Source organism: Streptomyces sp. NPDC012510 (genome assembly GCF_042955065.1).
Taxonomy (GTDB): Bacteria; Actinomycetota; Actinomycetes; order Streptomycetales; family Streptomycetaceae; genus Streptomyces.
Genome location: NZ_JBIBEN010000015.1, coordinates 160322 through 216583, shown reverse-complemented (window position 1 = coordinate 216583; position 56262 = coordinate 160322). Strand labels below are relative to the sequence as shown.

The following is a 56262-nucleotide window of genomic DNA, read 5'->3' as shown; positions in this document are numbered from 1 at the left end:
ACGGACGGGACCACGCGGACGTTGCGACCGCAGTCGCAGACGGCCTTGACGCGGACGCCGCCGCCGGAGGAGCCGTGGCGTGCGGCCGGGCCCCGGAAGCTGCTGGCCGTGTCCTCGGAGGTCGCCGCCGTGTGCGCCTTGAGGGCGCGCTGCAGTCTGTCGATGGTCGGGCGGTAGCGACGCTTGGCCTCGGCGTTGAGCGTGACCAGCGAGAAACCGCTGCTGGGGTGCGGTTCCTCGGGGTGGTCGAGGCCGAGTTCCTCGGCGATCGCGAGGAATCTGCGGTTGTGGTAGCGGCCGGCCCGGGAGGTGTCGCGGACTCCCCGCGCGGCGGCGATGCCATGGACTGCCTCATGGAGCAGTCGCTCGAAGGAGAGTTCGTGCCCGCAGGCGGACGACGACTCCCCGATCAGGGACTCGGGAGCGGCAAGATCCGGCAGCTCGGGGTGGTGCCGTTGAATGTCGGCCCACGCCTGCGCCAGTTCTGCGGCGAGAACAGGTGGTGTCTGTGTCGTGCTCACGTAATGACAACGAGCCTGAGTGCCGCTGTGTTCCGATTACGGGGCATCCCAAATAATTTGCACGTACCCGTCAGTTGCCACTAGTGCGTCCTGACGAGGGCGGGTGCGCTGATCTGCGGAGAAGCCTCACAGCTCCCCACAAGGCGGTACGTAGTAACACGTACGCCCCGGCGCGTAGTGGAGCCCGCGCGCCGGGGCACCTGTGGTCGGCAGATGCGCAAGGGGCGTTTCGGTCGCTCTCCCGCGGAACGACGCGCTCTAGTAAGCGCGCGCCACGACAGCGACGTTACCGGGTGCGTCATAGGAGTCGGGCACCGACCCGTCCTCGGCGACGAGACACCGTACGGTCACCGCGTGCTCGCCGAGCCTGGTCTCGCCCTCCTCCCCCAGCGTCGACCAGGGGATACGCGCCCAGCCGCCGGACGTGGCGGCCTCGATCGCCTCGTCGAGCGTGGAGACCTCTGCCGTCCGGGACTCCCGGCGCTCGCGCGACTGCCGCAGAAGGAGCGCCTGGTCCTCTTCGAGGATCGCGGGCAGCAGGTGGACCAGCGAGTCGAGGGCGGCCGGCTCCTTGCCGCTGGGGATGCGGCGGGCGAGCGTCGCGGTGCCGTTCTCCAGGTCACGGGGGCCGACCTCGATGCGCACGGGGACGCCCTTGAGCTCCCAGTCGACGGCGCGGCGGCCGAACGGGATGTCCGTGCGGTCGTCCACCTGGACGCGGACGCCCGCCGTCTTCAGCCGGTCGCCGAGTTCGCGGACCTTTGCCAGAACCGCGTCGTCGCCCTTGACGGCGAGGACGACGGCCTGGACGTGGGCGAGGCGCGGCGGGACCCTCAGGCCGTCGTCGTCGCCGTGCATCATCACCAAGGCGCCGATCATGCGGGTGGTGGAGCCCCAGGAGGTCTGCCATACGAGTTCCTGCTTGCCCTCCCTGGACAGGTACCGGGTCTGGAAGGCCTTGGCGAAGTTCTGGCCGAGTTCGTGGCTGGTGGCCATCTGGAGGGCCTTGCCGTCGCCCATCATGCCTTCGAGCGTGAGGGTGTTGATGGCGCCCGCGAAGCGCTCCTTGACGGTCTTGCGGCCGGGGACGACGTCCATGGCGAGGACGTTCACCATGAAGTTTTCGTAGACCTCCCGGTGGATGTGCGCGGCGAAGTCGCGCGCCTCCTCATGCGTCGCGTGCGCCGTGTGCCCCTCCTGCCAGAGGAACTCGCTCGTGCGGAGGAAGAGACGGGGGCGCAGCTCCCAACGCACCACATTGGCCCACTGGTTGATCAACAGGGGCAGGTCGCGATAGCTCTGGATCCACTTCGAGAAGTAGTCGTTGATGATCATCTCGGAGGTGGGGCGGACCACGGCGGGCTCTTCGAGGTCCTTGCCGCCGCCGTGCGTCACCACGGCCAGTTCGGGCGCGAAGCCCTCGACGTGCTCGGCCTCCCGGGTGAGGTAGGACTGCGGGATCAGGAGCGGGAAGTACGCGTTCTGCGTGCCCGTCTCCTTGATCCGGGCGTCCATCTCCTGCTGCATCCGCTCCCACAGCCCGTACCCGTACGGTCGGATCACCATGGTGCCGCGCACCGGGCCGTTGTCGGCCAGTTCGGCCTTGGTGATCAGATCCTGGTACCAGCGCGGGAAGTCCTCCGCGCGGGGCGTCAGTACGGGTGCCTTTGCCATGGCGCGATAGTACGGGGGCATATTGCGGGGATGTGAATTCTTTTTTCCGCCCCTGACAGTCCGCAAACCGGTGTCCGCTACCCCTGGACGACTCGCCGAGTGCGGAGTTTCCTGGCATACGGGGGGAGTGCGAGCGCGCACTGCCACGGGGGCCAGGAAATCCGGCACGGCAACTCACGGCGGATTGGGGCGCTTTCGATATGACACCTACGCTCGTGCGGCAGCGACTGCCTCGCGCGGGGGCCGCACCCCGCGTGGACCAGTGTGCACGCGCGCGTGACTGGGCCGAAATCCAGGAACGGATGCTGGTACCGCTCTACGAGGCCGTCTACCGGCGGCTCGATGTCGGGGCCGGTACGCGGCTGCTCGGCCTCGGCTGCGGGTCGGGGCTCGCGCTGCTGATGGCGGCGTCGTGGGGCGCCGCGGTCACCGGCGTCGACGCGTCGTCACCCGAGAGAATCGCTCTCGCGCGAGAGCGACTGCAGCCGGAGGCGTGGGGCACACGCGCACGTGCCGGCACCCGGGTCGTGGACGGCGCACCCGGGGACGCGGCACGCGCCCCCGGCGACCCCCGGTACAACCTGGTGACCGCCTTCGAGCCGATCGGCTGTCTGGCCGGCGACTCCGAGGGTCTCGGTGACGTGCTCGCCTCGGCGACCCCGCTCGCGGAACGCGGCAGCCCCGTGGTCCTCGCGGGCTGGGGCCCACCGGAGCGCTGCACCACGTCGGCCGTGCTCCGGGTGGCCACGAAGCTGGCCGATCCGCTGCGGAGCGCGGGCAGTTGGCGTCCGGCACTGCGGGACGACCTGGAGGAGGTCGCCCAGCGAGCCGGCCTGAAACCGGACGGCTCGGGACGCGTGGCCTGCCCGTTCGGGTACGCCAACGTGGACAACGCGGTGCGGGGGCTGTTGTCGACCGGCCTGTTCGACGCGGCGATCAGGGCCACCGACCAGGTGCAGGTGGACAAGGAACTGGCCGAGGCGCTGCATCCGCATCGCCGCCGGGACGGCACGGTGTGGATGCCGAACGTGTTCCGCTATCTGATCGCGCGGACGCCCTGAGAAGGTCCTCGCGAGCCGCTTCCGACGCAGGTGTGAGCGGGTGTGAACGGGTGTGAATGGTGTGAAGAAAGCGGGCCGGTCCCGCTTTCGCTTGGCCAAGGGCCGTACGGCACCCATAGCCTGACGCATCATCCAGGGGAACCACACATCTGCGTACGGGAGTTGCCACCAGAAGCACCACGAGCGACACCACACTGATGCCGTCCACGCAACGGCACACCGGCGCCGCGCGCCCGGCCACACCCCCCGGCCGGTCACGCGGCGTCCGCCGTCGGGCGGGTCAGCCCATGAACTTCTTGAACTCGTCCGGCAGCTCGAAGTCCTGGGCGCCCTGCTGGCCCGGCAGTCCGAGGGCGCCGCCCTGGGCGGCTGCGGCCCGGCGCGCGGCCTCCTCCTGCTCCTGCTGCTTGCGCTTCATCGGGTTGCCCGAACGCTGCTTGCCCTTGGCCTGCTTGGGCTGCTTCTTGGTCCGGCCGGGGCCACCCCCCATGCCGGGCATACCCGGCATCCCAGGCATACCGCCGCCCTGAGCCATGCGGGACATCATCTTGCGGGCCTCGAAGAACCGCTCGACAAGGTTCTTCACGGCGCTGACCTCGACACCGGAGCCCTTGGCGATACGGGCGCGGCGCGAGCCGTTGATGATCGTCGGTTCCTGGCGCTCGGCCGGGGTCATCGACTTGATGATCGCGGCCGTGCGGTCGACGTCGCGCTCGTCGATGTTGTTGATCTGGTCCTTGATCTGCCCCATGCCGGGCAGCATGCCGAGCAGCTTGCTGATGCTGCCCATCTTCCTGACCTGCTCCATCTGGGCCAGGAAGTCGTCGAGCGTGAAGTCCTGGCCCTTCTTGGACGCCAGCTTGGAGGCCATCTTGGCGGCCTCTTCCTGGCTGAAGGTCTTCTCCGCCTGCTCGATCAGGGTGAGCAGGTCACCCATGTCGAGGATGCGGGAGGCCATCCGGTCCGGGTGGAACGCGTCGAACTCGTCGAGCTTCTCGCCGTTCGACGCGAACATGATCGGCTTGCCGGTGACCGAGGCGATCGAGAGGGCGGCACCACCGCGGGCGTCACCGTCGAGCTTGGAGAGGACCACGCCATCGAAGCCGACGCCGTCCCGGAAGGCCTCGGCCGTGTTGACGGCGTCCTGACCGATCATCGCGTCGACGACGAAGAGGATCTCGTCCGGGGAGACCGCGTCCCGGATGTCGGCGGCCTGCCGCATCATCTCCTGGTCGATGCCCAGGCGGCCCGCGGTGTCGACGACCACGATGTCGTGGACCTTCGACTTCGCGAACTCGATGGAGTCCTTGGCGACCTTGACCGGGTCACCCACGCCGTTGCCCGGCTCGGGGGCGTAGACCGCGACACCGGCGCGCTCGGCGACGACGCTGAGCTGGTTCACGGCGTTGGGGCGCTGGAGGTCACAGGCGACGAGGAGCGGCGAGTGGCCCTGCTCCTTCAACCAGCGGCCCAGCTTGCCCGCGAGGGTCGTCTTACCGGCACCCTGCAGACCCGCGAGCATGATCACGGTCGGCGGCTGCTTGGCGAAGCGCAGACGGCGGGTCTCGCCGCCGAGGATCCCGACCAGCTCCTCGTTGACGATCTTGAGGACCTGCTGGGCGGGGTTGAGCGCCTTGGAGACCTCGGCGCCGAGCGCCCGCTCCTTGACGTTCTTGATGAAGCCCCGCACGACCGGCAGCGCGACGTCCGCCTCCAGGAGCGCGATGCGGATCTCGCGCGCCGTGGCGTCGATGTCGGCCTCGGAAAGGCGCCCCTTGCCGCGCAGGTTCTTGAAAGTCGCTGAGAGGCGATCGGAGAGCGTATCGAACACGGCGGTGTCGGTCCTCGGAGTCGGGGGCAGTGTGGGCTGCCCTCCAGGGTATCTGTCTGGGTGTGGTCGGGTCTCCACCCCTGTGGATAGTGAGGGAAAGGCCGGTGTCGCGGGTCAGGGGTACGGGGCCCCGGCGGCGCCCCGTACCCCCGCTGCTCAGCCGCGCAGGGTCTCCTCCAGTTTCCGCGCCACGGACGCCGCCTCGTCCGACGGCAGCGGTGTGCCCTTCGGCCCGGTCACGTAGAAGGCGTCCACGGCGTTGGCACCCAGCGTGCTGACATGCGCGCTGCGCACACGTACGTGCGCGTCCTCCAGGGCGCGCCCGATCCGGTGCAGCAGACCGGGGGCGTCCTGGGCGCGCACCTCGATGACCGTGGCGTGCCGGGAGGCCGCGGCGGCCACCGTGACGCGCGGCGGCGGTGCCACGGAGCCGCGCCGCCTGGGATAGGCCGCGTCGCGCTCGGCGAGCCGTCCGGCGATGTCCAGCGAGCCGTCCAGGGCCCGCACGAGGTCGGAGCGGAGCCGGGCCGCCTGCGGCAGCGAGCCGTACTCTGCGGCCACCCGCCAGTTCAGCAGCAGGACGGAGCCCTCGACGCCGTCCGGTAGGTCGAAGGTCCGCAGTTCGGCCGTGCGGACGGTGAGCCGGTGCATGGCGAGGACACCGGCGACCGCGGGCAGCACGCCCGGCTGGTCGGGAACGGCGATGAGGAGTTCCACGCCGAGCGGCTCGGGGTCGGCCTTCTCGCCCTTCTCCTCGGCGACGACGGCGTCGTCGGGCCGAGCGCGCAGCGACAGCACCGGTCCGCCCGTGCGGAACGCCTCGATGGAGAGCCGCTCCTGTTCGGCCGTGGGCGCGGCGGGCTCCGGCTCCTCGGGGACGTCCCCGGCGAACAACGCGTCGACCCGCTGCACCAGTTCGGACACGAGCGAGGCACGCCACGACGACCAGGCGGCGGGCCCGGTGGCCAGCGCGTCCGACTCGGTCAGCGCGTGCAGCAGTTCGAGCGTGCCCGGTGATCCGACGGCGTCGGCCACGGACCGCACGGTGGCCGGGTCCTCCAGGTCACGCCGGGTGGCCGTGTCGACGAGCAGCAGATGGTGCCGTACGAGGGTGGCGAGCACCGCCACGTCCTCGCGGTCGAAGCCGATCCTGGCGGCCACGTCCCTGGCGATGATCTCGCCGGCGACGGAGTGGTCGCCGGGCCAGCCCTTGCCGATGTCGTGCAGCAACGCGGCGACGAGGAGGAGGTCGGGGCGGTGGACCCGGCGGGTCATCTCGGAGGCCTGGACGGCGGTCTCGATGAGGTGCCGGTCGACGGTCCAGATGTGCACGGCGTTGCGCTGCGGCCGGCAGCGGACCCGCTCCCAGTCGGGCAGCAGATGGGTGATGAGGCCCTCGGCCTCCAGTGCCTCCCAGACGTCGACGGTCGGACGCCCGGAGCCCAGCAGCGTGACGAGCTGCTCGCGCGCCTCGGCGGGCCAGGGCGTCGGCAGCGGCCGGGCGGCGGCCGCCAGGCGGCGTACGGCGTGCAGGGAGAGCGGCAGGCCCGCTTGGGCGGCAGCCGCGGCGGCGCGCAGCGGCAGCACGGGGTCCCGGTCGGGCTTGGCGGCGCGCGCGAGGACGACCTCGCCGTCCTGCTCGACCACGCCCTCGGCCAGCGGCGACCGCTCGGGGACCGGCTTGCCGCCCCCGAGCATGGAGCGCAACCGGGGCCGTACAGCGCGCGACCGCAGCACGCGCCCCACTTCACGCCACGTCACATCACTGGCGTAGGAGATGACCCGCGCGGCCTCGTACACCTGACGCAGCAGGGTGTCGGCGTCCAGCAGGCCCAGTTCGGCGGCGACCTGGTCCTGTTCCTGGAGCGCGAGCCGGTCGGTCGCGCGCCCGGTGGTGAGATGGAGCGCGTCCCGTGCGTCGAGGAGGCGGCGCCGTGCGTCCGCGAGCCCCTCGCGCGGGGCGTCGGCGAGCCAGGAGGCGGCGACGGCGCGCAGGGCGGTGGCGTCACGCAGTCCGCCGCGTGCTTCCTTGAGATCGGGTTCGAGCAGGTACTGCAGCTCCCCCTGCCGCTCGGCCCGCTCGGCGCACAGCTCCTGGAGTTCCGGGAGGCGTTTGGGCGCCTGGTTGCGCCAGTCGGCGAGGACGGAGGTCCGCAGTCCGGCGGTCAGTCCCAGATCACCGGCGATGTGCCGGGCGTCCAGCAGTCCGAGCTGCACCTTGAGGTCCTCGCCGGCGGTCTTGCGTGCCTCGGCGGGGGTGCGGACGGAGTGGTCGAGGGCCAGCCCGAGGTCCCAGACGGGGTACCAGATGCGGTCGGCCAGCGCGGCCACCGCCTCGTCGTCGGACCCGTCGTGCAGGAGCAGCAGATCCAGGTCGCTGCGGGGCGAGAGCTCGCCGCGCCCGTATCCCCCGACGGCGACCAGCGAGACCCCACGTGGTTCGGAGTGCCCCGCGCCGAACAGTCCCGTGAGCCAGTCGTCGGTCAGCTCGGCCAGGGCCGAACGGCGCGGCGGCCCGGACTGCGCCCCCTCCTGGAGGAGGCGCAGCCGGGCCGCCGCGTAGCCGCTGGGTCCCGAGTCCTCTGCATCCGTACGTACGTCCGTACTCGTCACCCAGTGACTCCTGTTCTTCTCTTCGGTCAGAGCGCGTCCGGGCCGCGCTCGCCGGTCCGGACCCGAACGGCCGTCTCGACCGGGAGGGACCAGACCTTGCCGTCACCGATCTTGCCGGTGCGGGCGGCCTTGACGATGACGTCGATCAGCTGTTCGGCGTCGTCGTCCTCGGCGAGCACCTCGATACGGATCTTGGGAACAAGGTCCACCGTGTACTCGGCGCCGCGGTACACCTCGGTGTGTCCCCGCTGCCGACCGTACCCACTGGCCTCGGTCACCGTAAGGCCGTGCACCCCGAAGGCCTGCAGGGCTTCCTTGATCTCGTCGAGCCGGTGCGGCTTGACGACGGCGGTGATCAGCTTCATGCCTCGACCTTCTTGCTCTCAGTGGCAGCGACGCTGCTCGTCGTGGTGGCGGAGGAGATGTGCGAACCCGCTGCCGAGCTGAAGTCGTAGGCGGTCTCGGCGTGGAGGGCCTGGTCGACACCGGTGACCTCGTCCTCCTCGGACGCCCGGAAGCCGATCGTCTTCTGGATGGCGAAGGCGATGAGCCAGGTCACCACGAAGGTGTAGCCCATGACGGAGAAGGCACCGGTGGCCTGCTTGCCGAACTGGCTCCAACCCCCGACCTCGGTGGCCAGGAAGCCGACCATGAGGGTACCGATGACACCACCGACCAGGTGGACGCCGACGACGTCGAGGGAGTCGTCGTAGCCGAGCTTGTACTTGAGGCTGACGGCCCAGGAGCAGACGGCACCGGCCACGATGCCGATCAGGATGGCGCCGAAGGCGTTGACGTGACCGCCGGACGGGGTGATCGCGACGAGCCCCGCGACGGCACCGGAGCAGGCACCGAGGGTGGTGAACGCACCGTGGCGGATGCGCTCGTAGATCAGCCAGCCGATGATGGCCGCGGCGGTCGCGATCTGCGTGTTGACGGCCATGCGGGCGGTCGTGCCGTCGACACCGAGCCAGGAACCGGCGTTGAAGCCGAACCAGCCGAACCACAGCAGGGCGGTGCCGATCAGGACCAGCGGCAGGCTGTGCGGCCGCATCGGGTCCTTCTTGAAGCCGATCCGCTTGCCCACGACCAGGACCGCGGCGAGCGCGCCGACACCGGCGTTGATGTGGACCGCGGTACCACCGGCGAAGTCGATGACACCCTTCTCGAAGAGCCAGCCGCCGGGCGCCCAGACCCAGTGGGCGACCGGGAAGTACGCCAGGGTGACCCAGAGCGCGACGAAGATCATCCAGGCGCTGAACTTGACGCGGTCGGCGAGCGCGCCGCTCATCAGGGCCGGGGTGATGACCGCGAACAGCATCTGGAAGAGAATGAAGGCGAACGCGGCGATCTTGTGCGGCTCGCCGTTGGCGCCGGTGACGAAGCCGTCGACCGTGCTGGTGACGTCGATGCCCTTGAGGCCGATCGCGTCCAGGTTGCCGATGAAGCCGCCCTGGTCACCGCTGAAGGCGAGCGAGTAGCCGTACAGCACCCACAGGATGCTGACGATGCCCAGCGAGATGAAGGACATCATCAACATGTTCAGCACGCTCTTGGCCCGGACCATGCCGCCGTAGAAGAGCGCCAGGCCCGGCGTCATCACCATGACGAGCGCCGCACTGATCAATACGAATCCGGTATCTGTGCCGTTCAATGCCGGTATCTCCTCGTGGTCGGAACGGCCCGTGCGGATGCTGAAGCTTGGGAGCTATCGGGGAGGGCCGACTGTGCTCAGGAGACTGACGCAGCACCGTTTCACGGGAAGTTTGGAAATGTTTCCCGCACGTGACGAAGGCCCTCATCACGTTACAGACAGGTGAAACGTGAATCTCGGAGGATTGATCCCGTGTGGGGCCCTGCCTCTGCGGGCTCCCTCGCGCATAACGGTTTCGTATCCGATGGAACTTCCGACGGAACGGGAGCGAACCGACGGATTCGAGGAACGAACCGGCTGCGGCGCCGGAAACGGACCGACCACGGCAGACCATCCGATGACCTGGCATGGGGGAGCCGAGTCGGGCAGTCGGGATGGCCGGCCGCGGCCGGGGTCAGCGGGCCCTCGAGGTGCGGCGGGCCGGGCCGGGGTCAGACCGCTTCGGCGGTCTCGGGGAGGTGGACGGCGAGCTGGTCGGTGAGGTCGACGACCTCGGACAGGCCACCGAAATCGCGTACGGCCGTGTCGACGGTCTTGCGGATACGGGTGTTGACGCGCTCGGAGCGGACCTTGCGGGCCACCTCCATGGCCTGCTGGGCCATGGCCGCGCCCTGCTCTGGCTCGCACTGGAGCAGATGCACCGTCGCCATACCGATCAGGTTCAGCGCGTACGACCGCTGGTGTTCGGTGTCCGTGGCGAAGAGGTCCACGGCGCGGCGCATCACCGGCTCGGCCAGGGAAGCGTAGGTGGGGCTGCGGCCGGCGACATAGGCGAGGTCACGGTAGGAGTGGGAGTTCTCGCCGTGCAGCTCGGCCTCGTTGAAGAACCGGATCCAGTCGGGGTCCGGGTCATCCCACTCCTCGGCTTCGGCGAAGACGTCCTCGGCCATCCGGACAGCCCGTTTGCACTTTCCGGGCTGGCCCATGTTGGCGTAGGCGCGGGCTTCCATCGCATACAGCATCGACTGGGTGCGCGGGCTCGCGCAGTCACGGCTGCCGTACTGGGCGAGATGGATCAGTTCGAGGGCGTCGTCGGGGCGGCCGAGGTGGATCATCTGACGGCTCATGCTGGACAGGACGTAGGAACCGAGGGGCTTGTCGCCGGCCTCCTTGGCCGCGTGCAGCGCGAGGACGAAGTACTTCTGCGCGGTGGGCTGGAGACCGATGTCGTAGCTCATCCAGCCGGCCAGCTCCGCCAGTTCGGCGGCCACTTTGAACAGCCGCCGGGTGGTGGCCTCGGGCTGGGGCTCCTGGAGGAGGTCGGTCACCTCGTGCAACTGGCCGACGACCGCCTTGCGCCGCAGACCGCCACCGCACTGGGCGTCCCACTGCCGGAACATCACCGTGGTGGATTCGAGGAGGTCCAGCTCCGGTTGGGAGAGCCGGCCGGCGCGGCGCGCGGCGGGCGAGGGCTCGGACTCCGGTCGCGGGGCGGTGGGCGAGGGCACCAGCCAGCGCTGCATCGGCTCGATGAGGGCCGGGCCCGCGGCCAGGCCCAGCGAGCTCCCGAGGAAACCGCGCCGCGCGAGCATCAGGTCGCTACGCGAGAACTCGCTGATCAGCGCCACCGTCTGCGGGCCCGTCCAGGGCAGGTCGACGCCGGACACGGACGGTGCCTGGTGGGCGGCGCGCAGCCCCAGGTCCTCCACCGCCACGACACAGCCGAACCGCTCGGAGAACAGCTCGGACAGGATGCGCGGGATCGGCTCGCGCGGGTTCTCCCCGTCGAGCCAGCGCCGTACGCGTGAGGTGTCGGTGGAGATGTGATTGGCCCCGAGCTGTCGGGCTCGGCGGTTCACCTGCCGGGCGAGCTCGCCCTTGGACCAGCCGCTGCGGACGAACCACGAGCCCAGCAGTTCGTTCGGGCGCTTCTCAGCGTTGGTGCCGCTTCCGCCGTTGCCGCCCACTGGAACGCCCCCATCCCTGAAACCACTTGTGTGCGCTGTGTGCGCCAAGCCCTACCAGAATGCCGGTTACCACGCCGTACGTCCGACACTTGTCACCCGTCGAACGGAAAGACGACTTGCCTCCGGCATACCCACGGGCGCGGACATCCCTCAGGTCGCGTGCACTCAAAGTAATCTTACGATCACTCGTCCGGCCACGGCGATCCCAGAAACGCCACCATTCGCCACCCCTTCGAATGAACTAACGGTCACCCGTACGCGATTCACTTGACACAGAACGGCCCGGACAGGGCGGAGTGATGCGTTCAGGGGCGCACATCCGTGACCGCGCCACCGGAGGTGCCATAGTGCGCCGCCGCTGCGGAAGCAGAGCGTCGCATGGCGACTCCGTCGCGTAACCACGGCGCGCTGGACCCGTTGGAGGGGGCATGGGCTTCACTATCGGCGGCATTCGCGAGATGCGATCCGGCACGCGTCGGCGCGGCCGTTCCTCGGAGTGCACGGCCGTGGCCGAGTTCACCGGCCTCTGGGGGTGGGACGTGGTCCCCGGCGCGCGGACCGCTTCGGGCGCGTGCTCGTGCGGTAAGGCAGACTGCTCCGCGCCAGGAGCTCACCCCCTCGACTTCGCGTCCCCGGTCCGCGCCGGCGCGACGCTCGACGAGGTGACCGAGGCGTGGGCCGAGTTCCCCGGCGCCTCCGTGATGCTTCCGGTGGGCCGCTCCTTCGACGTCGTCGAGGTCGCCGAGTCGGCGGGCCGGCACGCGCTCGTCCGCCTCGAGCGCATGGGGCTGCCCGTCGGTCCGGTGATCGCCACGCCCGAGGGCCGCGCCCACTTCCTCGTCGCCCCCGGCGCCGCCGCCGAGTTGTCCGCGCTCCTCTACCGCATGGGCTGGGATGACCCGTCCGCCCTCGACCTGCGCGGTCTCGGCCCGGGCGCCCACGTCACCGCCCCGCCCTCCGACCGCGGCGGCCTCGGTCCGGTCCGCTGGCTCCGCTCCCCCGCCCTCGACTCGGCGACGAAGCCGCCGGCCGCTCGACTGCTGCTGGGCACACTGGCCTACGTGGCCCACCGGTCGCGGGCCTGACCTCGGCCCCGTACATACCAGGCCCTGTTTCAGCCCTCCCCACGTACCGGGCCCGACCTCATCCCCGTGCGTCCACAGAGAAGCGCCCGTCCCCCACTACACCTCGGGGGCGGGCGCTTCTCGGCATGGCGGCTATGGCTGCCCGTAGGTGGCTTTCCGGGAGGTCATTCGCCGATGAGCGCATCCACGAACGCCTCCGGCTCGAACGGCGCCAGGTCGTCCGCGCCCTCTCCCAGGCCGACGAGCTTGACGGGAACGCCCAGCTCGCGCTGCACGGCGATGACGATGCCGCCCTTGGCGGTGCCGTCGAGCTTGGTGAGGACGATGCCGGTGATGTCGACGACCTCGGCGAAGACGCGGGCCTGGACGAGGCCGTTCTGACCGGTGGTGGCGTCGAGGACGAGCAGGATCTCGTCCAGCGGCGCGTGCTTCTCCACGACGCGCTTGACCTTGCCGAGCTCGTCCATGAGACCGGTCTTGGTGTGCAGCCGGCCGGCGGTGTCGATGAGGACCGCGTCGGCGCCCTCCTCGATGCCCTCCTTGACGGCGTCGAAGGCGATGGACGCCGGGTCGCCGCCCTCGGGCCCCCGCACGGTACGGGCGCCGACGCGCTCGCCCCAGGTCTGGAGCTGGTCGGCGGCGGCGGCGCGGAAGGTGTCGGCGGCGCCGAGGACGACGTTCTTGCCGTCAGCGACGAGGACACGGGCCAGCTTGCCGGTGGTGGTGGTCTTGCCGGTGCCGTTGACTCCGACGACCATCACGATGCCGGGCGTGTCGAGCGGCGAGTCGGTGTTGACCGCGCGGTCGAACTCCGGGACCAGGATCTTCAGCAGTTCCTCGCGCAGCAGGGTGCGCAGCTCCGCCGGAGTGCGGGTGCCGAGCACCTTCACGCGCTCACGCAGTCGTTCGACCAACTCCTGGGTGGGCTGGACGCCGACGTCGGCGGTCAGGAGGGTGTCCTCGATCTCCTCCCAGGTGTCGTCGTCGAGGTGCTCGCGCGAGAGCAGCGTGAGCAGCCCCTTGCCGAGCGCGTTCTGCGAGCGGGAGAGCCTGGCGCGCAGCCGCACCAGACGGCCGGCGGTCGGCTCGGGGATCTCGATCGCGGGAGCCTCCACGACCGGGGGCTCCTCGACGGCGACAGGTGCCGTCGCCGAGGCGTCCGGGAGGTCGACCTCCTCGATCGTTCTGCGCGGCTCGTCGCGCGGTGTCTCGGCCTCGTCGCCGACATGCGGCTCGGCCGGGGGTGCGGTGATGTCGGGTGTCGTCGGGGGCGCCGGGGGCAGCGACTTCTTCCTGCGGCTGCCTACGACGAGCCCGCCCAGCACGCCGAGCACGACCACGGCGATGACTACAGCAAGGATGAGTTCCATAACTAGGCCAGTATGCGGGACCACCCCGCGCCGCGTTTGATCGCCGTACGGGGGACACGGCTCTTCCACACCCCTGGATACCTGATGGCCCGTCAGCTAACGTCCCCTCCACAGCCGCCCAAGGGGGTCCCATGCCCGTCACGGTCGTCCGTTTCAACCTGGTCGAGCCCGGTGCCACTCCCGGCTCGCTCCGGGCCCGCTACCGGGCCGCCGTCGAGATGGCCGCGTACGCCGATGAGCAGGGCATCGGCACCGTGCAGACGGAGGAGCACCACGGGGTCGAGAACAACTGGCTGCCGTCGCCGTTCGTCTTCGCGGGGGCGGTGTTCGGGGCGACCCGCCGGATCGCGGTCACGGTGTCGGCGGTGATCGGCCCGCTGCACGATCCGCTGCGGCTGGCCGAGGACATCGCCGTGCTGGACCTGGTGAGCGGCGGCCGGCTGGTGACCGTCGCCGGGATCGGGTACCGGCCGGAGGAGTACATCCAGTTCGATGTCGACTGGAAGGGGCGCGGCAGGCTGCAGGACGAGCTGCTGGAGACGTTGCTCCGGGCGTGGACGGGCGAGCCGTTCACCTATCGGGGGCGCACGGTCCGGGTGACGCCGCGCCCGGGCACCGAGCCGCATCCGCTGCTGCTGGTCGGCGGTTCCTCCAAGGCCGCGGCCCGCCGCGCGGCCCGCCTGGGTCTCCCCTTCTTCCCGAGCGCCCATCTGCCGGAGCTGGAGGCGTACTACAAGGAGCGGCTCGTCGAGTACGGCACCGAGGGCTGGACCATGATGCCCGCCGCCGAGACCCCGCTGCTGCATGTGGCGGAGGATCCTGACCGGGCGTGGGCCGAGTACGGCGACCACTTGCTGCACGAGGCGCGGACGTACGCCTCCTGGCAGTCGCCCGGCGTCCGGTCGGCCGTGCGTTCGGGGGCGGCGACGGTGGCGGAGCTGCGCGCGGAGGGCGTCTACCGCATCGTCACACCGGACGAGTGCGTGGCGCTGGGCCTGGACTCCTACGTGCTGCATCCCCTGGCCGGCGGGATGCCGGTCGAGGAGGGGTGGCGCGGGCTGCGGCTGTTCGTCGAGCGGGTACTGCCGCGCCTGAACGAGTGATCACCGCCTCCCGGGTGAACCGGCCGCCGTCCCGGCTCGGTGGCCGGGCCGGGACGGCGTAGGGGGACGAGGAGAAGGGCGCGGGGACTTCACCCCTCTCCTCGAACTCGGGGAGGCGCGTGCCGACGGGCTAACCCATCTCCTCCAGCGCCTTGCCCTTCGTCTCCTTCACGAACTTCAGGACGAAGGGGATGGAGAGCGCGGCGAAGACCGTGTAGATCACGTACGTCACGGACAGGTTCCACTCGGCCAGGGACGGGAAGCTCGCAGTGATGGCCCAGTTGGCGATCCACTGTGCGGCGGCGGCCACGCCCAGGGCGGCGGCGCGGATCCTGTTGGGGAACATCTCGCCGAGCATGACCCAGACGACGACACCCCAGGAGAGGGCGAAGAAGAGGACGAAGACATGGGCGGCGATCAGGGCGACCCAGCCCTGGGTGGCGGGGAGCTTGCCGTCGACGAGGTCGTAGGAGAAGGCCCAGGCCTCCAGGGCGAGACCGACGACCATGCCGGCGGAGCCGATGAGGGCTAGCGGCCTGCGGCCGACGCGGTCCACGAAGATCATCGCGATGACGGTGCCGACGATGTTGATGATCGAGGTCGTGAAGGAGTAGAAGAACGACTCGGTCGGGTCGACACCCACGGACTGCCACAGGGTGGCGGAGTAGTAGAACGCCACGTTGATGCCGACGAACTGCTGGAAGACCGACAGGCCGATGCCGATCCAGACGATCGGCTTGAAGAGGTAGCTGCCGCCGAGCAGGTCCTTGAAGGTCGACTTGTGCTCACTCCTCATGGCCGACTCGATCTCGGCGACCCGGGCGTCCAGGTCGACGTTCTTGCCCTCGACCTCGGCGAGCACCTCTCGAGCGCGCTCGTCCTTGCCGACGGAGATCAGGAAGCGCGGCGACTCGGGGATCGCGAAGGAGAGCAGGCCGTACAGCACGGCCGGGACGACCATGACGCCGAGCATGATCTGCCAGGCCTCCAGGCCCAGCAGCTCACCGCGCTGGTCGCCGCCGGCGGCGTTCAGGATGCCCCAGTTGACCAGCTGGGAGATGGCGATGCCGACGACGATCGCGGCCTGCTGGAAGGAGCCGAGCCGCCCTCGGTAGGCGGGCGGGGCGACCTCGGCGATGTAGGCGGGTCCGATCACGGACGCCATGCCGATGGCGAAGCCGCCGACGGTCCGCCAGAAGGCGAGGTCGTACAGCGCGAAGGGGAGCGCGGAACCGATGGCGCTGACCGTGAAGAGCACGGCCGCGATCTGCATGCAGCGGATGCGTCCGATGCGGTCGGCTATCCGGCCCGCGGTGGCCGCGCCGACGGCGCAGCCGATCAGCGCGACGGCGATGACCTGCGCCAACGCCGTGGAGCCGATGTCGTAGCGGTGCCGGATGGCTTCGACAGCGCCGTTGATCACGGCGCTGTCGTAACCGAAGAGGAAACCGCCCATCGCGGCCGCCGCCGCAATGAAGATCACATGCGAGAGATGGTCGGGATGAGCGTCCCGCGCTCCTGTCTTTGCTGCCTGCGCAGTGCTGGTCACGTCTGTACTCCTCGGACCACCGGCAACGCCGCCGATGTGGGGGGACCCTCGACTTGAAGGTAAAAGCAACCAGCCCCGCCTACCCGCACTGAACAGCGGCTAACGCAACCGCTGACTGATCACCTTCGACACACCGTCACCCTGCATGGAGACGCCGTACAACGCGTCGGCGACCTCCATCGTCCGCTTCTGGTGCGTGATCACGATCAGCTGCGAGGCCTCCTGCAGCTCCTGCATGATCCGGATCAGCCGCTGCAGGTTGGTGTCGTCGAGCGCCGCCTCGACCTCGTCCATCACATAGAACGGGCTGGGCCGCGCCTTGAAGATCGACACCAGCATGGCGACGGCGGTCAGCGACCGCTCACCGCCGGAGAGCAGCGACAGCCGCTTGACCTTCTTGCCCGGTGGCCGGGCCTCGACGTCGACGCCGGTGGTGAGCATGTTGTCGGGGTCGGTCAGGATCAGCCGCCCCTCACCGCCCGGGAAGAGCCGGCCGAAGACGCCCTCGAACTCCCGTGCCGTGTCCCAGAAGGCCTCGGTGAAAACCTGCTCGACCCGCTCGTCGACCTCCTTCACCACCTGCAGCAGATCCGCGCGGGTCTTCTTCAGGTCCTCGAGCTGCTCGCTGAGGAACTTGTGCCGCTCCTCCAGCGCCGCGAACTCCTCCAGCGCCAGCGGATTGACCTTGCCGAGCTGCTGGTACGCCCGCTCGGCCGCCCTGAGCCGTTTCTCCTGCTCGGCGCGGTGGAACGTCTTCGGCTGGTTACGGGGGTGCTCCGGATCCTCCGGGAGCTCCTCCCCCTCCGCCGGCGGCGACGGCGGTACGAGCTGGTCGGGCCCGTACTCCGCGATCAGCCCTTCCGGTTCGACGCCCAGCTCCTCCAGCGCCTTGGTCTCGAGCTGCTCGATCCGCATCCGCTTCTCGGCGCCGAGGACCTCGCCCCGATGGACGGAGTCGGTCAGCTTGTCCAGCTCGGCCTTGAGGTCCCGCCCCTCGGTGCGGGCCTGCGCCAGTTCCTGCTCCCGGCGGGCCTTGGCGGCGTCGGCGGCGGTGCGCTCCTGCGCCGCGCGGGCGAGGGAGACCTCGACGTGGAGGAGCAGCTGCCGAGCGCCGGAGGCGACGGCCTCGGCCACAGCCGCCTCGTACCGCAGCCGCGCCCTGCGCTGTTCGGCCCGCGCCCGCGCCTCGCGCTCGGCGCGTGCCGCCCGGTCGAGCGAGTCGGCGCGCCCCGCGAGCCCCTTGACCCGCTCCTCGTGCGTCCGCACCTGGAGCCGGGCCTCCATCTCGGTCTGCCGCGCGTTGGCCCCGTCGGCCGCGAGCCGGTCCCGTACGGAGGTGTCGGGCTCCTCCTCGACCGGCATCTCCTCGGCGACAACGAGCCGTTCGGCCAGCTCCTCGGCTTCCCGCACGGCCTTGTCGAGCGCCTCCTGGGCCCGTGCGGCGGCGGCCGTGGACCGCTCGGCCTCCCCGGCGGCGCCCCTCGCCTGTCCGGCCAGCCGCCCGAGCTGCTGGGCGACCGCCGACTTCTCCCGTTCGGCCGCCCGGCGTCTCTCCCCCAGCTCCTCCACGAGCGCGGCCCGCTCCCGACGCGACGCGACCGCGCTCTCCTGGGCCGCGGCCAACTCCTCGCACCGTACGGCCAGTTCCTCCAGCTCGGCCGCCGCCTCGTCGACGGAGGCCTGCACCTCCAGCAGGCTGGGTGCCCCCGCCGAGCCGCCGTGCGCGAAGTGCGGCCCGAGCAGGTCGCCCTCGGCGGTCACGGCGGTGAGGTCGGGGCGCGCGTAGACGAGGTCCTCGGCGTCTTCGAGGGTGTCCACGACGACGATGCGGTGGAGAAGGCGGCGTACGGCGGGCATGAGGTCGAAGGGGGCGCGGACCAGGTCTGCGGCGAAGTGCGCGGTGGGGGATGCCGGGAGGGGTCGTCTGTCGTCCGCGGGCCCGTCGTGGCTGGTCGCGTCGTTCCCCGCGCCTCTTGGGGACGCGGGGGTCACGTCTTCAGGCGCCCCCGCCAGCAACAGCGCCGCCCGGCCCGCGTCCTGCTTCCTCAGCAGGCGGATGGCCCCGGCGGCGGAGGCCGGGCTGGTCACGGCGATCGCGTCGGCCGCCGCACCGAAGGCCGCAGCAAGGGCGACCTCGTGCCCGGGGGCGATCGTCAGCAGTTCGGCCGCCGGGCCCAGCACCCCTTCCAGCCGGTCCTTCGCGGTGAGCAGCGCGCCCGTGCCGTCCTTGCGGCGCAGGCCCAGGGCGAGGGCTTCGTGGCGGGCCTGGGTGGCGGCGCGGCGGCGTTCGGCGGTGGTGGTGGCCTCGCGGGCGGTGGTGAGGGCGGACTCGGCCTCCGCGAGGGCGCGCTTGGCTGCCTCGTGCTGTTCGGCCAGTTCGGAGTCGTCGGCGTCGAGACCGTCGACCTCGGCCTTCAGCGCCTCGTACTCCTCCTGGGCGGTGACGGCACGTTCCTGCGCCTCGTCGCGGGCGGCGGCGAGGCGGTCGATCTCGGCCTGGGCGGAGGCCGCCCGGGAACGGGCGGCGTTGACCTGGCCGTTCAGGCGGGCGAGGCTCTCGCGGCGGTCGGCGATGGAGCGGGCGACGTCCTTGAGGCGGCGTTCCTCGACCGCCAGTTGGCGCTCCAGTTCGGCCCGGTGCTCGACCGTGTCCTCCAGGGCCCGCACGGCGGCTTCGAGGGCCGCTTCCAGCTCGGCCTCCTGTTCCCGGATGCGGGCGGCCTCGCGCTCCATGTCCTCGGGGTCGCGGCCGCGCCGCTCCTCGGGGGGTGCCGAGGTGGCGCTCTTGACCCGGGCGTCGGCCAGGGAGATCGTGCCGCGCACCCGCTCGGCCAGCCGGGACAACTCGTACCAGGTCTCCTGGGCCCGCTGGAGTCGCGGGCTGAGCCGCCGTACCTCGTCCTCCAGCAGCGCCTCCCGCTGGAGCGCCTTCTTCAGTTCCGTCTCGGCGGCTTCCTTGCGCTGCTTCAGCGCGGCCTCGTCCGCGACCTCGGTGCGGAGCGCCGCCTGGAGTCGTACGAGATCGTCGGCGAGCAGTCGCAGCCGCGCGTCGCGCAGATCCGCCTGGATGACGGCTGCTCTGCGGGCGACCGCGGCCTGTCGGCCCAGCGGTTTGAGCTGCCGGCGGAGTTCGTCGGTGAGGTCCTGGACGCGGGCCAGGTTGGCCTGCATGGCGTCCAGTTTCCTGAGCGCCTTCTCCTTGCGCTTGCGGTGCTTGAGGACGCCGGCGGCCTCCTCGATGAAGGCGCGGCGGCCCATGGGGTCGGCGTGCAGGACGGAGTCGAGCCGGCCCTGGCCGACGATGACGTGCATCTCGCGACCGATGCCGGAGTCGGAGAGCAGGTCCTGGATGTCGAGCAGACGGCAGGTGTCGCCGTTGATCTGGTACTCGCTGCCCCCGTTGCGGAACATGATCCGCGTGATGGTGACCTCGGAGTACTCGATGGGGAGGGCCCCGTCGGAGTTGTCGATGGTCAGGGACACCTCGGCGCGGCCGAGCGGGGGGCGGCCGGTGGTGCCGGCGAAGATGACGTCCTCCATCTTGCCGCCGCGCAGCGACTTCGCACCCTGCTCACCCATGACCCAGCTGAGCGCGTCCACGACGTTGGACTTGCCCGAACCGTTGGGCCCGACGACACACGTGATGCCCGGTTCGAACCGGAGCGTGGTCGCCGAGGCGAACGATTTGAACCCACGGAGGGTCAGGGCCTTGAGGTGCACGCCGCCGGACTCTACCTTCCGGCCCTGTCTCACTCCATGAACGCGCGGTTTCGCACATGAACGTGCAGGGCACATCAGACGTGAAGAGAGTGAGGAAGAAGCACGGGGGCGCGGGGGAAAAGAAAGAAGGGACGCCCAAGGAGAAGGCGTCCCTTGCAGATCTGACAACTTAGCGGTTGATACGGGCAGCCCAACCACTGCTGTCTGTCGTGGTGCGATGCGATGCAGTGATCAGGTGAGCGCAGGCTCCGCCTGGTGTGCGTCGAGCTCCATGAGCGAGTCGTGAGAAGCGGCAGCCGTCAGTGCGTCGTTCTCCGCCTGGATCCGTACGAGCTCGGATTCCAGGTCCTGGACGCGCTGCTGGAGCCGTCGCATCTCGGCGAGGAGTCGCGGGTCGGAGCCGCCGACGTAACCGAGAAGCGCCTTTGCCATGATGGATGGTCCTCCACACTGAGTGACCGACCGAAGCGGTGTGGGTCGTGAGGGAATCGCACCCGCGGTGCTTGGCACTGTTGAGTTTTTGCTGCCGTTCTCCATGCCAAACAGCTAAGGTGCGCGGGGCTTTCAGCGTCTCACCAAAAAGTTTGACGGTCAACACGATCACGCCCCGTATCGGCGGGCACCCCGGATTCGCGCGGCCCTGAGCGGGCGACGCTGCGGGTGTTTCCGGGGCCTCTCCTGGCCGAGGGAGCTAGCAGATCATCCTCTCTTCGGAGCCTGCCATGACAAGCCCGTCTTGGCAATCACCTGCACATTTCTGTTTTGTACATGACTCTGGCATATGCCACAGGCGCTCCACCCCACTGCCGTACGGCCCGCCGCACGCAAAGGGGTCAGCGGATGGCGAAGCCCTCATAGCCCCCTCGCGGTGTGTCCCAGATCTCGGTGACACCGTCCACGCGCCCGGGCGTGTCGTCACTCTGGAGCCACGACAGGAGCCCCTGGCAGGCCTCCTGCGAGCCCTCGGCGACCACCTGGACCCGCCCGTCGGCCAAATTGAGAGCAAAACCACTCAGTCCGCCGATCTCCAGGGCTCTGGCCCTGGTGAACCAGCGGAAACCCACACCTTGCACCCGCCCACGCACCCAGGCGACCAGCCGTACATCCTCGCTCATACCTGCACGCTAACGGGCCAAAGTCTCTCGGGGCTCTCCCTCCCCTGGCGTCATGCTGTACCGTCCCCACCCAATGAATCTCATATAAAACTCACTCCTTCGTGTGAGATTCGTGAAGACCACGATCACAACGTTGACGACATCACCAACGTTGACCGCAGGACACCGCAAGGACGAGGAAGGCCAGAACATGGGACGCCACCGACGCTCCGCCGCCGGCCGCGCCGCCAGGGGCCGCGCCACCGGGGTCACGGATACCGGCCTCGCCTCCAAAGAGCCGCACTACGGTCCGGAGAACCTGTACGGGTTCGCCGAGTTCCTGGAGGCCGATGCGCAGGCCGCGTCCCGCGCCGGTGGTTCGCGCCGCCGCAAGAAGAAGACCGTGACTCCGGTGAAGACCGGTCTGCTCGGCGTCTCGGCCGCCGTCGCCCTCGGGACCGTCGCGGTGGCCACCGGAGTACTGCCGGGCGGCGACAAGTACGCCGTCAGCGGAGGCAGCAGCAACGAGACGGTGCTGCCGGCCGGCTCGCCCACGAGTGCGGCGAGCCAGCAGGGCGGCGCGGACGGCGCCGCACCGCAGGAGCGCGAGGACGAGTCCACCAGCCGTGACTCCGAGCGCGAGGCCTCACCGTCGAACAGCCCGTCCCCCTCGAAGCCACCGGCCGAGAAGCCTTCCGAGGAGGAGGACAAGGGCTCCGGCTCGGAGAAGGCCAAGAAGCCGACCGCCGAGCCCACCGAGGAGAAGGGCAGCGCTCCCCCGGTGCAGATCTCCGCGGAGACCCAGGCCGAGGCCGCCGTCCTGCTGCTGGTGAACGAGGAGCGGGCCAAGGCGGGCTGCGGCCCCGTAGCGGCCAGCAGCGACCTGGCCAAGCTGGCCGAGGCCTTCAGCAAGGACATGGCCCTGCGCGGCTTCTTCGACCACACCACCCCCGACGGCGAGGACCCGTGGGACCGGGCGGCGGCCCTCGGGGTCACCGGCCTCGGCGGGGAGAACATCGCCCGCGGCCAGGCCACCGCCGAGGCGGTCATGGAGGCCTGGATGAACAGCCCCGGCCACAAGGCGAACATCCTGAACTGCGACTTCAAGACCCTCGGCGTCGGCGTCCATCTGGGCGACGGCGGACCGTGGTGGACGCAGGACTTCGGCTACTAAGGAACCGGCTCGGCCAACCGGGAGCGGGTCCGAGCCCCGCAACGCCCGCGCCGCTTCACGCTAACCAGAAGTTAGTGCGACCTTCTGGTTAGCGCTGCGCCGGAGTATTCTCGACGTATGGAAGCAGCCGCGCAGACCACCGTGACGCCCGCGCAGGCCGCCGCGGGCGCGGACACAGCGAGCCTCGACGACCTGCCGTTCGACGTGTTCGCCAGGGAGTGTCCGTCACGGGGCACCCTGGAGCACGTCACGGGCCGCTGGGGCGCGCTCACGATGGGCGCGCTGTACGAGGGATCGCTGCGCTTCAACGAGCTGCGTCGGCGCGTGGACGGCGTCAGCGAGAAAATGCTCTCCCAGACCCTGCACGGCCTGGAGCGCGACGGTCTGGTGCACCGCGAGGCCCAGCCCACCAATCCGCCCCGGGTCGACTACACGCTCACCCCGCTAGGCCGCGAGGTCTCCGAGCGCCTGCTGTCCCTCATCACCTGTGTGGAGGAGCGGATGGAAGACGTGCTCCGGGCCCGCGAACGCTACGACGAGACCCGCGGCGCCCGCTGACACCTCGGGCAGAAGTAGCTGGAGCGGTTCATCCAGGGCCGCCGCCGCATCGGCGTGGCGCAGCGCCGACAGGGCAGCCCCTCACGCCCGTACGCGTCGAGTGAGCGGTCGAAGTACCCCGACTCGCCGTTGACGTTGACGTACAGGCTGTCGAAGCTCGTGCCGCCCACGGCGAGGGCCGCGTTCATCACGTCCCGTACGTGGCCCAGGAGTTCGGTGGTGCGGGGGCGCGTGAAACCGGCGGTCGGGCGCTCGTAGTGGATGCGTGAGCGCCAAAGCGCCTCGTCCGCATAGATGTTGCCCACGCCGCTGATCAACGACTGGTCGAGCAGGGCCCGTTTGATGGTCGTACGCTTCCGCCGCAGCGCCTGGTGGAAGGCCTCCGCGTCGAACAGCGGGTCGAGTGGGTCACGGGCGATGTGGGCGATGACGTCCGGCAGGCCGTCGGGGGTGGTGTCGTGCAACGACAGGCCGCCGAAGGTGCGTTGGTCCACGAAGCGGAGTTCGGTGGCCAGGTCGTCGGAGAACCGGACGCGGATCCTGAGGTGCTTCTCGTCGGCCGCGTCGTGCGGCTGGACGAGCAGCTGACCGCTCATCCCGAGGTGGGCGAGGACCGCGATACCGGTGTCCTCCACGGGTAGCCACAGGTACTTGCCCCGGCGGCTCGGCTCACCGATGCGGTGGCCGTTCAGGCGGTGTGCGAAGTCCTCGGGGCCGGCCAGGTGGCGGCGTATCGCTCGGGGGTGCAACACCTCCACGTCGGCGACGGTGCGGTGCGCCACCCAGCGGTTGAGGCCACGCCGTACGACCTCGACCTCGGGAAGTTCGGGCACGGGGTCCTCCGGAGGTTGAGCGGGGGGGGCGTGAGGGGTGAGGTCGGGGGGTGGGTGCGCGTTCGGTGGGGGCTGGTCGCGCAGTTCTCCGCGCCCCTGAAAAGCACCGTGCCTGGACCCGCACCGGAAGAACCCACCGCTGCCGCCCCCGCATCCCCTTGCGGAGGGGGCGGGGGCGGCAGACCCCGGTGTCAGGCCGGGGCGGTGTCCGAAGGTGTGTCCGCGGTGTCGTCGGCCGCGGCCTCGGCCGCCGCTTGCGCCCGCTCGTCCGCCGCGGAGCGGATGGCACGCCAGGCCGACTCGGCCGCCTGCTGCTCCGCTTCCTTCTTGCTGCGGCCGGTGCCGGTGCCGTACGAGACGCCTCCGACGCGGGCGGCAGCGGTGAAGGTCTTCTCATGGTCGGGGCCGGTCTCCGTGACCAGGTACTCGGGCACACCGAGCCCCTCGGTCGCGGTGAGCTCCTGAAGGCTGGTCTTCCAGTCCAGGCCGGCTCCGAGGTTCGAAGACTTTTCGATCAGCGGGTCGAACAGGCGGTGCACCAGCTCCGCCGCCGAGTCCAGCCCCTGGTCGAGATAGACCGCGCCGATCACCGCTTCCAGGGTGTCGGCGAGGATGGATGCCTTGTCCCGTCCGCCTGTGCCCTCTTCACCACGGCCGAGCCGGATGAAAGAGCCGAGGTCGAGCCCACGACCCACCTCCGCCAGCGCACGAGAGTTGACCACCGCGGCCCGCAGCTTGGCCAGTTGGCCTTCGGGCAGGTCCGGGTGGGTGCGGTACAGCGTGTCCGTGACCACGAGGCCGAGGACGGAGTCCCCGAGGAACTCCAGGCGCTCGTTGGTGGGCAGACCGCCGTTCTCGTACGCGTACGAACGGTGGGTCAGCGCGCGCACCAGAAGGGCGGACTCGAGCTGATAGCCGAGCCGCCCTTCCAGAAGCGTGTGGGACGAGGCTGTGTTCTCCGCCTTTTTCTTGGCGTTGGTCTCCGCCTTGGCGTCAGACATAAAGCCTCTCACCAGCCGCTCAGACCTCGAGGACCTGGCGCTTGTTGTAGGTGCCGCAAGACGGGCACGCGATGTGCTGCAGCTTGGGCTCGTGGCAGCGCTCGCACGCAACCAGGGTGGGGACCGCAGCCTTCCACTGCGACCGGCGGTGGCGCGTGTTGCTGCGCGACATCTTCCGCTTCGGAACAGCCACGGCTACTTCTCCTGCTTCTCGTCGACACCGGATTCGGCGCCGCTCATCTCGTCCTTCTCGCCGTCTTCGAGTGAACCGGCGAGTCCCTGCAGTGCCGCCCAACGGATGTCGACGGCGTCATGGTGGTGGTCCGGGTCGTCCGCGAGCCGGGCTCCGCACTCGGAGCACAGGCCGGGGCAGTCGTCCTGGCACACCGGCTGCATCGGCAGTGCGAGCACCACCGCATCACGCAGCACGGGTTCGAGGTCGAACAGGCCGTCCTCGAGGAAGAGCCTGTCCTCGTCGTCCTCGGCGTCGCTGTCGGGTTCCGCGATCACGCGGCCCCGCTCATCGGCGTCGGGGTACGAGAACATCTCCTGGAAGTCCGCTTCGAGCTCCAGCTCCAGCGGCTCCAGACACCTTACGCACTCCCCCTCGGCCCCGGCACGGGCGGTGCCCGTGACGAGCACCCCTTCCATGACCGACTCCAGGCGGAGTTCGAGTTCCAGCGGGGCGCCTTCCGGCACTCCGACGACCCCCTTGATCCCGAGGTCCTTCGGAGCGTCGACCGAGCGCGTCATGCGCTGCTGCGCACCCGGCCGCCGACCCAGCTCGTGTGTGTCGAACACGAGGGGGTTGCGATGGTCGAGGCGGGCGTTCAGAGCCATTTCAACTTTCGATCTTCGAATGCGAAACTCGGTGCTGCGCCGCCCCTGGTGTTCCGGGCAGCGCTCGATCGCGGGCGTCCGTTGCAGACAGCATGAACGCACGCGCGACCGAAGAGCCAGGATACTGGACCTTTCGCTTTCGGCCCAATCCGCTGTCAGCGCCCCTGCTCGTAGCGGCGCAACTGCTCCGCCGTGATCATGGTGGTGTCGAACAGGCTGGTCTCGTCGAGCGCGTTCGCCGGCGGCTGCGCATACCCCTGAGGGTCCTGGTGTTCCTGCTGCTCCTGGTGCCCCTGGTGCCCCTGGTGCCCCTGGTTCGGGTCGTACGCCGGCTGCTGTGGGTAGCCGGCCGCGTACGGGTCGGCCTGCTGGTAGCCGTAGGGGTCGGCGGCCTGCTGGGGCTGGACGTACTGCTGCTGGTAGCCGCCGTACGCGTCCTGCTGGTACGCCGTCGCCTGGTACGCGTCCTGCTGCAGACCGTACGACTGCTGTTCCGGCACGGACCGGGACTGCTGGGCGGGGGTCTCCGAGAGGGCGACCAGCTCGGCCAGGTAGTCGGCGTCGCTGGTGGGGTGCGGGGAGGTGCCGTCGTCGTTCAGGGCGAGGGCGCCGAGGTCGTCGGTGGCGATGCGGCCGTGAAGTTTCTGCCGGCCCCGGCCGACGGCCTCCAGAGTCTTGGCGAGGACCGCCTCGAAGGCGCCGAGCTTGGCGTCGACGTAGGCGTCGGCGTCCTTGCGCAGGGTCTCGGGGTCGTGGCTGCGCTCAGGGGCGTCCTCGTCCTCGTAGCCCTGCGCGTCGAGGCCGGGACCGGTGCCGAGGAGCTTCTCTCGGCCCCGGCCGACCGAACCGAGGGTCTTGGTGAGGACGACCTCGAAGTTGGCGAGCTTGGAGTCGACGTAGTCGTCGGCCTCCGCGCGGACGTCCTCGGCCTCCTGGCGGGCTTCGGAGAGGATCCGGTCGGCCTCGTTCTGGGAGCGGCGGGCGACCTCGGTGTCGGAGATCAGGGAGCCGCGCTCGGCGTGTGCGCCCTGGATGATCCGCTCGGCCTCCTGGCGGGCCCGCTCGACCATGTGGTCACGGTCGCCGATCAACTCCCGGGCCTGGGCGAGAGAGTCGGGCAGGGCGGCACGCAGCTCTTCGAGCAGGGCGAGCAGTTCGGCGCGGTTGACCACGCACGAGGCCGACATGGGCATGGATCGGGCGCCGGAGACCACCGAGACGATCTCGTCGAGCTTCTTCTGCACGTCCACCGTGTGGTCCACCGTGTGCTCGCCACTCTCTACAGCTGTGTTGGAGACGGTCGGATCGACTGTAAGGCCAGCGGGGGACCTTCGTCCGCTCAGTCGCGCTTCAGGCGTTCGGCGAGGGCTTCGAGGACGAGCGGGGGCACCAGGTGGGAGACGTCGCCGCCCCAGGTCGCCACTTCTTTGACGAGGGAGGACGACAGGAAGCTGTAGGTGGGGTTGGTGGGGACGAAGAGGGTCTCCACGCCCGACAGGCCGATGTTCATCTGGGCCATCTGCAGCTCGTAGTCGAAGTCGCTGACCGCGCGCAGACCCTTCACGATGGCGGGGATCTCGCGCTGCTTGCAGAAGTCGACGAGCAGGCCGTGAAAGGCCTCGACCCGTACGTTCTCGTACTCGGTGGTGACCTGGCGGATCAGCTCGATCCGCTCCTCGACCTCGAAGAGGCCCTTCTTGGATTTGTTGATCATCACCGCGACATAGACCTCGTCGTACAGCTTGGAGGCCCGGCCAATGATGTCGAGGTGTCCGTTGGTGATGGGGTCGAACGACCCGGGACAGACGGCACGGCGCACTTGGGATCCCTCGCTCTCCGGTCCGGTCATCGTCATCGTGCGTCTTCGCACGTAGAGGCGGCGCGACCGTACCAAAACGTTCCCTCGCCGTAGCGACGGGCCCTGATGGCCTCGAAACCGGTCGGCCAGGCGAATTCACCGCCTCGGGTGCTGCGCTCCACGGTGACGAGGGCGTCGTCGTGGAGCCACCCCCCGGTAAGGAGTGTGAGCAGGATCTCGCGAAGATCGTCGTCCACGACGGCGTACGGGGGGTCCAGGAAGACGAGGTCGTACGGCTCGTCCGGCGCCGGGCCCTGGATGATCTGCTCGGCTTTGCCCGATCTCACCTCGGCGCCGGGGAGGCCGAGCGATCTGACGTTGTCGCGAACCGTGCGGGCCGCTCGCGCGTCGGCCTCGACGAGGAGGGTGTGGCCGGCGCCTCGGGAGAGGGCCTCCAGGCCGACGGCGCCCGAACCCGCGTACAGGTCCAGGACCCGTTCGCCGTCCAGGGGGCCGCCCAGGAGGGATTCCCAGGTGGAGAAGAGGCCCTCCCGTGCGCGATCGGAAGTGGGGCGGGTGCCTGTCCCCGGCGGGACGGCCAGGCGGCGTCCACCGGCTGTGCCGGCGATCACGCGGGTCATCGTGGGTCCTTGTTCGAGGGCGTGGTCACGGCGTCCAGTTTGGCAGTCGGAGGTGGGGGGTGCTGGCCGTCGTGGACGTCTGCGGTTCATGGGGGTTGATCGCGCGGTTCCCCGCGCCCCTGAAAGACAGCCCGACTGCCCTCAGCCCCGGTCGAAATCCCTGACCGAACGGCAGTGTCCCTAGCCCTTGTCCAGGTACTGCTCTCTTTCCTCGTCCAGCAAGGCGTCCAGGGCCGTCCTCAGCGCCGGGAGATGCTCCAGGTCCGGGTCGCCGGCGACCACCGCCGCCGCTTCCTGTCTCGCCTCCGCGATGATGTCCTCGTCGTCGATGACGGTGAGCATGCGGAGGCTGGTGCGGGCGCCGGACTGGGCCTGGCCGAGGACGTCGCCCTCGCGGCGTTGTTCGAGGTCGATGCGGGAGAGTTCGAAACCGTCGAGGGTGGACGCGACGGCGTTCAGACGCTGGCGGGCGGCGCCGGCCTCTGGCATGTCGGTGACGAGGAGGCAGAGGCCGGGGGCGGAGCCCCGGCCCACGCGGCCGCGGAGCTGGTGGAGCTGGGAGACGCCGAAGCGGTCGGCGTCCATGATCACCATCGCCGTGGCGTTCGGGACGTTGACGCCGACCTCGATGACCGTGGTGGCGACCAGGACCTGGGTCTCGCCGGCGGCGAAGCGTCGCATGACCGCGTCCTTGTCGTCCGGGTGCATACGGCCGTGCAGGACCTCGACGCGAAGGCCCTGGAGGGGGCCCTTGGCGAGTTGCTCGGCGACGTCGAGGACGGCGAGGGGCGGGCGCTTCTCGGCCTCGTCCTCGGGGGACTTCTTGCCTGCTTTCTTCGGGTCGTCCTCCTCGTCCCCGATGCGGGGGCAGACGACATACGCCTGGTGGCCGTTCTCCACCTCCTCGCGGACGCGTTCCCAGGTGCGGGCGAGGAAGTGGGGCTTGTCGGCGGCCGGGACGACATGGCTGGCGATGGGTGAGCGGCCGGCGGGGAGTTGGTCGAGGACCGAGGTCTCCAGGTCACCGAAGACGGTCATGGCGACGGTGCGCGGGATCGGGGTGGCCGTCATCACCAGGAGATGGGGCGGCTGCTTGCCCTTGCCGCGCAAGGCATCGCGCTGTTCCACGCCGAAGCGGTGCTGTTCGTCCACGACGACCAGGCCCAGGTCGTGGAACTGGACCCTGTCCTCGATCAGGGCGTGGGTGCCGATGACGATGCCGGCCTCGCCGGTGACCAGGTCCAGCAGCGCCTGGCGACGGCCGGCGGCGCCCATCGAGCCGGTGAGCAGCACCACCTTGGTGGCGTGCTCGGCCCCGCCCAGCATGCCGCCCTCCGCCAGCTCCCCCATCATCTCGGTCACCGACCGGTGGTGCTGCTGGGCGAGCACCTCGGTGGGCGCGAGCATGGCCGCCTGCCCGCCCGCGTCGACGACGGCGAGCATGGCGCGGAGGGCCACCATGGTGTTGTGGGTGACCGTGAAGTTGTCGGTGACGTAGGCATGGCTCGGGTGAGCGACGCTGATGCATTGGACCGGCTTGCGCCCCACATGCTCGACGGCCCGGATTCCGCGTCGAAACGTGTTGTATTCCGGTCGAACCCGTACTCGGTCGGCCTTGCGGGTCAGCCGGAACGGCGCGTGCTCCTCAGGCAGGGCGACCGAGACGTTGAAGGCGGCTCGCTTCGGCAGAACTCGCGCACGGCCACCCAGCGATCGCACGAGCCAGGCGACGTCCTCCGCCAGCCTGCGCGAGGCGGAACAGAGCGAGATGCTCATACCGTCGGCCTGGACGGTGCCAGCTGTGTCCAGAAGACCTTGCAGCAGGGCCAGACGGTTCTTGACCGACGTGTTCTTGAAGCCGTCCGGCACGAACTTCGCGTGTGACGTGAGGCCCCACAGATTCAGGTCACGCAGCGTCTGGATCACGGGATTGCGAACGCCGCCGGCACGCTGCGTCAGCTGGATCGTGTAGTCGCAGCCGGATCCCTTCACCGGCACCAGTCGGCATTCGGGCGCCACCGCGGCTGCCGCGGCCTCGACGATCTCCTCGTCGAGGGTGGACAGACGCAGGTTGTGACGGAACGAGCCGCCCCCCAGGAGAAGGCCAAGCAGATAAGGATCCATCGGCAGCGCCGAGTCGCCCCCGAGGTCGACGGGGGTTGCGACCGGGATGTACCACTTCGAGGATCCATTCGCTCTCGAGGATCCTTTCGCTTCGAAGGCGTCGAGACGGATCTCTCGCGTGGTCATGACCTCGGGTTCCTGCCCTCGGCGCCACCCGCAGCTCGTACCGACGATCCAAAGGTGCTCGTCGTCGCACTCGACGGAGCTGCCGTCGGACAGCACCAGCCGCCAGACATCGCGTTCTCCTTGCGGGAAAACGCCGTCGACCAGCGCGATCTCACCGTCGGGCACGACAACCTCGTCCCCCACACGCACATCCCCCATCCGGCGGAAACCGGCGGGAGTGAGCACCAGCGAGTCGAGAGGCTGAGCCTTGCCCGAGCCGACCTCGCCCTGGAGCAGGCGGTGCATCGGGTGTTCCGTGGCCAAGTCGTCGAAGATCTCCCGGGAGACCTTCTGCTGGCCATCGGTGAGGGTGAAGGGGAGGCGGGCGTCGAAGGCCGTCAGGAGGCCTTCGGGGGTGGGGCGGCGGGCGACGGCGGGGAGTTGGGCGTCGGCGTGGCGGCGGCGGGCCAGGGCGACCTGGAGGACGAAGGCCTCGTCCCACTTGAGGCGGTCGCGGGCGGATGCGATGTCGGCCTTGGTGTGGGGGCGGTGGATCTTCAGGAGGGCTTCGGGGAGGGTGGCGAGGCCTCTGCCCTGCCGGAGGGAGTCGGGGAGGGGGTCGACGGCTTCCTGGGCGCTCGGAAGGACCGTCTGGACGGCCTTGGCGAGCTTCCAGGACTCCAGCTTGGCGGTGGCCGGGTAGATCGGGATGAGGGCGCCGGCCCAGGTGTCGACGGTCTCCGTGACGTCGTCGCCGCGCAGCAGCTCGTAGGCCGGGTGGGCCAGTTGGAGGCGGCGGTTGAAGACGGAGACCTTGCCGGCGAAGAGGGCGCGGGTGCCGGGGAGGAGCTCCTTGTGGGGTTTGTGCACGCCGTGGCCGAAGAACACCAGCTGGAGGCGGCCGCTGCCGTCGGTGATGGTGACTTCGAGGCGCTGGCCCTTGCCCCGGGGGGCCTTGGCGGAGGCGAACGTGTGCAGACGGGCGTCGGCGACCTGGGCGACCACCGTGACGTGCTCGTCCATGGGCAGGTCGGCGAGGTGGGTGAGCTGGCCGCGCTCCTCGTATCTACGGGGGTAGTGGTGCAGCAGGTCGCCGACGGTGTGCAGGCCGAGGTGCTCGGCCATCACCTTCGCGGTGGCGGCGCCGAGCGTGTTCTTGAGCGGTTCTTCGAGCGCGGACACGGGATCCATTGCACACCACGGCACTGACAATCCCGTATACGTCCTTGAAATCCGCTGGTCAGGCGGGTCGTTCGCGCCTAGGATGACGCACTCCCGGGCCCAGCCGTGTCAGGGTCCGTACCGCCGCCGTCCGCGGTCACCGTCTCGCGGGACCGCCCGACCCCGCCGCCGTCGCCAGAATCCCATCCCACCGGCGCTGCGACGATGGATTCAATGACCTCACAGTCATCCCAGGCTCGTCAGTCACCCCAGTCACCCCAGTCACCTCATACGTTCCAGGTCGATCTGCGTGGCCTGGTGGACCTGCTCTCGCGCCACCTCTACTCCAGTCCGAAGGTCTACCTGCGCGAGCTGCTGCAGAACGCCGTGGACGCGATCACCGCGCGGCGGGCGGAGCAGCCCGACGCGCCCGCCCGGGTGCGGCTGTTCGCCGAGGGCGGCGCGCTGCGGGTGGAGGACTCCGGCATCGGGCTCACCGAGACCGATGTGCACGAGCTGCTCGCCACGATCGGGCGCAGCTCCAAGCGCGACGACGGTGGCATCCAGGAGGTCCGCTCGGACTTCCTGGGGCAGTTCGGCATCGGGCTGCTGGCGTGTTTCGTGGTCGCCGAGCGCATCCGTGTGGTCAGCCGCAGCGCCCGTTCACCGCACGCGCCGCCCGTGGAGTGGACGGCGGCCGACGACGGCTCGTACACCGTGCGGACGCTGCCCGACGACGCCCGGCCCGAGCCCGGTACGACCGTGCACCTGGTAGCGCGGCCCGGGGCCGCCGAATGGCTCTCCCCCGCGCGCGTGCTGACGCTGGCGCGGGACTTCGGGTCGCTGCTGCCGTACGACGTCCGGGTGGGCGACGAGGCGGTCACCGATCTGCCGGCGCCCTGGGACCGCGCGTACCCCTCCCCCACCACCCGGCGCGTGGCCCTGGCCCGGCACTGTCACGACCTGTTCGGTTTCACGCCGCTGGACTCGATCGAGCTGGACGTGCCGCTGGCCGGGGTCCGGGGGGTGGCGTACGTGCTGCCGTCGGCCGTCAGCCCGGCCCAGCGGGCGAGCCACCGGGTGCATCTCAAGGGCATGCTGCTCACCGAGCGGGCCGAGCAGCTGCTGCCGGACTGGGCGTTCTTCGTGCGCTGCGTCCTCGACACGGACAGTCTGCGGCCCACGGCGTCACGGGAGTCGCTGTACGAGGACGAGACCCTGGCCGCCGTACGGGAGGCGCTGGGCGAGCGGATCCGCAGCTGGCTGACCGGGCTCGCCGCCGGTGATCCGGAGCGCCTGGCGGCCTTCCTGTCGGTGCACCACCTGGGTGTGAAGTCCCTGGCGCGCCACGACCGGGAGATGCTGCGCACGATGCTGCCGTGGCTCCCCTTCGAGACGACCGACGGGCGGCTGTCCCTGGAGGAGTTCGCGCAGCGGCACCCGGTGGTGCACTTCACGCGGACGGTCGAGGAGTACCGGCAGGTCGCGCCGATCGCCTCCGCGCAGGGCGTCGGGGTCGTCAACGGCGGTTACACGTACGACAGCGAGCTGGTCGAGGCGTTGCCGTCGGTGCGCCCGGGGACGGTCGTCGCCGAGTTGGACGCCGACACGGTGACCGCGCACCTGGACACGCCGGACCCGGACGAGGAGCTGGCGCTGGCGGGCTTCCTGTCGGCCGCGCGGGCCAGGCTCGACCCCCTGGGGTGCGATGTCGTGCTGCGGGCCTTCCATCCGCTGTCCGTGCCCGCGCTGCACCTGGACGACCGGTCCTCCCGGCACGAACAGGCCCGCGCGGAGGCCGAGGAGCGGGCCGACGACCTGTGGGCGGGCATCCTCGGCTCGCTGCGGGGCAGTGCGCCGCGCGCTCGGCTGGTCCTCAACCACCTCAACCCGCTGATCCGGCGGATCGGTTCCCTGACCGACCGGGAGCTGATCGGCACGGCCACGGAGTCCCTGTACGGGCAGGCCCTGCTGATGGCCCAGCGGCCGCTCAGGCCCGCCGACTCGGCGCTTTTGAACCGCGCGTTCATCGGCCTGCTGGAGTGGGCCACGCACAGCGATCCGGGGGCGGGGCCCGGCTCCGGTCCTGGTTTCGGATCGGGCTTCGGCTTCGGGGAGGGCGACCGCGGATGAGTGACCTCATCGATTCCATGGACTTCGACGAGCTGCGCCGGGCCATGGCGGAGAACTACGAGCAGCCGGAGGGCCCCGCCCGCAACGCGCGCGCGGAGCGGCTGCTCGCGGAGGCCGAGAAGCTGAAGATTCCGCTCGCCGTGATCGAGGCGCTCGGACACCAGCTCAAGGTCTACAACTACAGCTCCGAGAAGGACAAGATGTTCGTCCCCTTCGCGCGCCTGCTGCGCCTGTGGGACGAGCGCCCCGAGGACTTCGACGAGTACGAGGTCCACTCCCTGCACTGGGTGTTCAAGTGGATGTCGGCCGGCATGCTGAACCAGCCGCACATCCCGCTGACCTCCATCGAGAAGTGGCTCGGCGAGATGGAGCACCGCTACCGGCTGGCCGGGCACTCGGAACGGGCGGTGCGCAGCGCGGAGTTCACTGTGGCCGCGCACATCGGAGACCTGGAGCGGGCCGAGCGGGCGTACGGGGCGTGGCTGGCCGCCGACCGGGACGCCATGGCCGACTGCCACGCGTGCGAGCTGCACGGCCAGGGCTGGTGGCTGTCCCGGCAGCGCAGGGACGCGGAGGCACTGGAGCTGTGGGCGCCGGTGTTGGAGGGCGAGTACACGTGCGCCCATGAGCCGCACACCATCCTGGCGTCGTCCCTGGTGCCGCTGTTGCGCCTGGGACGGACGGACGAGGCGCGGGCCCACCATCTGCGGGGTTTCCGGCTGGTGCGGGCCATGGAGAGCATGCGGGGCGCGTACGCGGACCACGTGGAGTTCTGCGCGCTGACCGGCAACGAGGCGCGCGGTCTGGAGCTGCTGGCGGAGCGTCCGGCGTACTTCACGGACTCGGGGGACCCGCGCAGCAGGCTGCACTTCATGAGCGTGGTCGCCCTGCTCATGGACCGCCTCACCGCACGGGGGTTCGGCGACCAGACCGTCCCCGGACCCGCCGGCCGTACCTGGACCGCCCGCGAGCTGGCCTCCCACGCGCGCGCGGAGGCCCTTTCCCTGGCCGCGCTCTTCGACGCCCGCAACGGCACGGCGTACGTCAGCACCCATGCCCGGGAGCGGATGGACCGGCCGCCCCTGCTGGACCGGCTGCCGCTGGGCGTGCGTTCCACACGGACCGTCGCTCCGGTGCCCGCGCCCCGGTCGCCCGCCGCCGTGGAGCGAACGGCGGCCCAGGGCGGGCTCCCGGACGGACTGCCCGCCCTCCTCGCCGAGGCGCGGCGGCTCTCCGCGTCCCTGCACCCCGGCTCCGTAGAGGCCTGGGCCGCCGTGGCGCGGGCCGCCGAGGCCGAGGGCGCGGAGCTGGACGCCTGGGACCGCGCGGAGATCGTCGACCACGAGGCGATCGGCCTCGGGCCGGAGGGCGGCCCCCTCTTCGAACGCGCGGCCGACCTGTACGAGGCGGCCGGCGACCCCGGCGAGGCACTGGCGGCACGCGCGCGTGGGGCGAACGTCCACGCCCTCACGGGCCGGGTGGACGCAGCCATGGAGCTGATCTCCGAGCCCTACGAGCGCATCCTCGCCCTCTGGTCGACCGGCGGGGCGGGGGCGCGGCAGACGGCGTCCGTGCTGGTGGGGCGGGCGCGCATACTCGTGCAGCGGATGCACGAGACGGAGGACGCCGAAGCGGTGGCCTCCGCCGCGGCCGCCGTGCGGGAGCTTGCGGACTTCGTCGAGCCGCGCCGCTCGGAGGACGTACTGCTGGCCTCGCGGGCCGCCGAGGCGCGGGCGATGCTCGGGGAGCTGGCCGCACTCGGTGGGGACGCGGAGGCCGCCGTCGAGCTGTTCACGGAGGCCGCGGAGCGGTATGCGGCGGCCGGGCTGCCGTGGTTCGCGGTGCAGTACGAGGCGCGGCTCGCCGGGGTGGCGCAGCAGCTCGGGGACCTGGAGACCGCCGAGCGGGCCGCCCGTGCGGCGGTGGCGCACGGTGGGGCGGACCTGGAGCCGGTGGCCCACGCCCAGCTCCACCTCCAGCTTGCCGAGGTGCTGGGCGCCGGGGAACGGGCCGAGGAGGCCGCCGAGCACGCCCTGGAGGCGGCGCACTGGGCCGACGAGGCGGGCGAGGGTCCGACACTCGGCGCCTGGGCCCGGCACCTGCTGGGTGGGTGCCTGCTGCGGCTGGGGCGGTGGGCGGAGGCGGCCGAGGTGCTGGAGTCTGCGCTGCCGGACCTCACCGCCGAGACGCACGGGGACGGGGCCGTCGCCCAGACCCTGTGGTGGCTGGGCGACTGCCACACCGAGCTGGGCGAGCACCGCACGGCGGCCGAACGGTGGCTGCGGGCCGCCGACATCGCCCGGCACTGGCCGGAGCAGCGCGACCACGCCATGCTCGCGCATCTCGCCGCCGAGGCGCTCGCGCGCGCGGCGCTGCCCGCCGAGGCCGACCGGGCGTACGCGCGTGCCGCCGACCTCTGGGGCGAGCTGGGGAATGTCCACGGGTACGTCCGGGCGCTGCGGGCGCGGGCCTGGTACGCCGGGCGCCCGGAGCGTACGGAGGCCGGCCTCGACGTGGCGCGGGAGTTGATGGGCGACGCGGTCGTGGGGTGCGAGGCGGCCCTGTCCGACGTGACCGGTGAGGAGAACCGGCGGCGCGTCGTCGCGGAACTCGGCGAGACGTACCGGCAGTTCGGTGACCTGCTCGCCCGGTCCGTGGCGGAGGACGCGGAACTCGCCGTCTTCCAGCCGGTCTTCGAGGAGGCACTCGGGTTCGTCGAGCGGGCGGTGTCGGTGTACGAGTCCCTCGGGGCGGACCTCGTCGACGCCCGTACCGCCGCCGAGCTCGCGGCGGGGTGGTTGGAGGCGGATCTCCAGCGGAGGGCTGCCGCCGAGGGGCGGGTTCGGGCCGTCCTGGGCGCGCTCGGCGAGCGCGACGACGAGACGGCGGTGGCTCGGCGGGCGGAGGCGGAGAGGTTGCTGGAGGTCGTGGGCGCCTGAGCCGGGGCTTCTGCCGGCTTGTCTCGCCCCGCCGCCCTTACCCGTCCCATCCAGGGGCCGCGCCCCTTCGACCCCGCGTCGGCGGGTGTTCGGCTGCGGGCGGACAGGGCTTCTCGCGCAGTTCCCCGCGCCCCTGTTCAGGGGCGCGGGGAACTGCGCGAACGGGGTCCGGGGCGGAGCCCCGAGTCCTTGACGGGGGTCGAAGGGGCGCGGCCCCTGGGATGGGACGGGCAGGGGCGGCGGGGGCGGGGTCGGGGTCGGGGTCGGGGAAAGGCCTACTCCACCCCGATCAGCAGCAGCGCGCCCTGACGGCCGCCCCGGTACACCACCGTGTCCACCGCCAGGTGTCCCTCCCGCACGCGGGTCTCGACGTGGTCCACCACATCGGCGGGGGCTTCGTCGCCCAGCACCAGGGTGACCATCTCGCCGCCGGCGGCGAGCATGCGGTCGACGACCGAGGCCGCCGTCGCCGTGACGTCGGAGCCGATGACGGCGACGTCCCCGTCGACGAGACCGAGGACGTCGCCGGCCTGGCAGATGCCCGCCATGGTCCAGGACTGACGCTCGGCGATGACGACCTCGGCGTAGCGGGTGGCGCCGGCGGCGGAGGTCATGGAGACGACGTCCTCGTCGAAGCGGCGGTCGGGCTCGTGTACGGCGAGGGCCGCGATGCCCTGGACGGCCGAGCGGGTGGGGATGAGGGCGACCCGTACACCCTCGGCGCGGGCCTGCTCGGCGGCGGCCGCCGCGGTGTGCCGCAGGTCCGCGTCGTTGGGCAGCAGCACCACCTCAAGCGCGTGGGCACGCCGTACTGCCTCCACCAGCTCCCCGCTGGCGGGCGGCTCACCGGGCCGGGCCAGCACCGTGGTCGCGCCGGCCTCGGCGTAGAGCCGGGCCAGCCCCTCCCCCGGCACGACGGCCACGACGGCCCGCTGGGCGCGCTCGCGCGGCTGCCGCCCGGCCTCACCGGTCATGTGGGCGTCCTCGGCCCCGAAGTGCGTGATCCGGATCCGGTACGGCCGCCCGGCCTCGACCCCTGCCTCCACGGCGGCCCCGGCGTCGTCGACGTGCACATGGACGTTCCACAGCCCGTCCCCGCCGACCACGACGAGGGAGTCCCCCAGTGCGTCCAGGCGCCGCCGCAGACGGGCCACGGACGTGTCGTCCGCCTCCAGGAGGTAGATCACCTCGAAGGCCGGGCCGCCCGCCTCGGGCCGGTCGTCCCCGTCGCACACCTCCGCCACGGCTTCGCCGACGGCCACGCGCGCGTGCGCGGTGGGAGCGGGAACGGCCATCGCCCGCGGAGCCTCTCCCGTGAACGTCTCCACCAGCGCCGCCAGCACCGCCACCAGACCCCGTCCGCCCGCGTCCACGACGCCGGCGCGGGCCAGGGCGGCCAGTTGGGCGGGGGTCGCCGCCAGGGCCCTGCCGGCGCCCTCGTACGCGGCACGGGCGACGCTCCCGCAGTCGTCCGCGGCGTCCTGGGCCGCGTCGGCGGCGGCGGAGGCGACCGTGAGGACGGTGCCCTCGACGGGATGCGCGACGGCGTCGCGGGCGGAGTCGGCGGCGTGCCGCAGGGCGAGCCGCAGTCCCCGGCCGTCGGTGCGGGGCGCCTCGCGGTCGTCGGCGAGGACCTGGGCCATGCCCCGCAGGAGCTGGGCGAGGATCGTCCCGGAGTTCCCCCGGGCGCCGATCAGCGCGCCGTGCGCCATGGCCCGCGCGGCCTCGGCGAGCGTGGGCTGCCCCGCCGGGGTGGACTGGCCCGCCGGGGTGGACTGGCTCGCTCCGGCGGACGGACCGGCGGTCCCATGGCCCGCGAACACCGCCTCGACGGCCGCCGCGGCCGACTCCATCGTCAGATACAGGTTGGTGCCGGTGTCACCGTCCGCCACCGGGTACACGTTGATGGCGTCGATCTCCTCGCGCGCCCGTCCCAGCGCCGCCAGCGCGAGTCCGCACCAGGTGCGCACCGCGAGAGCATCGAAGAATGTCTGCGGCACCTGCGGCACCTGCGCCTCCTTGAGCTGCTGGGACTGGGACGCAGAGTAGACCTTGGAGGGGCGTCCGCCGGAAGGGGGCGGGGCAGGGCGACTGAGCAGCCATGGTAGTTTCGTTGTACTGGCGCGGTCGTTGTATGCTGCTCCGGTTGCCCGATCCACATCGGGCCATTCCCCTGGCAACGCCACTCAGATCTCTGATCCTGTGATCATGATCCCGGCCTGCCGGGATCATCCGTAAGTGCATCTGAAGTCTTTGGAGTGACCCGTGGCTGCCAACTGCGACGTCTGCGGCAAGGGGCCGGGCTTCGGCAACAACATCTCGCACTCGCACCGCCGTACGTCCCGTCGCTGGAACCCCAACATCCAGCGCGTCCGTACCGTGGTCGGCGGGACGCCGAAGCGCGTGAACGCCTGCACCTCGTGCATCAAGGCCGGCAAGGTCTCGCGCTGACGCACAGCTAAGCGCGCGGCCACTGCTGGTTCGCTGCATCGAGCCGGTCCACCCGGAGTGGACCGGCTTTTTGCTGTCCCTGACAACGCCGTAGCTGCCACGCCACAACGGTCGCACCGCCCACCCGACGGCCGGACGACCGGACGTCGCCGCGCAGCAGCGCATCCTCGCCGAGCGGTTCGCGGGTACGGGCTGGGAGGGGCCGCGCGTCCTGAAGGCACTGGAAGCGGCCGACGACCTGCCACTTCGACGCGATCGCCCAGATCCGTGTCGACCGGCTCACCGAGGGCCGGGGGGCGCTGCTCGGCGACGCGGGGTACGGCGCCACGATGGGTGGCATGGGCACCGGGGTGGCGATCGTCGGCGCGTACGTCCTGGCCGGTGAACTCTCCCTGGCGGGGGGGCGATCACCGTACGGCGTTCGCCGCGTACGAGCGCCGGATCCGGGGCTTCGCCAAGGGGTGTCAGAAAACCTCGGGGAACGCGGGCCCGTTCTTCGCGCCGCCCGCCGAGCGGCGGATCCGCAGCCGGGACCGGATGTACCGGCTCCTCGCCTCCCGGCCGACGGCGGCCTTCTTCCAGCGGATGACCGAGAAGTCGGCGACGAACATCAAACTCCCGGAGTACCCCGTGTGAGGGCCCAGCCGTGGTCCACGGGTCCGATCCCCCCGCCGAGCGCGAACCCGGCGGCGATCGCCCCCGTGACGTACTCCTTGGCCGCCGCGACGGCCTCCGGCACCTCCCGCCCCCGGGCGAGGTGCGAGGCGATCGCGGAGGCGAGGGTGCAGCCCGTGCCGTGGGTGTGCCGGTTGTCGTACCTGGGGGCCCTGAGCCAGTGCTCCGCGGAGCCGTCGGTGAGCAGATCGACGGCTTCCCCCGGGAGATGGCCGCCCTTGATCAGTGCCCACCGCGGCCCGTACGCCAGCACGGCCTCGGCGGCCTCACGCAGGCCGGCCTCCGACTCGACCCGGACACCGGTGAGTTGGGCCACCTCGTCCAGGTTCGGCGTCGCCACGGTGGCCACCGGCAGCAGCCGCGTCCGTACGGCGTCCAACGCGGAGGCGGCCAGCAGCGGATCGCCGTGCTTGGAGACGCCGACCGGATCCACGACGACCGGCGCGTCCGTGGCGGCCAGCAACTCGGCGACGACCTCGACGAGTTCGGCGGAGGCGAGCATGCCGGTCTTGACGGCCTGGACACCGATGTCGTCGACGACGCTGCGGTACTGGGCGCGCACCGCCGCCACGGGCAGTTCCCAAGCGCCCTGCACACCGAGGGAGTTCTGCGCGGTGACGGCCGTGACGACGCTCATGCCGTGCACCCCGAGCGCGAGCATCGTCTTCAGGTCGGCCTGGATCCCGGCCCCGCCGCCGGAGTCGGAGCCCGCCACGGTGAGCACCCTCGGCGGGCTCATGACTCGATGGAGGTTCATGACTCGATGTCCCCGAAGTGGTCCCAGCCGCCCTTGCTGGTCCAGGGCGCCCCGTCGACGGTCACCTGCGGCAGCGCCGAGGGGTTGAGGACCTCGCCGATCACCTTCCACCGCGCGGGCAGCTTCACGTCCGGCGGGAAGGTGGCCACGATCGCGTGGTCCTCGCCGCCGGTGAGCACCCACTGCAGCGGGTCGACGCCGACGGCCTGACCGATGTCGTGCATCTGGGTGGGGATGTCGATCGCGCCGGAGCGGATGTCGATCCGGCACTTGCTCGCCTCGGCGATGTGCCCCAGGTCCGCGATCAGCCCATCGCTGACGTCGCACATCGCGGTCGCGCCGAGGGAGGCCGCGGCCGGGCCCGCGTGGTACGGCGGCTCGGGGCGCCGATGGGCCTCCACGAAGGCGCGCGGCGAGCGGAAGCCCCGGGAGAGCACCGCGTGCCCGGCGGCGGACCAGCCGAGCCAGCCGGTGACGGCCACGACATCCCCCGGCTGGGCCCCGCCCCTGGTCACCGGCTCGTGGTTGCGCAGATCACCGAGCGCGGTGATCGAGATCATGATGGTGTCCCCGCGTACGACGTCACCGCCCACCACGGCCGCGCCGGCCACCTGGCACTCGTCGCGCAGGCCGTCCATCAGCTCGGTGGCCCAGGTCACCGGGAGTTCGGCGGGCGCCACCAGGCCGAGGAGGAGCGCGGTGGGCACGGCGCCCATGGCGGCGATGTCGGCGAGGTTCTGCGCGGCCGCCTTGCGCCCGACGTCGTACGCCGTGGACCAGTCGCGCCGGAAGTGCCGTCCCTCCAGGAGCAGGTCGGTGCTCGCCACGACCCGGCGGTCCGGCGCGGCCACCACGGCGGCGTCGTCGCCGGGGCCGACCCGGACCGCCGGGGTGGTGGTGAGCCGGGAGGTGAGCTCCCTGATGAGCCCGAACTCCCCCAGCTCTCCCACGGTGCCCTTCATCGTCGTATCGCCCCTTCTCGTGCCGCTTCCAGTGTCACTCGCGCCCGGTCGCGGGCCGTTGTCGTCCTCGGTACGGTCGAGTGGACCGTCAACTTCCGTCGTCCCCACGGCCCCGTGCGCGCGGCGCGGCTTCCCCGGGTCTCCCCCCGGTGCCGGGCGACGCGATACCGTGGCGTTCCTTTTCCCGACATGATCCACATGATCCTCGTGGCCGCCCTGGAGGTTCCGTGGTACAGGCGTACATCCTGATCCAGACGGAGGTCGGCAAAGCGTCGACCGTCGCCGACACGATCAGCAAGCTCCCTGGGGTCATCCAGGCCGAGGACGTGACGGGTCCGTACGACGTCATCGTGCGCGCCCAGGCCGACACCGTCGACGACCTCGGCCGACTGGTGGTCGCGAAGGTCCAGCAAGTGGACGGCATCACCCGCACTCTGACCTGCCCGGTCGTACACCTGTAGCCCCCGTCTACCCTTGGCCGGTGAACTCCTTGCGTCACCGGCACCCCGCTCGTCTCGGGCTGCCCGTCCTGGCCGTGTCGTTGATCGCCGTCGCGGGCTGCTCCTCAGCAGACGACGGCGGCTCGGCGGCGGTTCCCAGCGCTGGGGCCGCCGCCGTGAAACTGTGCCGGAACCTGGACGAGGTGTTGCCGCGCGAGGTGGACGGTCTCAGCCGCCAGGATCCCCAGCCGGCCTCCGCGCTGACGGCGGGCTGGGGCGACGCGGTGATCATACTGCGCTGTGGTGTGCCCCGGCCGCCCAAGATGGTCGACCCGGGGGTGGCGGAGGGGCGGGACGCCGATGCGGTGGCCGGGGCCGTCGACGGGGTGGACTGGCTGATGGAGAAGCGGGACGACGGGTCGTACCGCTTCACCACGGCGAATCGCTCAGCGTATGTGGAGGTTGCGGTGTCGGCGGATCGGGCCGGGGAGGACACCTCGCCGATACTGGTGGGGCTGGCGCCCGCGATCAAGAAGGCGATACCTGAGGGGGTCGCTTCCTAGCCGTCTGCCAGTGACGGCCGTCGGGAGGCTGCCGCCCGCTTGTGGCTGGTCGCGCCCACGCGGCGGAGCCGCACATCGCCACGGCCCCGCGCCCCTGTTGGGCCTCCGGCCCCTCAGGGGTACGCCTCAGCGGAGGCCCGTCGGCCTGCGCAGCGCCGCCTGGATCAGGCGGTCCACCAGTTCCGGGTACTCGATCCCGCTCGCCTTCCACATCGCCGGGTACATCGAGATCGGGGTGAAGCCGGGGAGCGTGTTGATCTCGTTGATGACGAAGTCGCCGTCCTCCGTGAGGAAGAAGTCGGCGCGGACCAGGCCTTCGCAGGAGGCCGCGTCGAAGGCGTCGACCGCGAGCTTCCGCACCTCGGCGGTCTCCTGCGGGGTCAGCGGGGCCGGGACGATGCCGGGCGTCGAGTCGATGTACTTGGCCTCGAAGTCGTAGTAGGCGTGGGCCTCGGGCGGCGGGATCTCGGCGGGGACGGAGGCGCGGGGGCCGTCCTCGAACTCCAGGACGCCGCACTCGATCTCACGGCCGCGCAGGGCCGCCTCGACGAGGATCTTCGGGTCGTGGCGCTGGGCCTCGGCGATCGCCTCGTCGAGGTCGGCCGGGTCGTCGACCTTGGTGATGCCGATGGAGGAGCCCGCGCGGGCGGGCTTCACGAAGAGGGGCCAGCCGTGCTCACCGGCGAGATCGATGATCTTCTTGCGGGCGGCGGACTCGTCGAGCTGCCACTCACGCGGCCGGATCACCACGTACGGGCCGACCTTGAGCCCGAAGGAGGTGAACACCCGCTTCATGTACTCCTTGTCCTGGCCGACGGCCGAGGCGAGGACGCCCGAGCCGACATACGGGACTCCGGAGAGCTCCAGCATGCCCTGGAGCGTGCCGTCCTCGCCGTAGGGGCCGTGCAGGACGGGGAAGACGACGTCGACCTCGCCGAGCGCCTTGGGGACCGAACCGGGCTCGCTGTAGACGACTTCGCGGTTGGCGGGGTCGACGGGGAGGACCACACCTCCCTCGCGCGACTCGGCGAGCTCCTCGACGCTCGGCGTACGGCGGTCGGTGATCGCCATCCGCTCCGGTGCGTCGGCGGTGAGGAACCAACGGCCTTCCCGGGTGATGCCGATCGGCAGGACGTCGTACTTCGTCCGGTCGATGGCACGCAGGACGGCGCCGGCCGTCACCACGGAGATCCCGTGTTCCGAGCTGCGGCCGCCGAAGACGACGGCGACGCGCGGCTTGCGGGACGGCTGCTCAGGGCTCTGGGGGAGGTTCTCGCTGCTCATATCGCGTTGAGGGTACCCGGTGGTAGTGCGCGAGTCAGCGCCCATACGGTCGCCTTCGTTCAGCGTCGTTCGGGCTTGGCGCTGCGCGACATCATCTCCTTGAGGGCGACGACGGGCGGCTTGCCGTCGTGGACGATGTCGACGACCGTCTCCGTGATGGGCATGTCGACGCCGTACCGACGGCCCAAATCCAGCACGGACTCACAGGACTTGACGCCCTCGGCGGTCTGTTTGGTGACCGCGATGGTCTCCTGCAGGGTCATGCCCTTGCCGAGGTTGGTGCCGAAGGTGTGGTTGCGGGAGAGCGGCGAGGAGCAGGTGGCCACCAGGTCGCCGAGGCCCGCGAGTCCGGAGAAGGTGAGCGGGTCGGCGCCCATGGCGAGGCCGAGCCGGGTCGTCTCGGCGAGACCGCGCGTGATGAGCGACCCCTTGGCGTTGTCACCGAGACCCATGCCGTCCGCGATGCCGACGGCGAGGCCGATGACGTTCTTCACCGCGCCGCCCAGCTCGCAGCCGACGACGTCGGTGTTGGTGTAGGGGCGGAAGTACGGGGTGTGGCAGGCGGTCTGGAGCCGCTGGGCGACGGCCTCGTCGGTGCAGGCGACCACGGAGGCGGCCGGCATGCGGGAGGCGATCTCCCGTGCCAGGTTGGGCCCGGTGACGACGGCGATGCGGTCCTGGCCGACCTTGGCGACGTCCTCGATCACCTCGCTCATCCGCATGGCGGAACCGAGTTCGACGCCTTTCATCAGCGAGACGAGGACGGTGCCGGGGGCCAGCAGACCGGTCCAGTCGGCGAGGTTGCCGCGCAGGGTCTGCGAGGGGACGGCGAGGACGGTGAAGTCGGCGTCGGCCGCGGCCTCGGCGGCGTCGGTGGTGGCCCGCAGGTTCTCAGGGAGCTCCACTCCCGGCAGGTAGTCCGGGTTGGTCCGGGTGGAGTTGACCGCGTCCGCGAGGTCGGCACGCCGCCCCCACAGAACGGTGTCGCATCCCGCGTCGGCGAGCACCATGCCGAAGGCCGTGCCCCACGAACCGGTGCCGAAGACGGCCGCCTTGACCGGCTTGCTCACTTGCCCCGCCCCTCTTCCTGATGTGCCTGTGTCCGCTGGACCGTGCTGTGCTGCTTGGGGTTGTCGACGACCGCGCGGGCGGTCCTGCGCCGCTGCTCGATCCGCTCCAGCTTCGGGTCGTACGGCGTCTTGGGGGCCTCCTCGCCGCGGATCTCCTCGAGCTGGCGGGTGATGGCGGCCATGATGACCTCCGTCGCGTCCTTCAGCAGGTCGGGGGTCATGTCCCGGCCGTAGAAGCGCGAGAGGTCGACGGGCGGGCCCGCGAGCACGTGGTGGGTCTTGCGCGGCAGCAGGTTGGGCTTCTTGGCGTACGGCGGCAGCAATTCGTTGGCGCCCCACTGGGCCACCGGGATCACCGGGCACCTGGTCTGCAGGGCGACCCGCGCGGCGCCGGTCTTGCCGGTCATGGGCCAGCCGTTCGGGTCCCGTGTGAGGGTGCCCTCGGGGTAGAAGGCGACGCATTCGCCGCGCTCCACGGCGTTGATCGCGGCCCGGAAGGCGCTCAGCGCGTCGGTGCTCTCGCGGTAGACGGGGATCTGTCCGGTTCCTCGCATCACGGCGCCGATGAATCCCTTGCCGAAGAGACCGCTCTTCGCGAGAAATCGCGGAACGCGTCCGCTGTTGTACTGATAGTGGGCGTAGGCAAAGGGATCGACATGCGAATTGTGGTTCACGGCGGTGATAAATCCCCCCTCGGCCGGAATGTTCTCCATTCCACGCCAGTCCCGCTTGATCAGCACCACCAGGGGCGGTTTGGCGATCACCGCGGCGAGGCGGTACCAGAAGCCGATTCTGCGGCGGGGCACGCGGACACCTTCCTCTAGGGCTTCCCATGGCCTGCTCCGGAGGTCCGGAGCCGCACAAGTGTCGCCCCGGGCCACCGGTCTGTCGAGAACACCGTACGCCCCACCCCGCGGCGTCCCCTTGCGCCCAGGTGACAATGGCCGCGACAAGAGAGGGACGGAACACCCGTGCAGTGGACCCTGGTCGTACCCCTGAAGCCCCTGGCGCGGGCCAAGAGCAGGCTCTCGGACACCGCCGACGACGGGGTGCGCCCCGGTCTTGCCCTCGCCTTCGCCCAGGACACCGTGGCCGCGGCGCTGACAGCCACCGCGGTCGGCGACGTGGTGGTGGTCACGGACGACCCCCTCGCCGCGCGCGAACTGGCGGCCCTGGGCGCCCGCACGGTCCCCGAGGATCCCCGCGAAGGTCCCCGCGACGGCCTGAACGCCGCGCTGCGGCACGGAACGGCCGTCGTGCGCGCTGTACGCCCGCAAAGCCCCGTCGCGGCCCTGAACGCCGATCTGCCCGCTCTGCGCCCGGGGGAACTGACCCGCGTCCTGAACGCGGCCGCCGCGTTCCCCCGTTCCTTCCTCCCGGACGCCGCCGGCACGGGCACCACCCTGCTCGCCGCGACCGCCGGCCACGACCTCTCCCCCGTCTTCGGCCCGGACTCCCGGCTCCGCCACCGCCGCTCCGGCGCCGTGGAACTCGCTCTCGGCACCGTCGACTCCGTACGCCAGGACGTCGACACCGGCGACGACCTCCGCGCCGCCCTCGCCCTCGGCGTCGGTCCCCGTACGGCCGCCGCGGCCGCGCGCCTGCTGACATCCGGCCAGTAGGCTGCGTCCATGCAGGCCACCGCGTACACCTACGACCCCGCCACCCGCACCGGTCAGGTCCTCCTCGACGACGGCACCCCCGTCCCCTTCGACGCCCCGGCCTTCGACGCGGGCCGACTCCGCCTGCTCCGCCCCGGCCAGCGGGTCCGCATCGAGACGGAGGGCACGGGCGAGGCCCTGCGGATCACCCTGATCACCCTGCAGACGTTCTGAGGAGAACCGGGCCCGGAATCTCCTCCGGAACACACCGCGGGCCGGGCTCCGGCAACAGGAGCCCGGCCCGGCGCGTGTGAGTACCCGGCGCCCTACGACTGGCGGGCCGCAGTCGTCTTCTTCGCGGTCGTCTTGCGAGCCGTCGACTTCTTGGCCGGCGCCTTCGTCGCCGTGGCCTTCTTCGCCGGCGCCTTCTTCGCGGTCGTCTTCGCCGCGGTCGACTTCGCCGCCGTGGTCTTCTTCGCCGCCGTAGACTTCGCCGCCGTCTTCTTCGCGGTCGTCTTCTTCGCCGTGGTCTTCTTCGCGGCAGCCGTCGTCTTCTTCGCGGCGCCGGTCGTCTTGCGGGCCGTGGTCTTCTTCGCGGTCGTCTTCTTCGCCGCCGCCTTCTTGACCGTCGCCGAAGCCCCACCGGTCAGGCTGCCCTTGGGCGCCTTCTTGACCGCGACCTCGCCACCACGGGGAAGCTTCTTCGAGCCGCTCACCAGGTCCTTGAAGCCCTGGCCCGCGCGGAAACGCGGCACGGAGGTCTTCTTGACCCGAACCCGCTCACCCGTCTGCGGGTTGCGGGCGTAGCGGGCAGGCCGGTCGACCTTCTCGAACGAACCGAAGCCGGTGACCGACACCCGGTCCCCCGCGACCGTCGCGCGGACGATGGCGTCCAGTACGGCATCCACCGCGTCGGCGGCCTGCTGACGCCCGCCGAGCTTGTCCGCAATCGCTTCTACGAGCTGCGCCTTGTTCACGTCTTCCCCTTCGGAGACATCGCCAGAACGAAAGTGTTCAAGCTTTTCGCACGTTAGGCAGATATATACCGCAAATCAAACACGAAACGGGCTTATCACCCTTGTGCCGCAACGAACTCGGCGGTCCTGGAGCGGCTTCAGCGTTCCTCTGCGGGGAATCGACCCTCGTCGAGGTCCGTCATGAAGCTCTCCAGCCGCCTTGCCGCGTCGGCGAGATCGTGCTTGGCCACGGCCGTAATGACCAGCAGCTTCCGGGTCAGCGCCATGCGTACGCCCTCCGGGACTTGCAGTGCGCGCACTGTCGCGTGCGCTTCCTTGAGTTGGCTCGCGACCGCCGCATAGAGCTCGAGTTGGCCGTCGTGTTCCATGCACAGATTGTGCCATCTGGGGCGAGTTGTCGCCTGCGCAGGGGGCAACTGCCGTCTCCCGCAGGCTTGGGGAGCACCCCCTTCCGATGCCGCACCATGGTGCGCGTACCCCCACAATCACCTTTGTAACTAGGGGAGTTGAAACCTTTCTGCACATGACTTCGAAGGTCGCCGGACCCGGACATGGCGGTACCCCCAACCGTGCACGATTGGGGGTACCGGGGGGTGTCGCGGTGGCTGGAATCCGCCTTGCGCGGACCGCCCCGAGGGGTGGGCCGCGCCGGTGGATCAGACCTTCAGCGTCCTCGGCTTGTACGAGGGCCGCTTGGCCTCGTACGCGGCGATGTCCGCCTCGTTCTGGAGGGTGATGGAGATGTCGTCCAGCCCGTTCAGCAGCCGCCAGCGGGAGTTCTCGTCCAGCTCGAAGGCGGCGGTGATGCCCTCGGCCCGCACCTCACGAGCCTCCAGGTCGACCGTCACCTCGATCTCGGGGTCCTTCTCGGTGAGCTCCCACAGCGCGTCCACGATCTTCTGCTCCAGCACGACCGTGAGCAGGCCGTTCTTGAGCGAGTTGCCACGGAAGATGTCGGCGAAGCGGGAGGAGATCACGGCCTTGAAGCCGTAGTTCTGCAGCGCCCACACGGCGTGCTCACGGGAGGAGCCGGTGCCGAAGTCGGGGCCGGCGACCAGGACGGTCGCGCCCTTGCGCTCGGGCTGGTTGAGGATGAACGTCTCGTCCTTGCGCCAGGCCTCGAACAGCCCGTCCTCGAAACCGTCCCTGGTCACCTTCTTGAGCCAGTGGGCGGGGATGATCTGGTCGGTGTCGACGTTGCTGCGGCGCAGCGGGACGGCCCGGCCGGTGTGCGTGGTGAATGCTTCCATGACTGATCAGACTCCAGCGGGCGCGGGGGTGTCGGCGTCGGACAGGTCGGCGGGGGACGCCAGGTGGCCCAGGACGGCCGTCGCGGCAGCGACCTGCGGGGAGACCAGGTGCGTACGGCCGCCCTTGCCCTGCCTGCCCTCGAAGTTGCGGTTGGAGGTGGACGCGGAGCGCTCACCCGGGGCGAGCTGGTCGGGGTTCATGCCCAGGCACATCGAGCAGCCCGCGTGCCGCCATTCGGCGCCGGCCTCCTTGAAGACGACGTCCAGACCCTCGGAGACGGCCTGCAGACCGACCCGCGCGGAGCCGGGGACGACCAGCATCCGTACGCCGTCGGCGACTTTGCGGCCCTTGACCAGCTCGGCGGCGGCGCGCAGGTCCTCGATGCGGCCGTTGGTGCAGGAGCCTACGAAGACGGTGTCCACCTTGATGGAGCGCAGCGGCTGCCCGGCCTCCAACCCCATGTACTCCAGGGCCTTTTCGGCGGCGAGGCGCTCCGAAGCGTCTTCGTACGAAGCGGGGTCGGGGACGTTCGCCGAAAGCGGCGCGCCCTGGCCCGGGTTGGTGCCCCAGGTGACGAACGGCGACAGCGAGGCGGCGTCGATGACGACCTCGGCGTCGAACTCGGCGTCCTCGTCCGTCTTCAGCGTCTTCCAGTACGCGACGGCCGCGTCCCAGTCCTCGCCCTCGGGGGCGTGCGGACGGCCCTTCAGGTACGCGAAGGTGGTCTCGTCGGGGGCGATCATGCCCGCGCGGGCGCCGGCCTCGATCGACATGTTGCAGATGGTCATCCGTGCTTCCATCGAGAGCTTCTCGATGGCGGAGCCCCGGTACTCCAGGACATAGCCCTGGCCGCCGCCGGTACCGATCTTGGCGATGATCGCCAGGATCAGGTCCTTGGCGGTGACGCCCTCGGCCAGCTCGCCCTCGACCGTGATGGCCATGGTCTTGGGGCGCACCAGCGGCAGCGTCTGCGTGGCCAGCACGTGCTCCACCTGCGAGGTGCCGATACCGAACGCCAGACCACCGAAGGCGCCGTGCGTGGAGGTGTGGGAGTCACCACAGACGACGGTCATGCCCGGCTGGGTCAGACCCAGCTGCGGGCCGACGACGTGCACGACACCCTGCTCGACGTCGCCCAGCGGGTGCAGACGCACACCGAACTCGGCGGCGTTCGCGCGCAGCGTCTCCAGCTGGACCCGGGAGACCGGGTCCGCGATGGGCTTGTCGATGTCGAGGGTGGGGGTGTTGTGGTCCTCGGTCGCGATGGTCAGGTCGAGCCGGCGAACCTTCCGCCCGCTCTTGCGGAGACCGTCGAAGGCCTGCGGGCTGGTCACCTCGTGCAGCAGGTGCAGATCGATGAAGAGGAGGTCGGGCTCGCCCTCGGCGCGCCGGACGACATGGTCGTCCCAGACCTTCTCCGCGAGTGTCCTACCCATCGCTTTCCCTCCGGCCGGCGCGTCAGTGCGTCGGCCCAACTAGAGATCTCGGAGGTGGCCGGCGCACGTGTCCCCCTCGTGGCGCGTGCCGGCCGCCGGGCTCGTCGGTCCGCGAGCCGCTGTTGTTCTGCTTCCAGAGTGGCAAGGTCCACGTGAAATTGAACTTGCGTTTCACAGAGTGAGACGCGAGTATCGTTGCATGGACAACAGTAGCGGCGTCGGCGTTCTGGACAAGGCGGCCCTGGTCCTGAGCGCCCTGGAGTCCGGTCCGGCCACCCTCGCGGGTCTGGTCGGCGCCACCGGACTCGCACGACCCACGGCCCACCGCCTGGCCGTGGCTCTGGAACACCACCGCATGGTGGCACGCGACATGCAGGGCCGTTTCATCCTCGGCCCCCGGCTGGCCGAGCTGGCCGCGGCCGCCGGCGAGGACCGCCTCCTCGCGACGGCAGGCCCGGTGCTCACGCACCTACGGGATGTGACGGGCGAGAGCGCTCAGCTCTACCGCCGCCAGGGCGACATGCGCATCTGCGTCGCCGCGGCGGAGCGCCTGTCCGGACTGCGGGACACGGTCCCGGTCGGTTCGACCCTCACGATGAAGGCCGGTTCCTCGGCCCAGATCCTCATGGCCTGGGAGGAGCCGGAGCGTCTGCACCGCGGTCTTCAGGGCGCCCGCTTCACGGCCACCGCCCTGTCGGGCGTGCGGCGCCGGGGCTGGGCCCAGTCCATCGGCGAGCGCGAGCCGGGCGTCGCCTCGGTCTCCGCCCCCGTGCGCGGCCCGTCGAACCGGGTGGTGGCCGCCGTCTCGGTCTCGGGCCCCATCGAGCGCCTGACCCGCCACCCCGGCCGTATGCACGCCCAGGCGGTCATCGACGCCGCGGCCCGCCTCTCGGAAGCCCTCCGCCGCACCGGCTGACCCTCGACATCCCGTCCGACCATGAGAAAAGGCCTGCCTCAACGCCGCGGCAGGCCTTTTCTCATGGGTTCGACGGCAGCGCCCCACAGGGGCGCGAGGAACTGCGCGAGCGACCACGACCAACCCTCGGTCGCCCCACACAGCTCCGCCGCGGCGATCAGGCGCCCACACCCCGCCCAGCCCTGTGAGCGAACCTCTCCTTCGCCGACCTCCCCCGCTTCTCAACCGGCAGCACCCCCGTGGCCGCCGCGAGGCCGAACGCCGGCATGTCGGCGTAGATCGACTCGTACGCCCCCTCCGGCACCACATACGTCTCGTGCCAGAGCCCCACGTGCTGCCGGGCCTTCCCCTTGCGCTCCTTGCGGTTGAGCGCCGCCCACGCCACGCGATGGAACGCGTCGGGCGCGTGCGCGTAGGCATAGAGCTTCTCCTTGGACTCCCAGTACTGGACGACGTAGTACGTCCGCGGGGAGGCCGTGAGCAGCACCGCGTTCAGCAGCCCCCGGCTCGGGTCCTTCCGCAGCTCCCGCAGCATCCGCGGCATGGCGGCGAGCACCGGTCCCCAGTGGTGCACGGCCCAGAAGTGGTTGATCCGCGTGCCGATCAGCAGAACCACCACCTCCCCTTCGGCGGCGGCGGTGGTACGGCCGGCGACGACCCGCTTCCCGAACATGACTCCCCCTTATTGGTGAGCGGCACTATCCGAACACCCATGCTTGGATAGTGACACTTCCCAAGGAGAGGTGCAAGGGATGCGGCTGGCGGAGTTGAGCGAGCGCAGCGGGGTGTCCACCGCGACGATCAAGTACTACCTGCGCGAAGGGCTGTTGGCGCCGGGCCGCCAGATCAACGCGACCACGGCCGAATACGACGAGGAGCATCTGCGCCGGCTGCGCCTGGTGCGCGCGTTGATCCAGGTGGGCAAGGTCCCGGTGGCGAACGCCCGGGAGGTGCTCAGGCATGTCGACGACGAGTCCCTGGGCCGTACGATCCGGCTCGGCGCGGCCCTGTGGGCGCTGCCCCAGGCACCCGAGCCGGACGAGGAGGACCCGGTCACGGTGGCCGCGGCGGCCGAGGTGGACCGGCTGCTGCGGATCCTGGGCTGGGACTCGGTGCGCGAGATCGGCCCCCTCTCCCCCGTACATCGCTCACTGGTGGCGCTGGTGGCGACGCTGCTGCGGCTCGGCTATCCGTGCGACGCCGAACTCATGGCCCCGTACGCCGAGTTGATGCACCAGGCGGCCGCGCGGGACCTGGACCGCATGGAGACCTACCCGTCCGACACGGAGAAGGTGGAGGTGGCGGTCTCGTCGGCGGTCCTCTTCGAGCCGGTGCTGCGCGCGCTGCACCGGCTGGCACAGGAGGAGGAGTCGGCGCGGCGGTACGGCATCGAGTAGCCGGAACACGAAGAAGGCCCCCCACCGAAGTGGAGGGCCTTCTCGATGTGTACCCCCGACCGGATTCGAACCGGCGCTACCGCCTTGAGAGGGCGGCGTGCTAGGCCGCTACACAACGGGGGCGTGGAGCCTGCAGGCGTTTGAGTACTACACCGCCGCAGGTCCAAGCTGGTCTACCTGGACTCGAACCAAGACTAACTGAACCAGAATCAGTCGTGCTGCCAATTACACCATAGACCAATGTGGTTTAGACCAGTCAGTACCCCCGACCGGATTCGAACCGGCGCTACCGCCTTGAGAGGGCGGCGTGCTAGGCCGCTACACAACGGGGGCCCTAGCGATCCTGCATCGTGGTCGGCGGGAGCTACCCTGACCGTCCTCGCGGGAAGGATCTGTACCCCCGACCGGATTCGAACCGGCGCTACTGCCTTGAGAGGGCAGCGTGCTAGGCCGCTACACAACGGGGGCTTCGCGGAGTTGATCTCCGCCTGCAGATGAGCTCTGCGAGCTGGCCTACCTGGACTCGAACCAAGACTAACTGAACCAGAATCAGTCGTGCTGCCAATTACACCATAGGCCACTGGAACGCAAGCCCCTTAGGGGATCTTGTTCTAGTTCGCTCCGTCGGCTCCGGCCTTTCGGCCCGCTCCCCGGCGGCGCAGAAAGAACATTACCCGAAGGTGGACGGCGCTCCAAAACGGGTATCCGAGCCGAGGATCACCGGGAGTTCGGCGAGGGTGGCGATGCGGTGCGGCCCGACGGGCGGGTCGATGGTCGCGTGGAGGCCGCCGCGGTCGATCCAGACCGACAGCAGACCTGCGTCGGCGGCGCCCCGGCCGTCGATCTCCGGGTGATCGCCGACGTAGGCGACCTCGTGCGGCGGCAGCTCCAGGGACTCGCAGGCCACGTGGAACGCCTCGGCGGCCGGCTTGTGAACACCCAACTGCTCGGCGCACAGCACCGTCTCGAAGCGGTCCCACACCCCGAGGGCGCGCAGTTTGCGTTCCTGGACGGGGAGGCTGGAGTTGGAGAGCACCGCGTGGCGGTGGCTGGCCGCTAGGGCGTCCAGGACGGGCAGGACGTCCGGGAAGAGGGCCCAGGCGCGCTCGTAGTGGGCGATGTAGCGCTCGAACCAGTCGTCGGCCTCCGTGTCACTCAGCGGCTCACCGAGGAAGTCGCGGACGCGGTCACGCCGGGTGGCCTCCCAGTCACCCTCACCGGCCGCGTACCGCCGCCAGTGCAGGCTCGTGAGCTCCTTCCAGCGTGTGATCGCCCGATCGACGGTGTCGTACCCGTGGAGCAGTCCCTCGACAGCCAAGTGGGCGCGCATCCCGGCCCGGTCGGCCGCGGTGTAGTCGAAGAGGGTGTCGTCCACGTCCCACAGCACGGCCTTGATGTTCATGGAACCGACCGTAACCCGAGGGCGGCCGCCCTGTCCGGAGGACGGCGAAGGGGCGGCCACCGGGACTCCGGATGCCGCCCCTCACGTACCGCCCCCTCACCTGCCGTTCGTCACGTGCCGTTCGTCACGCGGCGAGCTTCGCCAGGGCCGCGTCGACGCGGGCCAGCGTCTTCTCCTTGCCCAGGATCTCCAGGGACTCGAAGAGCGGCAGGCCGACCGTGCGGCCGGTGACGGCGACGCGGACGGGGGCCTGGGCCTTTCCGAGCTTGAGGCCGTGGGCCTCTCCGGCGGCCAGGACGGCCTCCTTCAGGGACTCGGCCGAGGTCCAGTCGGCGGCCTCCAGCTTCTCCCTCGCCGTACGAAGGAGCGCGTCGGAGCCCTCCTTCATGGCCTTCGTCCAGCTCGCCTCGTCCTCCACCGGCTCGGGCAGGAACAGGAAGTCGACGTTCTCCGTGATCTCCGACAGGACCCTGAGGCGGGTCTGCGCGTGCGGGGCGATGGCCTCCCACTTCGCCTCGTCGAAGTCTTCCGGCGCCCAGGAGGCGAAGGGGGCCTTCAGCCAAGGGGCGCAGCGCTCGGTGAACTCCTTCACGTCCAGCAGGCGGATGTGGTCGGCGTTGATCGCCTCGGCCTTCTTCAGGTCGAAGCGGGCCGGGTTGGGGTTCACGTCGGCGATGTCGAAGGCGGCGACCATCTCCTCGATCGTGAAGATGTCCTGGTCGGCGGAGAGCGACCAGCCGAGCAGGGAGAGGTAGTTGAGCAGCCCCTCGGGCAGGAAGCCGCGCTCGCGGTAGAGGTTGAGCGAGGACTGCGGGTCACGCTTGGACAGCTTCTTGTTGCCCTCGCCCATCACGTACGGCAGGTGCCCGAAGGACGGGACCTCCTTGGCGATGCCCAGCTCCATCAGCGCCTTGTAGAGGGCGATCTGACGGGGCGTCGAGGAGAGCAGGTCCTCGCCGCGCAGGACGTGGGTGATCTCCATCAGGGCGTCGTCGACCGGGTTGACGAGCGTGTAGAGCGGGGCGCCGTTCGCACGGACGATGCCGTAGTCCGGCACGTTCTCCGGGGTGAAGGTCAGCTCGCCGCGGACCAGGTCCGTGAAGGTGATCGTCTCGTCGGGCATCCGGAAGCGGATGATCGGCTCACGGCCCTCCGCCTCGTACTGTGCCTTCTGCTCGGGCGTGACCTCGCGGCACTTGCCGTCGTAGCCGGAGGGCCTGCCGGCTGCGCGGGCGGCGTCGCGGCGTTCCTCCAGCTCGGAGGCGGTGCAGTAGCAGGAGTACGCGTGCCCGGCTTCCTGGAGCTTCTTGGCGATCTCCTTGTACGTCTCCATGCGCTGCGACTGGCGGTACGGCGCGTGCGGGCCGCCGACCTCGGGGCCCTCGTCCCAGGTGAAGCCCAGCCAGCGCAGCGAGTCCAGGAGCTGCTCGTAGGACTCCTCGGAGTCGCGGGCCGCGTCGGTGTCCTCGATGCGGAAGACGAACGTGCCGCCGGTATGGCGGGCGAACGCCCAGTTGAACAGGGCCGTGCGGACCAGGCCCACATGGGGGTTGCCGGTCGGGGACGGACAGAAACGTACGCGGACGGAGCCGTTAGCCACGCTTGATCACCTTGTTGGTGAGAGTGCCGATGCCTTCGATGGTGACGGCGACCTCGTCGCCGACGTTGAGGGGGCCGACCCCCGCGGGGGTGCCCGTGAGGATCACGTCGCCGGGGAGCAGCGTCATGGCCTCGGTGATGTTGACGATCAGGTCCTCGATGGAGTGGGTCATCTCGCTCGTACGGCCGAGCTGACGCTGGCCGCCGTTGACGGTGAGCTGGATGGTCAGGTCGCTCGGGTCGAGCTCGGTCTCCACCCAGGGGCCCAGCGGGCAGGAGGTGTCGAAGCCCTTGGCCCGCGCCCACTGCTTCTCGCGCTTCTGGACGTCACGGGCGGTGATGTCGTTGGCGCAGGTGTAGCCGAAGATCACGTCCTTGACGCGTGCACGCGGGACCTCTCGGCACATCCGGCCGATGACGACGGCGAGCTCGGCCTCGTGGTGCAGCTCCTGCGAGAAGGAGGGGTACTGGATCTCGTCGCCGGGGCCGATCACCGAGGTGGCGGGCTTGAAGAAGGCGAAGGGGGCGTCGGGGACCTCGTTGCCCAGCTCGCGGGCGTGTTCGGCGTAGTTGCGACCGAAGGCCACGACCTTGTTGGGGAGCACCGGCGGCAGCAGCCTGACCTTGTTGACCGGGACCTTCGTACCGGAGAGCTCGAAGTCCGCGAACGGAATGCCCTTGATGATGTCGAGGACGAGCTCGTCCGGCTTGTCGCCCTCGACCGCGCCGAAGGCTACGTTCCCGTCGATGGAGAACCTGGCGATGCGCACGGGATGCTTGCGCCCCTTAACTGAGCTGGCTGGAGTCTGACACTCCAGGCTAACGCGGCAGGGGGTGCCCGCCTCGCGCATCAGGGCGGTGGGCACACGGAAGGGGGCCCCGCGGGGGGGGGGGGCCCCGCCGGGTGGCCACCCCGGGAACCACAGAATTTTTAACAGAAGCCACCATAGGGGGCCGCGGGGTACCCGCGGGCAGTGCCTGGGCACAAAACA

The 56262-nt window shown here is 70.6% G+C and carries 48 protein-coding genes, 5 tRNA genes and 1 pseudogene (1 of these 54 running past the window's edge); 15 read left to right on the top strand and 39 right to left on the bottom strand.

What is annotated here, in order from left to right; translation table 11 throughout:
• A protein-coding gene (locus ACFY9I_RS27140) for a hypothetical protein (protein ID WP_391006019.1) crosses the window boundary here: on the bottom strand, positions 1–521 show its 5' portion. 76 nt of this gene lie to the left of the window's left edge; only the first 521 of its 597 coding nucleotides appear in the window; it begins with the start codon at positions 519–521; the stop codon falls past the left edge of the window.
• A 258-nt stretch (positions 522–779) separates the two neighbouring features.
• Positions 780–2195: a proline--tRNA ligase gene (proS, locus tag ACFY9I_RS27135; RefSeq protein ID WP_391006016.1), complete on the bottom strand. Its 1416-nt coding sequence runs from the start codon at positions 2193–2195 to the stop codon at positions 780–782.
• Between the two features lie 302 nt (positions 2196–2497).
• On the opposite strand from proS, the gene ACFY9I_RS27130 reads away from it, so the two are divergent.
• A complete protein-coding gene (locus ACFY9I_RS27130) occupies positions 2498–3256 on the top strand; it encodes an SAM-dependent methyltransferase (RefSeq protein WP_391006014.1) in 759 nt (252 codons plus the stop codon).
• 280 nt (positions 3257–3536) lie between these two features.
• On the opposite strand, the gene ffh is transcribed toward ACFY9I_RS27130, so the two are convergent.
• The 5 genes from ffh to ACFY9I_RS27105 form a co-directional block, all read right to left on the bottom strand.
• Positions 3537–5087 carry a signal recognition particle protein gene (ffh, locus tag ACFY9I_RS27125; RefSeq protein ID WP_391006011.1) on the bottom strand — a complete coding sequence of 517 codons (1551 nt, stop codon included), beginning with the start codon at positions 5085–5087 and terminating at the stop codon, positions 3537–3539.
• A gap of 156 nt (positions 5088–5243) precedes the next feature.
• Positions 5244–7700, bottom strand: coding sequence for a [protein-PII] uridylyltransferase (locus ACFY9I_RS27120; protein WP_391006008.1), 2457 nt, complete (start codon positions 7698–7700; stop codon positions 5244–5246).
• Between the two features lie 26 nt (positions 7701–7726).
• Positions 7727–8065: a P-II family nitrogen regulator gene (locus tag ACFY9I_RS27115; protein ID WP_003997576.1), complete on the bottom strand. Its 339-nt coding sequence runs from the start codon at positions 8063–8065 to the stop codon at positions 7727–7729.
• Entirely contained in the window at positions 8062–9354 is a 1293-nt protein-coding gene (locus ACFY9I_RS27110; RefSeq protein ID WP_391006005.1) for an ammonium transporter, read from the bottom strand. The genes ACFY9I_RS27115 and ACFY9I_RS27110 overlap by 4 nt, the downstream gene beginning before the upstream one ends.
• A 431-nt stretch (positions 9355–9785) precedes the next feature.
• On the bottom strand, positions 9786–11261 hold the full coding sequence (locus ACFY9I_RS27105; protein ID WP_391006003.1) for a hypothetical protein: 1476 nt from the start codon (positions 11259–11261) through the stop codon (positions 9786–9788).
• A gap of 428 nt (positions 11262–11689) precedes the next feature.
• Between ACFY9I_RS27105 and ACFY9I_RS27100 the strand changes: the two genes are divergently transcribed.
• The gene (locus ACFY9I_RS27100) at positions 11690–12346 is read left to right on the top strand and encodes a bifunctional DNA primase/polymerase (protein ID WP_391006000.1); all 657 of its coding nucleotides are present in this window, start codon (positions 11690–11692) and stop codon (positions 12344–12346) included.
• 164 nt (positions 12347–12510) lie between these two features.
• Here the strand turns inward: ACFY9I_RS27100 and ftsY are convergent, their stop codons facing one another.
• Complete coding sequence (ftsY, locus tag ACFY9I_RS27095) at positions 12511–13716, bottom strand: signal recognition particle-docking protein FtsY (protein WP_391005997.1); 1206 nt, start codon at positions 13714–13716, stop codon at positions 12511–12513.
• A 131-nt stretch (positions 13717–13847) separates the two neighbouring features.
• On the opposite strand from ftsY, the gene ACFY9I_RS27090 reads away from it, so the two are divergent.
• On the top strand, positions 13848–14819 hold the full coding sequence (locus tag ACFY9I_RS27090) for an LLM class flavin-dependent oxidoreductase (protein ID WP_391005994.1): 972 nt from the start codon (positions 13848–13850) through the stop codon (positions 14817–14819).
• Positions 14820–14949: 130 nt separating this feature from the next.
• Here ACFY9I_RS27090 and ACFY9I_RS27085 read toward each other — a convergent pair whose 3' ends face one another.
• The 4 genes from ACFY9I_RS27085 to ACFY9I_RS27070 form a co-directional block, all read right to left on the bottom strand.
• Positions 14950–16368, bottom strand: a complete 1419-nt coding sequence (locus tag ACFY9I_RS27085) for a sugar porter family MFS transporter (RefSeq protein ID WP_391005991.1) — start codon at positions 16366–16368, stop codon at positions 14950–14952.
• Positions 16369–16467: 99 nt separating this feature from the next.
• Positions 16468–20088, bottom strand: a complete 3621-nt coding sequence (smc, locus tag ACFY9I_RS27080; RefSeq protein ID WP_391005988.1) for a chromosome segregation protein SMC — start codon at positions 20086–20088, stop codon at positions 16468–16470.
• A gap of 231 nt (positions 20089–20319) precedes the next feature.
• Positions 20320–20520 carry a hypothetical protein gene (locus tag ACFY9I_RS27075; protein WP_149825411.1) on the bottom strand — a complete coding sequence of 67 codons (201 nt, stop codon included), beginning with the start codon at positions 20518–20520 and terminating at the stop codon, positions 20320–20322.
• Between the two features lie 401 nt (positions 20521–20921).
• Positions 20922–21203 carry an acylphosphatase gene (locus tag ACFY9I_RS27070; protein ID WP_391005985.1) on the bottom strand — a complete coding sequence of 94 codons (282 nt, stop codon included), beginning with the start codon at positions 21201–21203 and terminating at the stop codon, positions 20922–20924.
• A 190-nt stretch (positions 21204–21393) separates the two neighbouring features.
• Here ACFY9I_RS27070 and ACFY9I_RS27065 point away from each other — a divergent pair, with 190 nt between their 5' ends.
• Both ACFY9I_RS27065 and ACFY9I_RS27060 read left to right on the top strand, forming a co-directional pair.
• On the top strand, positions 21394–22356 hold the full coding sequence (locus ACFY9I_RS27065) for a CAP domain-containing protein (RefSeq protein ID WP_391006112.1): 963 nt from the start codon (positions 21394–21396) through the stop codon (positions 22354–22356).
• A 117-nt stretch (positions 22357–22473) separates the two neighbouring features.
• Positions 22474–22914, top strand: coding sequence for a winged helix-turn-helix transcriptional regulator (locus ACFY9I_RS27060; protein WP_391005982.1), 441 nt, complete (start codon positions 22474–22476; stop codon positions 22912–22914).
• Here ACFY9I_RS27060 and mutM read toward each other — a convergent pair.
• The 8 genes from mutM to ACFY9I_RS27020 form a co-directional block, all read right to left on the bottom strand.
• Positions 22887–23747: a bifunctional DNA-formamidopyrimidine glycosylase/DNA-(apurinic or apyrimidinic site) lyase gene (gene mutM, locus ACFY9I_RS27055; protein ID WP_391005979.1), complete on the bottom strand. Its 861-nt coding sequence runs from the start codon at positions 23745–23747 to the stop codon at positions 22887–22889. The two genes, ACFY9I_RS27060 and mutM, sit on opposite strands and share 28 nt — an antisense overlap.
• A gap of 191 nt (positions 23748–23938) precedes the next feature.
• Positions 23939–24748, bottom strand: coding sequence for a ribonuclease III (gene rnc / locus ACFY9I_RS27050; protein WP_391005976.1), 810 nt, complete (start codon positions 24746–24748; stop codon positions 23939–23941).
• Between the two features lie 19 nt (positions 24749–24767).
• A complete protein-coding gene (gene rpmF / locus ACFY9I_RS27045) occupies positions 24768–24941 on the bottom strand; it encodes a 50S ribosomal protein L32 (RefSeq protein WP_007493396.1) in 174 nt (57 codons plus the stop codon).
• 2 nt (positions 24942–24943) lie between these two features.
• Positions 24944–25588 carry a YceD family protein gene (locus tag ACFY9I_RS27040; protein ID WP_391005973.1) on the bottom strand — a complete coding sequence of 215 codons (645 nt, stop codon included), beginning with the start codon at positions 25586–25588 and terminating at the stop codon, positions 24944–24946.
• 155 nt (positions 25589–25743) lie between these two features.
• Positions 25744–26838: a cell division initiation protein gene (locus ACFY9I_RS27035; RefSeq protein ID WP_391005971.1), complete on the bottom strand. Its 1095-nt coding sequence runs from the start codon at positions 26836–26838 to the stop codon at positions 25744–25746.
• Positions 26839–26927: 89 nt separating this feature from the next.
• The gene (gene coaD, locus ACFY9I_RS27030) at positions 26928–27407 is read right to left on the bottom strand and encodes a pantetheine-phosphate adenylyltransferase (RefSeq protein WP_391006109.1); all 480 of its coding nucleotides are present in this window, start codon (positions 27405–27407) and stop codon (positions 26928–26930) included.
• 32 nt (positions 27408–27439) lie between these two features.
• On the bottom strand, positions 27440–28027 hold the full coding sequence (gene rsmD / locus ACFY9I_RS27025) for a 16S rRNA (guanine(966)-N(2))-methyltransferase RsmD (protein WP_391005968.1): 588 nt from the start codon (positions 28025–28027) through the stop codon (positions 27440–27442).
• Positions 28028–28207: 180 nt separating this feature from the next.
• Positions 28208–31447 carry a helicase-related protein gene (locus ACFY9I_RS27020; protein WP_391005965.1) on the bottom strand — a complete coding sequence of 1080 codons (3240 nt, stop codon included), beginning with the start codon at positions 31445–31447 and terminating at the stop codon, positions 28208–28210.
• 195 nt (positions 31448–31642) lie between these two features.
• Between ACFY9I_RS27020 and ACFY9I_RS27015 the strand changes: the two genes are divergently transcribed.
• Together ACFY9I_RS27015 and ACFY9I_RS27010 are read left to right on the top strand one after the other, a co-directional pair.
• Positions 31643–33550 carry an HSP90 family protein gene (locus tag ACFY9I_RS27015; RefSeq protein ID WP_391005962.1) on the top strand — a complete coding sequence of 636 codons (1908 nt, stop codon included), beginning with the start codon at positions 31643–31645 and terminating at the stop codon, positions 33548–33550.
• A complete protein-coding gene (locus ACFY9I_RS27010) occupies positions 33547–36489 on the top strand; it encodes a tetratricopeptide repeat protein (protein ID WP_391005959.1) in 2943 nt (980 codons plus the stop codon). The genes ACFY9I_RS27015 and ACFY9I_RS27010 overlap by 4 nt, the downstream gene beginning before the upstream one ends.
• A 275-nt stretch (positions 36490–36764) precedes the next feature.
• Here ACFY9I_RS27010 and ACFY9I_RS27005 read toward each other — a convergent pair whose 3' ends face one another.
• On the bottom strand, positions 36765–38498 hold the full coding sequence (locus ACFY9I_RS27005; RefSeq protein ID WP_391005956.1) for a DAK2 domain-containing protein: 1734 nt from the start codon (positions 38496–38498) through the stop codon (positions 36765–36767).
• 256 nt (positions 38499–38754) lie between these two features.
• Here ACFY9I_RS27005 and rpmB point away from each other — a divergent pair, with 256 nt between their 5' ends.
• Together rpmB and ACFY9I_RS26995 are read left to right on the top strand one after the other, a co-directional pair.
• Positions 38755–38940 (top strand): 50S ribosomal protein L28, encoded by a 186-nt coding sequence (gene rpmB / locus ACFY9I_RS27000; protein WP_003993230.1) that lies wholly within the window; start codon positions 38755–38757, stop codon positions 38938–38940.
• Between the two features lie 136 nt (positions 38941–39076).
• A pseudogene (locus ACFY9I_RS26995) lies at positions 39077–39576 on the top strand (FAD-dependent oxidoreductase); the annotation flags it as partial.
• Here the strand turns inward: ACFY9I_RS26995 and thiD are convergent.
• The gene (thiD, locus tag ACFY9I_RS26990) at positions 39551–40354 is read right to left on the bottom strand and encodes a bifunctional hydroxymethylpyrimidine kinase/phosphomethylpyrimidine kinase (RefSeq protein WP_391005953.1); all 804 of its coding nucleotides are present in this window, start codon (positions 40352–40354) and stop codon (positions 39551–39553) included. The pseudogene ACFY9I_RS26995 and the gene thiD sit on opposite strands and share 26 nt — an antisense overlap.
• 14 nt (positions 40355–40368) lie before the next feature.
• On the bottom strand, positions 40369–41334 hold the full coding sequence (locus ACFY9I_RS26985; RefSeq protein WP_391005950.1) for a thiamine-phosphate kinase: 966 nt from the start codon (positions 41332–41334) through the stop codon (positions 40369–40371).
• A 227-nt stretch (positions 41335–41561) separates the two neighbouring features.
• On the opposite strand from ACFY9I_RS26985, the gene ACFY9I_RS26980 reads away from it, so the two are divergent.
• Together ACFY9I_RS26980 and ACFY9I_RS26975 are read left to right on the top strand one after the other, a co-directional pair.
• Positions 41562–41795, top strand: coding sequence for an Lrp/AsnC family transcriptional regulator (locus ACFY9I_RS26980; RefSeq protein ID WP_033526900.1), 234 nt, complete (start codon positions 41562–41564; stop codon positions 41793–41795).
• Positions 41796–41815: 20 nt separating this feature from the next.
• A complete protein-coding gene (locus tag ACFY9I_RS26975) occupies positions 41816–42337 on the top strand; it encodes a DUF3515 family protein (RefSeq protein ID WP_391005947.1) in 522 nt (173 codons plus the stop codon).
• 126 nt (positions 42338–42463) lie between these two features.
• Here ACFY9I_RS26975 and ACFY9I_RS26970 read toward each other — a convergent pair whose 3' ends face one another.
• From ACFY9I_RS26970 to ACFY9I_RS26960, 3 genes are read right to left on the bottom strand one after another with little or no spacing between them, the layout of a single operon-like run.
• A complete protein-coding gene (locus ACFY9I_RS26970; protein WP_391005944.1) occupies positions 42464–43621 on the bottom strand; it encodes a D-alanine--D-alanine ligase in 1158 nt (385 codons plus the stop codon).
• Positions 43622–43680: 59 nt separating this feature from the next.
• Positions 43681–44691 carry an NAD(P)H-dependent glycerol-3-phosphate dehydrogenase gene (locus ACFY9I_RS26965; RefSeq protein ID WP_391005942.1) on the bottom strand — a complete coding sequence of 337 codons (1011 nt, stop codon included), beginning with the start codon at positions 44689–44691 and terminating at the stop codon, positions 43681–43683.
• Positions 44688–45497 (bottom strand): 1-acyl-sn-glycerol-3-phosphate acyltransferase, encoded by an 810-nt coding sequence (locus ACFY9I_RS26960; RefSeq protein ID WP_391005940.1) that lies wholly within the window; start codon positions 45495–45497, stop codon positions 44688–44690. Before ACFY9I_RS26960 ends, ACFY9I_RS26965 begins: the two co-directional genes overlap by 4 nt.
• 165 nt (positions 45498–45662) lie before the next feature.
• Between ACFY9I_RS26960 and cofC the strand changes: the two genes are divergently transcribed.
• Both cofC and ACFY9I_RS26950 read left to right on the top strand, forming a co-directional pair.
• Positions 45663–46313, top strand: coding sequence for a 2-phospho-L-lactate guanylyltransferase (gene cofC, locus ACFY9I_RS26955; protein WP_391005937.1), 651 nt, complete (start codon positions 45663–45665; stop codon positions 46311–46313).
• Between the two features lie 9 nt (positions 46314–46322).
• Positions 46323–46526, top strand: coding sequence for a hypothetical protein (locus ACFY9I_RS26950; RefSeq protein WP_391005934.1), 204 nt, complete (start codon positions 46323–46325; stop codon positions 46524–46526).
• 92 nt (positions 46527–46618) lie between these two features.
• Here the strand turns inward: ACFY9I_RS26950 and ACFY9I_RS26945 are convergent, their stop codons facing one another.
• From ACFY9I_RS26945 to leuC, 4 genes are all read right to left on the bottom strand, one after another.
• Positions 46619–47269, bottom strand: coding sequence for an HU family DNA-binding protein (locus tag ACFY9I_RS26945; RefSeq protein WP_391005932.1), 651 nt, complete (start codon positions 47267–47269; stop codon positions 46619–46621).
• Between the two features lie 137 nt (positions 47270–47406).
• Complete coding sequence (locus ACFY9I_RS26940) at positions 47407–47637, bottom strand: hypothetical protein (RefSeq protein WP_391005929.1); 231 nt, start codon at positions 47635–47637, stop codon at positions 47407–47409.
• Between the two features lie 288 nt (positions 47638–47925).
• Entirely contained in the window at positions 47926–48519 is a 594-nt protein-coding gene (leuD, locus tag ACFY9I_RS26935) for a 3-isopropylmalate dehydratase small subunit (RefSeq protein ID WP_391005926.1), read from the bottom strand.
• Positions 48520–48525: 6 nt separating this feature from the next.
• A complete protein-coding gene (gene leuC / locus ACFY9I_RS26930; protein WP_391005923.1) occupies positions 48526–49956 on the bottom strand; it encodes a 3-isopropylmalate dehydratase large subunit in 1431 nt (476 codons plus the stop codon).
• A gap of 199 nt (positions 49957–50155) precedes the next feature.
• Between leuC and ndgR the strand changes: the two genes are divergently transcribed.
• The gene (gene ndgR, locus ACFY9I_RS26925; protein WP_030577649.1) at positions 50156–50872 is read left to right on the top strand and encodes an IclR family transcriptional regulator NdgR; all 717 of its coding nucleotides are present in this window, start codon (positions 50156–50158) and stop codon (positions 50870–50872) included.
• A 157-nt stretch (positions 50873–51029) separates the two neighbouring features.
• Here the strand turns inward: ndgR and ACFY9I_RS26920 are convergent, their stop codons facing one another.
• Complete coding sequence (locus tag ACFY9I_RS26920) at positions 51030–51545, bottom strand: monooxygenase family protein (protein WP_391005920.1); 516 nt, start codon at positions 51543–51545, stop codon at positions 51030–51032.
• Between the two features lie 79 nt (positions 51546–51624).
• Here ACFY9I_RS26920 and ACFY9I_RS26915 point away from each other — a divergent pair, with 79 nt between their 5' ends.
• Entirely contained in the window at positions 51625–52269 is a 645-nt protein-coding gene (locus ACFY9I_RS26915) for a MerR family transcriptional regulator (protein WP_391005917.1), read from the top strand.
• A gap of 50 nt (positions 52270–52319) precedes the next feature.
• Here the strand turns inward: ACFY9I_RS26915 and ACFY9I_RS26910 are convergent.
• From ACFY9I_RS26910 to ACFY9I_RS26875, 8 genes are all read right to left on the bottom strand, one after another.
• A tRNA-Glu gene (locus ACFY9I_RS26910) sits at positions 52320–52392 on the bottom strand.
• Positions 52393–52437: 45 nt separating this feature from the next.
• Positions 52438–52509 (bottom strand) — tRNA-Gln (locus ACFY9I_RS26905).
• 20 nt (positions 52510–52529) lie between these two features.
• Positions 52530–52602: transfer RNA gene (locus ACFY9I_RS26900), tRNA-Glu, on the bottom strand.
• Between the two features lie 62 nt (positions 52603–52664).
• Positions 52665–52737: transfer RNA gene (locus ACFY9I_RS26895), tRNA-Glu, on the bottom strand.
• Positions 52738–52777: 40 nt separating this feature from the next.
• A tRNA-Gln gene (locus tag ACFY9I_RS26890) sits at positions 52778–52849 on the bottom strand.
• 90 nt (positions 52850–52939) lie between these two features.
• Positions 52940–53671 (bottom strand): HAD-IA family hydrolase, encoded by a 732-nt coding sequence (locus tag ACFY9I_RS26885; protein ID WP_391005915.1) that lies wholly within the window; start codon positions 53669–53671, stop codon positions 52940–52942.
• Between the two features lie 124 nt (positions 53672–53795).
• Positions 53796–55271 (bottom strand): glutamate--tRNA ligase, encoded by a 1476-nt coding sequence (gene gltX / locus ACFY9I_RS26880; protein ID WP_391005912.1) that lies wholly within the window; start codon positions 55269–55271, stop codon positions 53796–53798.
• On the bottom strand, positions 55264–56040 hold the full coding sequence (locus tag ACFY9I_RS26875; RefSeq protein ID WP_391005909.1) for a fumarylacetoacetate hydrolase family protein: 777 nt from the start codon (positions 56038–56040) through the stop codon (positions 55264–55266). Before ACFY9I_RS26875 ends, gltX begins: the two co-directional genes overlap by 8 nt.
• Between the last annotated feature and the right edge of the window lie 222 nt (positions 56041–56262).

What these genes read in the sequence shown, in the direction of transcription:
- ftsY (WP_391005997.1), bottom strand. Translation starts at nt 13,716, where the DNA reads ATGGAACTCATCCTTGCTGTAGTCATCGCCGTGGTCGTGCTCGGCGTG.
- ACFY9I_RS27060 (WP_391005982.1), top strand. Translation starts at nt 22,474, where the DNA reads ATGGAAGCAGCCGCGCAGACCACCGTGACGCCCGCGCAGGCCGCCGCG.
- leuC (WP_391005923.1), bottom strand. Translation starts at nt 49,956, where the DNA reads ATGGGTAGGACACTCGCGGAGAAGGTCTGGGACGACCATGTCGTCCGG.
- ACFY9I_RS26920 (WP_391005920.1), bottom strand. Translation starts at nt 51,545, where the DNA reads ATGTTCGGGAAGCGGGTCGTCGCCGGCCGTACCACCGCCGCCGCCGAA.
- ACFY9I_RS27075 (WP_149825411.1), bottom strand. Translation starts at nt 20,520, where the DNA reads ATGGCAAAGGCGCTTCTCGGTTACGTCGGCGGCTCCGACCCGCGACTC.
- ndgR (WP_030577649.1), top strand. Translation starts at nt 50,156, where the DNA reads ATGGACAACAGTAGCGGCGTCGGCGTTCTGGACAAGGCGGCCCTGGTC.
- ACFY9I_RS27090 (WP_391005994.1), top strand. Translation starts at nt 13,848, where the DNA reads ATGCCCGTCACGGTCGTCCGTTTCAACCTGGTCGAGCCCGGTGCCACT.
- rnc (WP_391005976.1), bottom strand. Translation starts at nt 24,748, where the DNA reads ATGTCTGACGCCAAGGCGGAGACCAACGCCAAGAAAAAGGCGGAGAAC.
- proS (WP_391006016.1), bottom strand. Translation starts at nt 2,195, where the DNA reads ATGGCAAAGGCACCCGTACTGACGCCCCGCGCGGAGGACTTCCCGCGC.
- leuD (WP_391005926.1), bottom strand. Translation starts at nt 48,519, where the DNA reads ATGGAAGCATTCACCACGCACACCGGCCGGGCCGTCCCGCTGCGCCGC.
- ACFY9I_RS27100 (WP_391006000.1), top strand. Translation starts at nt 11,690, where the DNA reads ATGGGCTTCACTATCGGCGGCATTCGCGAGATGCGATCCGGCACGCGT.
- ACFY9I_RS27020 (WP_391005965.1), bottom strand. Translation starts at nt 31,447, where the DNA reads ATGGATCCCGTGTCCGCGCTCGAAGAACCGCTCAAGAACACGCTCGGC.
- ACFY9I_RS27040 (WP_391005973.1), bottom strand. Translation starts at nt 25,588, where the DNA reads ATGGCTCTGAACGCCCGCCTCGACCATCGCAACCCCCTCGTGTTCGAC.
- thiD (WP_391005953.1), bottom strand. Translation starts at nt 40,354, where the DNA reads ATGAGCCCGCCGAGGGTGCTCACCGTGGCGGGCTCCGACTCCGGCGGC.
- ACFY9I_RS27130 (WP_391006014.1), top strand. Translation starts at nt 2,498, where the DNA reads ATGCTGGTACCGCTCTACGAGGCCGTCTACCGGCGGCTCGATGTCGGG.
- ACFY9I_RS26940 (WP_391005929.1), bottom strand. Translation starts at nt 47,637, where the DNA reads ATGGAACACGACGGCCAACTCGAGCTCTATGCGGCGGTCGCGAGCCAA.
- ACFY9I_RS27115 (WP_003997576.1), bottom strand. Translation starts at nt 8,065, where the DNA reads ATGAAGCTGATCACCGCCGTCGTCAAGCCGCACCGGCTCGACGAGATC.
- ACFY9I_RS27015 (WP_391005962.1), top strand. Translation starts at nt 31,643, where the DNA reads ATGGATTCAATGACCTCACAGTCATCCCAGGCTCGTCAGTCACCCCAG.
- ACFY9I_RS27065 (WP_391006112.1), top strand. Translation starts at nt 21,394, where the DNA reads ATGGGACGCCACCGACGCTCCGCCGCCGGCCGCGCCGCCAGGGGCCGC.
- ACFY9I_RS27010 (WP_391005959.1), top strand. Translation starts at nt 33,547, where the DNA reads ATGAGTGACCTCATCGATTCCATGGACTTCGACGAGCTGCGCCGGGCC.
- rsmD (WP_391005968.1), bottom strand. Translation starts at nt 28,027, where the DNA reads ATGACCCGCGTGATCGCCGGCACAGCCGGTGGACGCCGCCTGGCCGTC.
- ACFY9I_RS26970 (WP_391005944.1), bottom strand. Translation starts at nt 43,621, where the DNA reads ATGAGCAGCGAGAACCTCCCCCAGAGCCCTGAGCAGCCGTCCCGCAAG.
- ACFY9I_RS26885 (WP_391005915.1), bottom strand. Translation starts at nt 53,671, where the DNA reads ATGAACATCAAGGCCGTGCTGTGGGACGTGGACGACACCCTCTTCGAC.
- ACFY9I_RS26915 (WP_391005917.1), top strand. Translation starts at nt 51,625, where the DNA reads ATGCGGCTGGCGGAGTTGAGCGAGCGCAGCGGGGTGTCCACCGCGACG.
- ACFY9I_RS27070 (WP_391005985.1), bottom strand. Translation starts at nt 21,203, where the DNA reads ATGAGCGAGGATGTACGGCTGGTCGCCTGGGTGCGTGGGCGGGTGCAA.
- ACFY9I_RS26985 (WP_391005950.1), bottom strand. Translation starts at nt 41,334, where the DNA reads ATGAAGGGCACCGTGGGAGAGCTGGGGGAGTTCGGGCTCATCAGGGAG.
- ACFY9I_RS26950 (WP_391005934.1), top strand. Translation starts at nt 46,323, where the DNA reads ATGCAGGCCACCGCGTACACCTACGACCCCGCCACCCGCACCGGTCAG.